General features: G+C 64.0%; 49 protein-coding genes and 1 rRNA gene (1 of these 50 cut by a window edge). 12 read left to right on the top strand and 38 right to left on the bottom strand.

Annotation, left to right across the window (positions count from 1 at the left end; genetic code table 11):
- The 8 genes from GEV01_RS25605 to GEV01_RS25570 all read right to left on the bottom strand — a co-directional run.
- A protein-coding gene (locus tag GEV01_RS25605; RefSeq protein WP_152808443.1) for an NAD-glutamate dehydrogenase domain-containing protein crosses the window boundary here: on the bottom strand, positions 1 to 2551 show its 5' portion. Its footprint begins 2162 nt before the window's first position; only the first 2551 of its 4713 coding nucleotides appear in the window; it begins with the start codon at positions 2549 to 2551; its stop codon lies beyond the left edge, outside the window.
- A gap of 120 nt (positions 2552 to 2671) precedes the next feature.
- The gene (gene astB / locus GEV01_RS25600) at positions 2672 to 4009 is read right to left on the bottom strand and encodes an N-succinylarginine dihydrolase (protein WP_152808441.1); all 1338 of its coding nucleotides are present in this window, start codon (positions 4007 to 4009) and stop codon (positions 2672 to 2674) included.
- 9 nt (positions 4010 to 4018) lie between these two features.
- Positions 4019 to 5491 (bottom strand): succinylglutamate-semialdehyde dehydrogenase, encoded by a 1473-nt coding sequence (gene astD / locus GEV01_RS25595; protein ID WP_070272288.1) that lies wholly within the window; start codon positions 5489 to 5491, stop codon positions 4019 to 4021.
- Positions 5484 to 6542: an arginine N-succinyltransferase gene (gene astA, locus GEV01_RS25590; protein ID WP_008452933.1), complete on the bottom strand. Its 1059-nt coding sequence runs from the start codon at positions 6540 to 6542 to the stop codon at positions 5484 to 5486. Before astA ends, astD begins: the two co-directional genes overlap by 8 nt.
- A gap of 13 nt (positions 6543 to 6555) precedes the next feature.
- Positions 6556 to 7593: an arginine N-succinyltransferase gene (locus GEV01_RS25585; RefSeq protein ID WP_008452934.1), complete on the bottom strand. Its 1038-nt coding sequence runs from the start codon at positions 7591 to 7593 to the stop codon at positions 6556 to 6558.
- A gap of 93 nt (positions 7594 to 7686) precedes the next feature.
- Positions 7687 to 8931, bottom strand: a complete 1245-nt coding sequence (gene astC, locus GEV01_RS25580) for an acetylornithine/succinylornithine family transaminase (protein ID WP_152808439.1) — start codon at positions 8929 to 8931, stop codon at positions 7687 to 7689.
- A 141-nt stretch (positions 8932 to 9072) separates the two neighbouring features.
- Positions 9073 to 10017, bottom strand: a complete 945-nt coding sequence (locus tag GEV01_RS25575; RefSeq protein WP_152808437.1) for a GlxA family transcriptional regulator — start codon at positions 10015 to 10017, stop codon at positions 9073 to 9075.
- A gap of 7 nt (positions 10018 to 10024) precedes the next feature.
- Positions 10025 to 10939, bottom strand: a complete 915-nt coding sequence (locus GEV01_RS25570) for a DMT family transporter (protein ID WP_152808435.1) — start codon at positions 10937 to 10939, stop codon at positions 10025 to 10027.
- A gap of 80 nt (positions 10940 to 11019) precedes the next feature.
- Here GEV01_RS25570 and GEV01_RS25565 point away from each other — a divergent pair, with 80 nt between their 5' ends.
- The 3 genes from GEV01_RS25565 to GEV01_RS25555 all read left to right on the top strand — a co-directional run bounded on the left by GEV01_RS25565 (position 11020) and on the right by GEV01_RS25555 (position 12695).
- Positions 11020 to 11493: a MarR family winged helix-turn-helix transcriptional regulator gene (locus GEV01_RS25565; protein ID WP_008452943.1), complete on the top strand. Its 474-nt coding sequence runs from the start codon at positions 11020 to 11022 to the stop codon at positions 11491 to 11493.
- Positions 11490 to 11771, top strand: a complete 282-nt coding sequence (locus GEV01_RS25560; protein ID WP_008452944.1) for a hypothetical protein — start codon at positions 11490 to 11492, stop codon at positions 11769 to 11771. The genes GEV01_RS25565 and GEV01_RS25560 overlap by 4 nt, the downstream gene beginning before the upstream one ends.
- An 87-nt stretch (positions 11772 to 11858) precedes the next feature.
- Complete coding sequence (locus GEV01_RS25555; RefSeq protein ID WP_152808433.1) at positions 11859 to 12695, top strand: HDOD domain-containing protein; 837 nt, start codon at positions 11859 to 11861, stop codon at positions 12693 to 12695.
- Positions 12696 to 12825: 130 nt separating this feature from the next.
- Here GEV01_RS25555 and GEV01_RS25550 read toward each other — a convergent pair whose 3' ends face one another.
- From GEV01_RS25550 to eat, 6 genes are all read right to left on the bottom strand, one after another.
- A complete protein-coding gene (locus tag GEV01_RS25550) occupies positions 12826 to 13443 on the bottom strand; it encodes a glutathione S-transferase family protein (protein ID WP_152808431.1) in 618 nt (205 codons plus the stop codon).
- 62 nt (positions 13444 to 13505) lie between these two features.
- Entirely contained in the window at positions 13506 to 14201 is a 696-nt protein-coding gene (locus GEV01_RS25545) for a helix-turn-helix transcriptional regulator (RefSeq protein WP_152808429.1), read from the bottom strand.
- 44 nt (positions 14202 to 14245) lie between these two features.
- Complete coding sequence (gene eutC, locus GEV01_RS25540) at positions 14246 to 15097, bottom strand: ethanolamine ammonia-lyase subunit EutC (protein ID WP_152808427.1); 852 nt, start codon at positions 15095 to 15097, stop codon at positions 14246 to 14248.
- Between the two features lie 11 nt (positions 15098 to 15108).
- Positions 15109 to 16500: an ethanolamine ammonia-lyase subunit EutB gene (locus GEV01_RS25535; RefSeq protein WP_152808425.1), complete on the bottom strand. Its 1392-nt coding sequence runs from the start codon at positions 16498 to 16500 to the stop codon at positions 15109 to 15111.
- A 29-nt stretch (positions 16501 to 16529) separates the two neighbouring features.
- On the bottom strand, positions 16530 to 17351 hold the full coding sequence (locus GEV01_RS25530; protein ID WP_152808422.1) for a TorF family putative porin: 822 nt from the start codon (positions 17349 to 17351) through the stop codon (positions 16530 to 16532).
- Positions 17352 to 17375: 24 nt separating this feature from the next.
- Positions 17376 to 18755 carry an ethanolamine permease gene (gene eat / locus GEV01_RS25525; RefSeq protein WP_152808420.1) on the bottom strand — a complete coding sequence of 460 codons (1380 nt, stop codon included), beginning with the start codon at positions 18753 to 18755 and terminating at the stop codon, positions 17376 to 17378.
- A 206-nt stretch (positions 18756 to 18961) separates the two neighbouring features.
- Between eat and GEV01_RS25520 the strand changes: the two genes are divergently transcribed.
- Positions 18962 to 19885, top strand: coding sequence for a helix-turn-helix domain-containing protein (locus GEV01_RS25520; RefSeq protein WP_235914584.1), 924 nt, complete (start codon positions 18962 to 18964; stop codon positions 19883 to 19885).
- Here the strand turns inward: GEV01_RS25520 and GEV01_RS25515 are convergent.
- Together GEV01_RS25515 and GEV01_RS25510 are read right to left on the bottom strand one after the other, a co-directional pair.
- Positions 19878 to 20411 carry a chromate transporter gene (locus GEV01_RS25515; RefSeq protein WP_152808415.1) on the bottom strand — a complete coding sequence of 178 codons (534 nt, stop codon included), beginning with the start codon at positions 20409 to 20411 and terminating at the stop codon, positions 19878 to 19880. The genes GEV01_RS25520 and GEV01_RS25515 overlap by 8 nt on opposite strands.
- The gene (locus GEV01_RS25510) at positions 20408 to 20962 is read right to left on the bottom strand and encodes a chromate transporter (protein ID WP_152808413.1); all 555 of its coding nucleotides are present in this window, start codon (positions 20960 to 20962) and stop codon (positions 20408 to 20410) included. The genes GEV01_RS25515 and GEV01_RS25510 overlap by 4 nt, the downstream gene beginning before the upstream one ends.
- Before the next feature lie 92 nt (positions 20963 to 21054).
- Between GEV01_RS25510 and GEV01_RS25505 the strand changes: the two genes are divergently transcribed.
- Complete coding sequence (locus GEV01_RS25505; protein ID WP_152808411.1) at positions 21055 to 21945, top strand: LysR family transcriptional regulator; 891 nt, start codon at positions 21055 to 21057, stop codon at positions 21943 to 21945.
- A gap of 94 nt (positions 21946 to 22039) precedes the next feature.
- Here GEV01_RS25505 and secF read toward each other — a convergent pair whose 3' ends face one another.
- From secF to queA, 5 genes are all read right to left on the bottom strand, one after another.
- Positions 22040 to 23062, bottom strand: a complete 1023-nt coding sequence (gene secF / locus GEV01_RS25500) for a protein translocase subunit SecF (protein WP_152808410.1) — start codon at positions 23060 to 23062, stop codon at positions 22040 to 22042.
- 13 nt (positions 23063 to 23075) lie between these two features.
- Complete coding sequence (gene secD, locus GEV01_RS25495) at positions 23076 to 24938, bottom strand: protein translocase subunit SecD (protein WP_152808408.1); 1863 nt, start codon at positions 24936 to 24938, stop codon at positions 23076 to 23078.
- 66 nt (positions 24939 to 25004) lie between these two features.
- Positions 25005 to 25340, bottom strand: coding sequence for a preprotein translocase subunit YajC (gene yajC, locus GEV01_RS25490; RefSeq protein WP_328595621.1), 336 nt, complete (start codon positions 25338 to 25340; stop codon positions 25005 to 25007).
- Positions 25341 to 25466: 126 nt separating this feature from the next.
- Positions 25467 to 26606 (bottom strand): tRNA guanosine(34) transglycosylase Tgt, encoded by a 1140-nt coding sequence (gene tgt / locus GEV01_RS25485; protein ID WP_008452978.1) that lies wholly within the window; start codon positions 26604 to 26606, stop codon positions 25467 to 25469.
- A gap of 8 nt (positions 26607 to 26614) precedes the next feature.
- Complete coding sequence (queA, locus tag GEV01_RS25480; RefSeq protein ID WP_070272270.1) at positions 26615 to 27643, bottom strand: tRNA preQ1(34) S-adenosylmethionine ribosyltransferase-isomerase QueA; 1029 nt, start codon at positions 27641 to 27643, stop codon at positions 26615 to 26617.
- Between the two features lie 129 nt (positions 27644 to 27772).
- Between queA and recG the strand changes: the two genes are divergently transcribed.
- The gene (gene recG, locus GEV01_RS25475; protein ID WP_070272269.1) at positions 27773 to 29839 is read left to right on the top strand and encodes an ATP-dependent DNA helicase RecG; all 2067 of its coding nucleotides are present in this window, start codon (positions 27773 to 27775) and stop codon (positions 29837 to 29839) included.
- Positions 29840 to 29954: 115 nt separating this feature from the next.
- Here the strand turns inward: recG and GEV01_RS25470 are convergent, their stop codons facing one another.
- From GEV01_RS25470 to GEV01_RS25445, 6 genes are all read right to left on the bottom strand, one after another.
- Positions 29955 to 31169, bottom strand: a complete 1215-nt coding sequence (locus GEV01_RS25470; protein WP_152808406.1) for an MFS transporter — start codon at positions 31167 to 31169, stop codon at positions 29955 to 29957.
- Between the two features lie 70 nt (positions 31170 to 31239).
- Positions 31240 to 32235, bottom strand: a complete 996-nt coding sequence (locus GEV01_RS25465) for a Gfo/Idh/MocA family protein (protein ID WP_152808403.1) — start codon at positions 32233 to 32235, stop codon at positions 31240 to 31242.
- Positions 32236 to 32279: 44 nt separating this feature from the next.
- Positions 32280 to 33077, bottom strand: coding sequence for a DUF3025 domain-containing protein (locus GEV01_RS25460; RefSeq protein ID WP_328595620.1), 798 nt, complete (start codon positions 33075 to 33077; stop codon positions 32280 to 32282).
- A gap of 3 nt (positions 33078 to 33080) precedes the next feature.
- Positions 33081 to 34133 carry a dihydroorotase gene (gene pyrC / locus GEV01_RS25455; protein ID WP_152808401.1) on the bottom strand — a complete coding sequence of 351 codons (1053 nt, stop codon included), beginning with the start codon at positions 34131 to 34133 and terminating at the stop codon, positions 33081 to 33083.
- Positions 34134 to 34206: 73 nt separating this feature from the next.
- Positions 34207 to 35643, bottom strand: a complete 1437-nt coding sequence (locus GEV01_RS25450) for an amidohydrolase family protein (RefSeq protein WP_152808399.1) — start codon at positions 35641 to 35643, stop codon at positions 34207 to 34209.
- A gap of 11 nt (positions 35644 to 35654) precedes the next feature.
- Complete coding sequence (locus GEV01_RS25445; protein ID WP_152808397.1) at positions 35655 to 36380, bottom strand: amino acid ABC transporter ATP-binding protein; 726 nt, start codon at positions 36378 to 36380, stop codon at positions 35655 to 35657.
- A 217-nt stretch (positions 36381 to 36597) separates the two neighbouring features.
- On the opposite strand from GEV01_RS25445, the gene GEV01_RS25440 reads away from it, so the two are divergent.
- Entirely contained in the window at positions 36598 to 37851 is a 1254-nt protein-coding gene (locus GEV01_RS25440; protein ID WP_152808395.1) for a dicarboxylate/amino acid:cation symporter, read from the top strand.
- Between the two features lie 51 nt (positions 37852 to 37902).
- On the opposite strand, the gene GEV01_RS25435 is transcribed toward GEV01_RS25440, so the two are convergent.
- From GEV01_RS25435 to GEV01_RS25425, 3 genes are all read right to left on the bottom strand, one after another.
- Positions 37903 to 38103 (bottom strand): hypothetical protein, encoded by a 201-nt coding sequence (locus GEV01_RS25435; RefSeq protein WP_008453003.1) that lies wholly within the window; start codon positions 38101 to 38103, stop codon positions 37903 to 37905.
- A gap of 111 nt (positions 38104 to 38214) precedes the next feature.
- Positions 38215 to 39633 (bottom strand): M20/M25/M40 family metallo-hydrolase, encoded by a 1419-nt coding sequence (locus GEV01_RS25430; RefSeq protein ID WP_152808393.1) that lies wholly within the window; start codon positions 39631 to 39633, stop codon positions 38215 to 38217.
- A 14-nt stretch (positions 39634 to 39647) separates the two neighbouring features.
- Positions 39648 to 41507 (bottom strand): ABCB family ABC transporter ATP-binding protein/permease, encoded by a 1860-nt coding sequence (locus tag GEV01_RS25425; RefSeq protein ID WP_152808391.1) that lies wholly within the window; start codon positions 41505 to 41507, stop codon positions 39648 to 39650.
- 61 nt (positions 41508 to 41568) lie between these two features.
- On the opposite strand from GEV01_RS25425, the gene GEV01_RS25420 reads away from it, so the two are divergent.
- Genes GEV01_RS25420 through GEV01_RS25410 form a run of 3 tightly spaced genes read left to right on the top strand, consistent with a single transcriptional unit; the run spans position 41569 to position 43955 of the window.
- Positions 41569 to 42018, top strand: a complete 450-nt coding sequence (locus GEV01_RS25420; RefSeq protein ID WP_152808388.1) for an acyl-CoA thioesterase — start codon at positions 41569 to 41571, stop codon at positions 42016 to 42018.
- Between the two features lie 11 nt (positions 42019 to 42029).
- Positions 42030 to 43604, top strand: coding sequence for an alkaline phosphatase D family protein (locus tag GEV01_RS25415; RefSeq protein ID WP_152808386.1), 1575 nt, complete (start codon positions 42030 to 42032; stop codon positions 43602 to 43604).
- A gap of 54 nt (positions 43605 to 43658) precedes the next feature.
- Positions 43659 to 43955 (top strand): hypothetical protein, encoded by a 297-nt coding sequence (locus GEV01_RS25410; protein WP_152808384.1) that lies wholly within the window; start codon positions 43659 to 43661, stop codon positions 43953 to 43955.
- A 40-nt stretch (positions 43956 to 43995) separates the two neighbouring features.
- Here GEV01_RS25410 and GEV01_RS25405 read toward each other — a convergent pair whose 3' ends face one another.
- From GEV01_RS25405 to GEV01_RS25390, 4 genes are all read right to left on the bottom strand, one after another.
- A complete protein-coding gene (locus GEV01_RS25405) occupies positions 43996 to 45666 on the bottom strand; it encodes a long-chain-fatty-acid--CoA ligase (protein ID WP_152808382.1) in 1671 nt (556 codons plus the stop codon).
- Positions 45667 to 45669: 3 nt separating this feature from the next.
- The gene (locus GEV01_RS25400; protein ID WP_152808379.1) at positions 45670 to 47361 is read right to left on the bottom strand and encodes a long-chain-fatty-acid--CoA ligase; all 1692 of its coding nucleotides are present in this window, start codon (positions 47359 to 47361) and stop codon (positions 45670 to 45672) included.
- A gap of 189 nt (positions 47362 to 47550) precedes the next feature.
- Positions 47551 to 48678, bottom strand: a complete 1128-nt coding sequence (locus GEV01_RS25395; RefSeq protein WP_152808377.1) for an aminopeptidase — start codon at positions 48676 to 48678, stop codon at positions 47551 to 47553.
- A gap of 9 nt (positions 48679 to 48687) precedes the next feature.
- Positions 48688 to 50766, bottom strand: coding sequence for a molybdopterin-containing oxidoreductase family protein (locus tag GEV01_RS25390; protein ID WP_152808375.1), 2079 nt, complete (start codon positions 50764 to 50766; stop codon positions 48688 to 48690).
- A 148-nt stretch (positions 50767 to 50914) separates the two neighbouring features.
- Between GEV01_RS25390 and GEV01_RS25385 the strand changes: the two genes are divergently transcribed.
- Positions 50915 to 52108 (top strand): M20 aminoacylase family protein, encoded by a 1194-nt coding sequence (locus tag GEV01_RS25385; RefSeq protein WP_152808373.1) that lies wholly within the window; start codon positions 50915 to 50917, stop codon positions 52106 to 52108.
- Here the strand turns inward: GEV01_RS25385 and GEV01_RS25380 are convergent.
- Positions 52105 to 53001, bottom strand: coding sequence for an NAD(P)-dependent oxidoreductase (locus GEV01_RS25380; protein WP_268878375.1), 897 nt, complete (start codon positions 52999 to 53001; stop codon positions 52105 to 52107). The two genes, GEV01_RS25385 and GEV01_RS25380, sit on opposite strands and share 4 nt — an antisense overlap.
- 116 nt (positions 53002 to 53117) lie before the next feature.
- On the opposite strand from GEV01_RS25380, the gene GEV01_RS25375 reads away from it, so the two are divergent.
- On the top strand, positions 53118 to 53663 hold the full coding sequence (locus GEV01_RS25375; RefSeq protein WP_152808369.1) for an acyloxyacyl hydrolase: 546 nt from the start codon (positions 53118 to 53120) through the stop codon (positions 53661 to 53663).
- A gap of 45 nt (positions 53664 to 53708) precedes the next feature.
- On the opposite strand, the gene GEV01_RS25370 is transcribed toward GEV01_RS25375, so the two are convergent.
- From GEV01_RS25370 to rrf, 3 genes are all read right to left on the bottom strand, one after another.
- The gene (locus GEV01_RS25370) at positions 53709 to 54896 is read right to left on the bottom strand and encodes a L,D-transpeptidase family protein (RefSeq protein WP_235914583.1); all 1188 of its coding nucleotides are present in this window, start codon (positions 54894 to 54896) and stop codon (positions 53709 to 53711) included.
- A gap of 41 nt (positions 54897 to 54937) precedes the next feature.
- The gene (locus GEV01_RS25365; RefSeq protein ID WP_152808364.1) at positions 54938 to 56365 is read right to left on the bottom strand and encodes a L,D-transpeptidase Cds6 family protein; all 1428 of its coding nucleotides are present in this window, start codon (positions 56363 to 56365) and stop codon (positions 54938 to 54940) included.
- A 159-nt stretch (positions 56366 to 56524) separates the two neighbouring features.
- A 5S ribosomal RNA gene (rrf, locus tag GEV01_RS25360) occupies positions 56525 to 56637 on the bottom strand.
- Positions 56638 to 56644 lie beyond the last annotated feature (7 nt).

The raw sequence follows: 56644 nt of genomic DNA, 5'->3' as shown, positions 1-56644 counted from the left end.
GGCTGGCGATGAACAGGCGATACACTGCCTCGCCTTCGGCCGCGATGGTTTCACGCACGGCGTCTTTCGGCATCTGCTTGCAAACGAAGCCGCCCTTGGCGCCGGCCGGCACGATGACGGCGTTCTTCACCATCTGTGCTTTCACCAGGCCGAGAACTTCGGTGCGGTAGTCTTCCATGCGATCCGACCAGCGCAAGCCGCCACGGGCGACCGGGCCGCCGCGCAGGTGCACGCCTTCGAAGCGGCGCGAGAATACGAAGATCTCGCGGAACGGACGCGGCTCCGGCACCAGCGACAGGCTGCTGGTGTCGAACTTGAAGATGATCTTGTCGCCCTTCTGGTCGTTCTGGAAGTAGTTGGTGCGCAGCGTGGCGACCATCAGATCGGTCATCGCGCCCAGCACTTCTTCGCTGTCGGCGTGGTTGATCGCAGGCAGGCGGCTCTTGATGCCGGCCAGCTTGTCCAGCGCGGCGGTGCGGGTGGCTTCGTCCAGCGCAGGGTTGAAGCGTTGCAGGAACGCGTCCACCAGTTCCTTGACGATGACCGGCTGCTTGCGCAGCGTTTCAGCGATGTAGCGCACCGAGAAGCGGGTGCCGGTCTGGCGCCAGTAGCTCATGTAGGCGCGCACCAGTTGTACCTGGCGCACGCTCAAACCGCCTTCGATGACCAGGCCATTCAAGCGGCCGTCTTCGGCTTCGTTGTTGAACAGCGCGGCGAACAGTTCCTGCGCGACCGGCACGACATCGGCCTTGGCCAGGTTGGCGGCGCTGGCGGCGTCCACCGACAGGCTGGTGACGAAGTGGCGCTGGCCGTCAACGCGCAGCGAGTGCGCCTGTTCACGGTCGATCGACACGCCGGCGTTATGCAGCGCAGGCAGGATGGTCGACAGCGAAGGCACGCGGTCGACGGAGTACAGACGGATGGTGGTCGCATCGGCGACGGTTTCCACGCGCACGTCCACACGCGACGGATCGGTGTTGCGCAGGATGGTGCCCAGGTCGTGGAACGCGGCTTCCGGCGCGGTGGTGGCGACGTAGTCGGTCGGCAGCGTGGCGCACATCTTGCGCAGGCTGGCGCGCAGCGGCAGGTCCGGCACGGCGTCGGCCAGCACGGAGAACTGGTCGTGCCAGCCGTCCAGCACCGACAGCAGCGGTTGTTGAATATCGGTTTCCAGGTCCAGCGGGTAGCGCGCGGCGTGAGCGATCAGATACACGCGGGCCAGCGGACCATCGGCCACCAGCGTCTGCGAGCTGACGTACTGCGCGCCGGAGCTGGCTTGCAGCGCCTTGGCCAGTGCGGAAGCGACGCTTGCGCTGTAACGCTCGCGTGGCAGGTAGACCAGCACATTCAGGTGGCGCGCATACACGTCGCGGCGGGCGAACACCTTGGTGCGCGGCTGCTTGTACAGCGACACGACGGCGCCGCAAACTTCGGCCAGCCATTCAGGTTCCGCTTCCAGCGCCTCGGTGCGCGGCAGCGATTCCAGGATCTCCAGGAACTTCTCGGCGCGGAAGCCTTCCTGGCGCACGCCGGCGATGCTCAGCACCTTGGCCACGCGGCCACGGGCGAACGGCAGGCGGTTCAGCGGCGTCGCGGTGGCGGCGCGGGTGAACAGGCCCACGAAGCAGTACTCGCCCAGGATCGCGCCTTGCGCGTCGGTGTGGCGGATGCCGATGAAGTCCAGTTGCTGGTCGCGGTGCAGCGTGCCTTCTACGTCGGCCTTGACGATGGACAGGGTGTGGGCGCGTTTCGACAGCGTGTCGAAATCGCCGGGGATATTGGCCAGACAGGTGCCGTAGACCGGATGCGATGTATCTTGCAGCACGCCGACCCGGCTAGGGATGTCGCGTTCCAGTTCGCGCACGCCCGGCTTGACCTGGTAGTAGGCGTAGCCGAACGGCTCGAAGCCCTCGGTCTTGGCCCATTCCAGGAAGGCGGCGACTTCCTTGCCTTCTTCGCCATGCGATGCGGCTTCGGCGCCGATGCGGCTGAAGTGTTCCTGCATCGCGGCTTTGTCGCGGCGCACCACGGCGGCGTCGCGCGACACCATTTCCAGGCGCTCGACCAGCATGCCGATTTCGGCTTCAGGCAGGTCTTCGGACAGCAGGCACAGTACATACGATTCGAGTTTGTCGCCGGCCTGGCCGACGGCGGTCACTACGCCGTCCGCGCTGCGCGCAACCGGCAGCACCGAGTTCAATACACCGTTGACGCCCACGCGCAGCTTGCGCATGGCCATGACCATGGAATCGACCAGGTAAGGGACGTCGTCGTTCAGCACCAGCAGCGCGGTGGCCATGCCGCCGCGGCCATCCGCGTAGCGCAGCTTGGCGATCTGCGCGCCGGAGCCGGTGCGCTTGGAAGCTTGAGTGAAACCATCCCACAGGACCGGCGCCAGGCTGTCAGGCACGGTGCCGGCCAGGTCTTCGTCATCCAGGGAACCGAGCCAGGCGCTGATCAGCGCGGCGACTTGAGTGCTGTCGCTGGCGGGCTTGCTGGCGTTGACCAATTCCAGCGTTTGTTTACGCAGGTCTTGTGGCATTTGTTTCATCGTTGCTTCTCCAATACGTTATGTGTATTTTATGTTGCAGGCGCCGCGCCGGCTTGTGGCTGCGCGGCAGGGTTGAGCGCTATTAGACACCAAATCCCCATATGGGGGCGAGATGGTGTTTTACAAATCATACAGTCCAGGCAAGCCCAGAATCCGGCTCAGATCTTCCAGCGCGGTGTGCACTTCGATCGCCAGTGCCGGATCGGCCAGGTCGGACGGTTCCAGGCGGTCGCGGTAGTGCTTCTCCACCCACGCCACCAGCGTGTGGTACAGAGCCTCGGTCATCACCACGCCTTGATGCATCGCAGCCGCTTCGGCATCGGTCAGCGCCACGCGCAGGCGCAGGCACGCAGGGCCGCCGCCGTTGCGCATCGACTGGCGCAGGTCGAAGTGAATCAGCTCGTCGACCGCGTTGCCGCTGGCGACCAGGCCTTGCAGATAGGCCGCAACGGCGGCGTTTTCCTCGCACTCCTGCGGAATCACCAGCGCCATCTTGCCGTTGTCCTTGCTCAGCAGCTGGCTGTTGAAAAGATAGCTGTGCACCGCATCAGCCACCGACACCTTGGCGGTATCGACGCGGATCGCGTTCAGGTCAGCGCCCACGCCACCCATCGCGCGGCGCAGCTGTTCCAGCGCGCCCGCTTCGTCGGCAAAAGCCTGCTCGTGGTAGAACAGCACATTGCCGTTACCGACCGCGATCACGTCGTTGTGGAACACGCCCTGGTCGATCACGTCCGGGTTCTGCTGGATGTAGACGGTGCGCTCGGCCGACAGGCCGTGCAGGCGGGCCACGGCCTGCGATGCTTCCAGCGTCTGGCGGGCCGGGTATTTTTTCGGCGCAGGAGCGGAGGCGTCGAACTCGGTGCGGCCGTAGACGAACATCTCGACGGCGGCGCTGCCGTGGTCCTTGCACAGGCGCGTATGGTTGGCCGCGCCCTCGTCGCCGAATGCCGGCGTGCCTGGCAGCGCGTCATGCACGGCGAAGTGCTTCTCGTCCTTGAAGATGGCGCGCAGCGAGCGCGCCGACTGCGCGTGCTCGAAAGCGCGATGCAGCTTGTTATTCAGATTGGCGGCGGTGAAATGCGTGCGGCCGTCGGCGCTGTCGGCGGACGGGCTGACCGTGGCCGCGTTGGCGGTCCACATCGGCGAGGCCGAGTAGGCGCACGCCAGGATCACCGGCGACTCCTTGGCGGCCTTGGCCAGCACCTCGGCATCGCTGCCGGTGAAACCGATGCTGCGCAGCAGGCGGAAATTCGGACGGTCCTGCGGCGGCAGCAGCGCCTGGCCGAAACCACGCGCGGCCAGCGCGCGCATCTTGGCCAGGCCTTGCAGGGCCGCCAGCTTCGGATTCGAAGCGCTCTTGACGTTGCTGAACGAGGCCACATTGCCGAACGACAGACCGGCGTAGTTGTGCGATGGGCCTACCAGGCCGTCGAAGTTGAATTCGCGTGCGCGCATTTCAGTTCCTTAGAAGTGCATGCCCGGCGACAGTTTCGCAGGCATTTCAAGTACATTGTTTTCGATCGAAGCGACTGGGTAGGCGCAGTAGTCGGCCGCGTAGTAGGCGCTCGGACGATGGTTGCCCGATTGGCCCACGCCGCCGAACGGCGCGCTGCTGGCGGCGCCGGTGGTCGGACGGTTCCAGTTGACGATGCCGGCGCGTGCGCGCACCTGGAAGATCTTCCACAGGTTTTCGTCGTTCGAGATCAGTGCCGAGGCCAGGCCGAATTCGGTGGCGTTGGCGGCTTTGATCGCGCTGTCGAAGTCCGCCACGCGGATCACTTGCAGCAGAGGGCCGAACCACTCTTCGTCAGGAATGCCTTTGGCGTCGGTGACATCGACGATGCCGGCCGAAACGAAGCCGGTGTTGTCGACCAGCTGGCGCATGGTCAGCAAGCTCTTGCCGCCCTTGGCGACCATGTCGGCCTGCGCCTGCACCAGGCGCTTGGCGATGGCCGCCGACACCACTGGGCCCATGAACGGCGCAGGCTCCGAGGCCGATGCGCCGATGGTCAGGCGGCTGGCCACGTCGACCAGGCGCGCGACGATCGCGTCGCCCTCGGCGCCCTGCTTGACGATCAGGCGGCGCGCGCAGGTGCAGCGCTGGCCGGCCGAGATGAAGGCCGACGAAATCGCCATGAACACGGCGGCGTCGATATCCTTGACGTCCCACACCACCAGCGGATTGTTACCGCCCATTTCCAGCGCCAGCATCTTGCCTGGCTGGCCGCCGAACTGCTTGTGCAGCGCGGTGCCGGTCTGGCAGCTGCCGGTGAACAGCACGCCGTCCAGCAAGGCGTTCTGGCCCAGCGCGATACCCGCATCGCGGCCGCCGTTGACCAGGTTGATGACGCCCTTCGGCACGCCGGCTTTTTCCCACAGCTGCACGGTCTTGACGGCGGTGCGCGGTGCGTATTCGCTAGGTTTGAAGACCACGGTGTTACCGGCGATCAGCGCAGGCACGATATGGCCGTTCGGCAGGTGGCCCGGGAAGTTGTAAGGACCGAACACGCCGAACACGCCATGCGGACGGTGGCGCAGCACGGCCTCGCCGTCGGCGACCTTGTTCTGGGTTTCGCCGGTGCGCGCGCCATAGGCCTGCACCGAGATGTCGATCTTGTTGGCCATGGTGGTCACTTCGGTGCGGGCCTCCCACATCGGCTTGCCCACTTCCTCGGCGATCAGCAGCGCCAGCTCTTCCGCATCCTGCTTCAGCAGATCGCGGAAGCGGGTGCAGACGGCGATACGGTCGGCCAGCGGCGTCAGCGCCCAGGCTTCGAACGCCTCGCGCGCGGCGGCGGCGGCGTGGCCCACGTCCTGCGCGGTCGATTCGTTGCTGGCCCAGGTCTGCTTGCCGTTCGACGGATCGATCGTCACCAGTTCGGCGCCGCTGCCGGCGAGCCACTCGCCGTTGATGAAGTTACTCAGAGCTTTAGACATGTGGATTCTTCCTCAGATTAAGGGTCAGCGTGCGCACCGTATCGCCGGGATGGCAGTGCAGGAGTTGTTGTTCGGCTTCCGGCAGCGCGATGGCGCCGTTGACCGGCACCGATTGCGACAGGATCATGCGGAAATCCTTGAGCGTGGTGTTCGACACCAGCATCGGTTCGGCGACTGCGGTCTCCGGCGCGCAGGCCGAATCCCAGTCCGTCGCCAGGCCGATTTCAGCCAGCGTGCTCTCGCGCATGGCGCGCAGTTCCGACACGCGCGCCTGCAGCACCGGGCCGGCGTCGAAGATGTCGACATAGCCTTCGAAGTACAGGCCTTCCTGTTCAAGCAGGCGGCGCGCCGGCGCGGTCGAGGTGTGGACCTTGCCGATCACTTCCTGCGCGTCTTCCGGCAGGTAGGCCACGTACAGCGGCTGGCGCGGCATCAGCTCGGCGATGAATGACTTCTTGCCGACGGCGGTCAGGTCGTCGACGTGGTCGAAGTCCATCTTGAAGAAGTGGCGGCCCAGGCCTTCGTAGAACGGCGAGCGGCCACCCTCTTCCTGGTAGCCGCGCATCTCGGCGATCAGCTTCTCGGTGAACAGGTGCGGGAACTGGGCGATGAACAGGAAGCGGCTCTTCGACAGCAGCTTGCCGTTGTTGCCGGTGCGGTAGTCCGGCGCCAGGAACAGCGAGCACAGTTCGGTGCTGCCTGTCAGGTCGTTCGACAGGTAGAGCGTGTCCATGCGGGTGAACACGTCCAGCTCGCGGCTGGAGTGCACCAGCGTGCCGATGCGGTAGTTGTAGAACGGTTCGGTCAAACCCACCGAGCCCTTGATCGCGCACACGCCGGCGATGCGGCCGTTGCTGGTGTCCTCCATGACGAACATGTAGTCGCGCTTTTCGGGCGGGATGGTTTCGGCGAACGAGGCCACGGCGATGGCCAGGCGGTCGCCCATCATCTTCATGTCCGGCTTGAGGGTGGTCATGCCGCTGCCGACCTGCGTGGCCATCACGTACAGGGCGTCGAGGTCGTTGGCTGTGATTGCGCGTACTACTAGCATAGGTGGTCCACTCTTAGATTCTGACGCAGATGACGGTATCGCCTTCGGCGATCTGAAGCGCTTCCTGCACATCGGCCGGCAGCGCCACGTTGACTTGCGATTCCAGCGCCGCGCAATGCGTGATCACGGCGCGGAAGTTGTGTTCGGAGCCCGACGACACGGCGTAGCGCAGCTGCGGCTCGCGGCCGCGGTCCGGCGATTCGCCGGCCGTGGTCACGCGGCGCTGCAACGCGCCGGTGAAGGTGCGCAGCGTGTTCTTGTGCGCTTGCAGGATCGGGCCGCCGTCGAAGATGTCGATGTAGTCGTCGGCTTCGAAGCCTTCGGCCGTCAGCAGGTTGAACGCCAGCTCGCCCGACGGATGGATCTGGCCCATGGCCGCCTGCGCGTCGCCCGGCAGCAGCGGTACGTAGACCGGATAGTGCGGCATCAGTTCGACGATCAGCGTGCGGTTGCGGGCGCCGCCGATGACGCGCTCGGCGTCGAGGAAGTCCATCTTGAAGAACTTGCGGCCCAGCGCATCCCAGAACGGCGAACCGCCGTCGGCGTCGGTCACGCCGGCCAGCGGCACGAAGAAGCGGTCGGCGAAGCGGTGCGGCGCCAGCACGGCGAACATCAGGCGCGCGCGCGACAGCAGGGCCGCTTCCGGCGTGCCGTGTTCGCGCTCGCCGACGTAAAAGCTCGACAGCTGGGAGTAGCCGGTCAGCTCGGAGCACAGCGTCAGCGCGTGCACGCTGTGGCTGATGTTCAGGTCGCGCGATACCTGTTGGATCACGTCGTTGCGGAAGGAGAAATAGGTGCCGTTGGAGCCGGCGGCGGCGAACATCGCGGCGGTGCCGACGATGGTTTTATCGGCCGGCGACTCAAGCACCAGCAGGTAGGATTCTTCGCTCGGGATGTCGACGTGGGCGGCAAACGAGGCGATCGAACGCTCGATCATGTCGGCGATCTTCTCGCGCGTTTTCGGCAAGGTGTGCACACCCGGCATGGTCACTGCGGCCAGCGCTTCGAGGGCAGCAATATCCGCAAGTTCTACCGGACGGACTACATACATGGGAACTCCTCAGATTAACGCACAAGCCCGGAGCACAAGGCACCGGGCTGAAATGAAAGGCGGCGGAACCAGGTCCGCCGCCGTAGGTGCTGTTTAAGCAGCCTTGATCATGCCGTCCAGCGACAGGCGCAGGATGCGGTCGACTTCGGCGATCTGGGCGTCGGTCACGATCAGCGCAGGCGCCAGGCGCACCACGTCCATGCCGGCGATCAGCACCATCAGGCCGTTGGCTTCAGCGGCGCGCTGGATGTCTTTCGAACGGCCTTTCCAGGCATCGGTCACGACCAGACCCAGCAGCAGGCCGGCGCCGCGCACCAGCGTGAACACCTGCGAGTAGTCGGCCACCAGTTTTTCCATCGTCGAACGCAGCTTGGCGCTGGCTTCTTTGACGCGGGCCAGGAAGGCTGGCTGGTTGATCGTGTCCAGCACGGTCAGCGCCACGGTCGCGGCCAGCGGGTTGCCGCCGTAGGTGGTGCCGTGGGTGCCCACGCCCAGCGTCTTGGCCAGTTCGTCGGTGGTCAGCATGGCGCCGATCGGATAGCCGTTGCCCAGCGCCTTGGCGGCGGTCAGGATGTCCGGGGTGATGCCGTAGGTCATGTAGTGGAACAGGTCGCCGGTGCGGCCCATGCCCGATTGCACTTCGTCGAAGATCAGCAGGGCGCCGGTCTTGGTGCACAGGTCGCGCAGCTCTTGCAGGAAGGCCTTGTCGCCCGGGACCACGCCGCCTTCGCCTTGCAGCGGTTCGACGATCACGGCGCAGACGTCGTCGCCGATGGCGGCGCGTGCGGACTCGATGTCGTTATAGGTGACGTGTTCGATCGCTGGCGGCAGCGGCTCGAAGCCTTCGGTGTACTTGGACTGGCCGCCGACCGACACGGTGAACAGCGTGCGGCCGTGGAACGACTGGTAGCACGACACGATGCGCGATTTGTGCGCGCCGAACTTGGTGTGGGCGTATTTACGGGCCAGCTTCAGTGCGGCTTCGTTGGCTTCGGCGCCGGAGTTGCAGAAGAAGGCGCGGTCGGCGAAGGTCGCTTCGGTCAGCGCGGTGGCCAGGCGCAGCACTGGCTCGTTGGTGTAGCCGTTACCGAGGTGCCACAGGGTGTTGGCCTGGCGGGTCAGCGCTTCGACCACGGCCGGGTTGCAGTGGCCCAGCGATGCGACGGCGATGCCGGAGGTGAAGTCCAGGTAGTGCTTGCCATTCTGGTCCCACAGGTCCAGACCAGAGCCTCGGACCGGTACCATCGCTGCTGGTGCATAGGTTGGCACCAGAACTTCATCAAAGGTCTGACGAGTTACAGGACGGGTGGTGACGGTCGTATCGAGCTTGGCGTTCATGGCATTCCCTATTAATGTTGGGTAAGGCGCGGCACAGCACCGCGTGGACCCATTATAAAAAGCGGCATGCTAAAACTCTTTTCAAATGGCGACAAGGATTTTCACTTTTGGCCGCAAAGTAAGCTTGTCAGAACGACTAGCCTATACAGGTGGACTCAGCTTGCGTTGCCGCTCTTCTCGCGGGGTGTTGCCGAACAAGGCGCCGAAGGCGGTCGAGAAGTGCGAGCCGGACGAGAACCCGCACATCAGCCCCACCTGCACGATGGAATGATTGGTTTCCAGCAGCAACTGCCGGGCGCGTTGCAGGCGCAACTCCAGGTAGTAGCGCGACGGCAGGCTGCCCAGGTACTGCTTGAACAAGCGCTCCAGCTGGCGGCGCGACAGGCCGACCAGGTTGGCGATGTCGTCGGTGGACAGCGGTTCCTCGATATTCGTTTCCATCAGCGTCACCGCCTCGGACAGGCGCGGCTGCAAGGCGCCGAAGCGGGCCTGCAGGGCGACCCGCTGGCGCTCCTCGTGGCCGCGCACGCGCTCGATGCACAGGCTTTCCTTGATGGTGGCTTGCACGGTGGCGCCGAACAGGTGCTCGATCATGGTCAGCGAAAAGTCGATGCTGGCGGCGCCGCCGCAGCAGCTCAGGTGGCGACCGTCCAGTTCGAACAGGTGCGGGGTCAGGATGGCGCGTTCGGAGATGCCCTCGGTGTCGGCATACAGCGCCCATGGCAAGGCGATGCGCACGCCCGCCATCAAGCCGGCGGTGGCAAGCCATAGCACGCCTGCGCCGACACCGCCCCAGTACTCGGCCGAACGGCAGCGCTCGATGACGGCGCGGCTCAGCTCCGGGGCCATCGGCGCCTGGCCCTCATCGGCCACCAGCAGCGCGATGTGCCAGCCCGGCTGCGCCAGCACCACTTGCGCCGGCGTCATGGTTTCCAGATGCAGCACGTCGCGGCCCAGCGTGGCGGCGGCCAGGCGCAGCGGCTGCACCAGGCCGGCCCAGGTGATCGCATCGGCTTCGCCCGCGTTCACCAGCAGCATGCGCAGCGGCCGCTCTTGTGTGACGCGGGATAAATTATCGAAAGACATCGGACCTCTACTCCGGAGCCAGCGCGGCGGCGGGCCGCTCGGTGCTCCATTGGCTGACGATCATGCCGGAAATCAGCAGCGCCGCGCCCAGCAAGCCGTTCCAGGCCAGCGTCTCGCCCAGCCAGAAATAGGCGAAGATCGCCGCGCAGCCCGGTTCGAACGCATAGATCACGGCCGCCTCGTTGGCGCTGCTGTGGCTCTGGCCCCAGGTTTGCAGCGAAATGATGGCAGCCGTGGCCACCACGCCCAGGTAGACCAGGTTCAGGCCGTACATCTGCAAGCCCTTCCAGATGTAGCTGACGTAATCGGGCAAATCCTGACTGCGCTCGGCAAAGCCCAGCGGCACTTCGCGGATCAGCAGCCACACGGCGGCGCACACGGCCACGGTCCAGATCTGCGAAGCGGTCAGTACCATCAGCTTGTCGACCTTGCGGGTGGTGGTTTCCATCAGCTTGACGTAGATGCCGAAGAACAGCGCGCACAGCAGCGCCAGCGTATCGCCGCGGCCCCAGGTGAAGCTGCCCTCCCAGCACAGCGCGAACAGGCCGGCCAGCGCCAGCACCAGCGCGACGACGATGCGGCGCTCCAGCCGCGCGCCCATCAGCACGCCCAGCAGCGGCGGCACCAGCACGTTCAGGCCGGTGACGAAGGCGTTGCGGTTGGAACTGGTCAGCGCCAGCCCCTCGATCTGGAACACGTAGCACAGGAACAACACCGCGCCGGCGATGATGCCCCAGCGGATATCGTTCCACTTGGCGCGCCACATAAACGGCAGCAACAGCACGCCGGCCAGCGCGAAGCGGCACAGCACGATCCAGCTGGCCGACAGGTAGCCGGTCATGTCCTTCATCGCGGGGAAAGTCGTGCCCCATACCAGGGTCACGATGAGCAAAGCGGCAATGCCGCGCAAGTGTTGAGGCATGGTTTTTTTATTATGAATGTCCGTCCGCCATTATAGTCCCGGCCAGGATTGCCGGTGCGAACCGGCTATAATCACAGTCTATGGGTGAACGTTTTTTGAAAAGCATCCGGCTGCTGGCCGATTGCTTACAGAGCTATGAACGGCTCTCTGGCCAGTATGTGCGCCAGAGCGGCTTGACGCACGCCCAGTTCGATATCATCGCCACGCTGGGCAATACGCCCGGCATGTCCTATAAAGAACTGGGCGACAAGACGCTGATCACCAAGGGCACGCTGACCGGCGTGATCGAACGGCTGGAGCAAAAAGGCCTGGTGGAACGTCAGCGCAACGACTGCGACAAACGTTCCTTCTTTGTCCGGCTGACGGCGGAAGGCGAGCAGGTGTTTTGCACGGTCTTCCCGAAAGTCGTCGGGGAAAGCGGGAAAGTGTTCGCGCATTACAGCGAAGACGATTTCGCCGCCCTTGAAAAAACGCTGTCCGAACTTAAAACTGTGATTACGGCCGGCCATACCGAATGCCCGTCCACCCACGACTCAACCAAGGAAATCATTTGAAAACGACTCTGCTCGAAGGCAAAAAGCCTGCCAAATTCGACAAACACATCATCGGCAACCTGCTGCTGAACCAGGCGACGCCTGACGAAGTGCGCCAGGAAAAACTGATCATCGGCGTACGCAACGAAGACGGCGAAATCTACCGCCTGATCGGCGCGACCAAGCACAACAGCTTCATGAACGCCATCGAAGAACTGTTCGACCTGGGCCTGACCGACGAACTGCAAGACACCGACGCCACGCAAGACGGCTGCGACGCCATCTTCAGCGAGCAGTAATCTGCGCTGAAGGCGGCTTGTTGTGTCGCGCAAAAGTATTTTCAGAAGAAGTGCCACACGGCAATATTCCGAGTATAATTTTTTGCAATGGACAGACTCGACGCCTTCAAGACTATTGCTGCTCAGGCGAGCCGGGGGGAGCTCTCGTTCCCGGCCAACGTCAACGCCTCGCTGCGCCTGCAGCAGGCGCTGAGCGATCCCGACTGCCACGTCGAAGCGGCAGCCAAGCTGATCCAGGCAGACCCGTTGCTGGCGGCGCGCAGCGTCGCCATCGCCAACTCGGTGGCCTACAACCGATCCGGTACTGAAATCTCCAGCGTGCGCGCCGCCGTGCAGCGCCTGGGCGTACGCACCCTGCAATCGCTGGTGGCGGCGCTGATCGTGCGCCAGATCGGCAGCCAGGTTACCGATCCCGGCCTGCAAGCCAAAATCAATCAACTGTGGGAACACACGGCGCACGTGGCGGCCCTGTCGCAAGTGATCGCGCGCCGGGTCACGCACGTCGATCCGGATACGGCGCTGTTCGCCGGCATCATGCACGAGGTGGCGGGCTTCTACATGCTGTCCTGCGCCGGCGACTTCCCGGAAGTGATGGACGGCGAGCCGGAAGACTGGGTCGAGCATGGCGAGGTGGAAATAGGCCGCGGCGTGCTGACCAAGCTGGGCGTGCCGGACGGCGTCTACAAGGCAATCGAATCGATGTGGATAGGCTTGCGCGCGCTGCCGCCGGAAACCCTGGGCGACACGCTGCTGCTGGCCAACGATCTGTCGCCGGTGCACTCGCCGCTGTACCAGCGTCCGGGCGCGACCACGCTGCAGGGTGCGCGCACCATCGACTTCGTGATCGGCGAAGGCACGCTGCACGCCATCATGAGCGAATCGGCCAACGAGGTGCAGTCGCTGTACGCGGTGCTGATGCTCTGAACAAAAAAAAGCCCGCTGGGGAGCGGGCAAAGTCCAAAACTAGGGATCTCCTCCAGAGGAGACGTACCCAGAGTACCCTTCCCGTCCCGCTCGCTCTGTGCGCCAGTTCACATATAAGCGCATTTTTCTATCACCACACCGGTTCCGATTGTTTCCACGCATCCAGCTGCTGAATCCGGCCCAGCCACGCCATCATCTTCGGATATTGGGTGACAGGCAATTTAGCTTGCTCGATGTACATCAACGGCGCGGCCACCGCCAGATCCGCCAGGCTCAGCTTGTCGCCGGCAACCCACTCGCGCCCCGCCAGATGCTGCTCCAGCACGGCGCCGAAACGCGCCACCAGCCGTGCGCCCTTGTCCAGTTCCGCCTGGTCGGGCATGCCGCCGCCGGTGATGCCCTTCCAGATGTTTTCCCAGACGATGATGCCCAGCGCCGGCGAAAAATGCTGGCAAGCCCACAGCATCCAGCGGTTGATGTCGGCACGCTGCACGATGTCGTCCGGATACAGCGTCTGGCCCAGGGTGCGGTCGGCCAGGTACTGCATGATGGCGCAAGATTCCCACAGGATAAAGTCGCTGTCCTGCAGCACCGGCACCATGCAGTTCGGGTTGAGCGTCTCCAGGCGGCGCCGGTCTTCCTGGCTCATCAGATTGACTTCGGTCACGTCCAGCGGCGTGCCCATGTGGATCGCGGCCAGCATCACGCGGCGCGAGTTGGCGGAAGCAGGGTGGTGGTATAAGCGCATTTGAAAGTCTCCATCAGGTGAGTTGAGGACTTCATCGTACGACCGGGCCGCGACAGTTTTTGTCAGTAGTCTTCGCGCAGGTTCTGCTGTTGGCGCCAGGTCTTCAGCAAGTCGCTGCGACGGGCCGGATAACGCACGCCCAACGATTCTACGCCTGCAATACGGTCGATGCGGAAATGGCGGAAGGCCATGCGCATTTCGCACCACGCGGCCAGCAGCCGCTTGCCCTCCAGGAAGGCCAGCGCGAACGGCCACACCACCCTATCCGACGGCTTGCCCTGCTCGTCCTGGTAGGACATGCGCAGCCGGTGCTGGTAGCGTATCGCCTCGCGCACCGGCCGCACATGGACATCGCTGGCGGTATCCTGGTCCTGGCCCAGCGGCACCCACAGGCTGGTTTCGGCCATATCGTCGCGCAGGTCTTTCGGCGTGGCGGCGGCGATCTTGGCCAGCGCGTTGTTGGCGGCGGCGGCCAGCGCATCGTCGCCCTGCCGGCGCACCCAGCGCGCGCCCAGCACCAGCGCCTCCAGCTCGTCGGCGCCGAACATCAGCGGCGGCAGGAAGAAGCCGGCCTTAAGCATGTAGCCGACGCCGGCCTCGCCCTCCAGCGGCGCGCCCAGGCCGGACAGGGTCTGGATGTCGCGGTAGATGGTGCGTTCGGATACGCCCAGCTGCTCGGCCAGGCGAGCGGCGGTGACGGGACGGCGGTAGCCGCGCATCGCATCCATCAGCAGGAAAAGTCGGCCGGTACGGCTCATCGTTGCTCTCTCATTTGTCGGTCGGCGGGACGTCCGCCCGCCGACTAGTCGAGGTCGAGCAGGAAGTTGCGTTGCGGTGCGTCCAGCGTGGTGTTGTCGGTGGCTGTTTCATCCTTGAGCGCGACGCCGGACAACTGGCGTTGGCGCGACTCGGACAGCAAGTAGTGAAGCTTGAAGGCTGCGTCGTCGTAGGTCAAGCCCGCAGGCCGTACATTCGAGATGCAATTGCGGGCGGCGTCGGTCAGGCCGCTCTTCGGCGCCCAGGTCAGGTACAGGCCCATGCTGTCCGGCGAGCTCAGGCCGGGGCGTTCGCCGACCAGCACCACCACCGCGCGCGCGCCCAGCAACTCGCCCACCTCGTCGCCCACCGCCACCCGCCCCTGGCGCACGATGGACAGCGGCGCCAGCGTCCACGACTCGGCGGCCAGGCGCGCCATCAGAACCTTCAGGAAGGGCAAGGCGTTCTGTTCGATGGCCAGCGCCGACAGGCCGTCGGCGATGACGAAAGCCAGGTCATAGCCGGCCGGATCGGATGCGCGCTCCAGCAGCGCCTGGCGTGAGTCTTCGTTCAGACGCCTCCCCAAGTCGGGGCGTTGCAGATAGATGTCGCGGCTGGCGGCGGCGCTGTGCAGCGGCAGGCAGGGCAAGCCGCTGGAGGCTTGCAGGGCGTCGCCCAGTGCGGCGTGGTCCAGCGCCAGGTGCACGGCGTCGCGTGCGCGCGCATGGGCCAGCTGGAACTCCAGTTGCGGCGCGGTCGGCTGGCTGACGCCGCTGCGCCCCAGCGCGATGCGCGCCGCCGTGAAGCGCCGCAGCGAACGCCACGGATTGGCGGTGACGACGCCGTCCTCGCTGGCGCCGTCGCTGGTGGCCGGAAGCATATGCTCGGCGTCGTTCATGCGGGTTCCCATCAGTTCAGACTCGACAGCGCGCGCTGGAAGGATGCCGGCAGCGCATTGCCCAGTGTAGCGCACTCGTCGCCGGTGAAGATTTCCATCTGCTTCAGCCAGGCCTCGAATTCCGGCGCCGGCTTCAGGCCCAGCACGCGGCGCGCGTAAAGCGCGTCGTGGAAGGAGGTGGTCTGGTAGTTGAGCATGATGTCGTCCGAGCCCGGGATGCCCATGACGAAGGTGCAGCCGGCCGTGCCCAGCAGGGTCAGCAGGATGTCCATGTCGTTCTGGTCGGCCTCGGCGTGGTTGGTGTAGCAGACGTCGCAGCCCATCGGCAGGCCCAGCAGCTTGGCGCAGAAGTGGTCCTCCAGCCCGGCGCGCACAATCTGCTTGCCGTCGTACAGGTACTCGGGGCCGATGAAGCCGACCACCGAATTGACCAGCAGCGGCTGGAACTTGCGCGCCACCGCGTAGGCGCGCGTCTCGCAGGTCTGCTGGTCGACGCCGTGATGGGCGTTGGCCGACAGCGCGCTGCCCTGCCCCGTTTCAAAATACATGACGTTGTTGCCCACAGTGCCGCGTTGCAGCGACAGCGCCGCCTGCTGCGCCTCCGCCAGCAGGGCCAGGTTGATGCCGAAGCTGGCGTTGGCCGCCTCGGTGCCGGCGATCGACTGGAACACCAGGTCGATAGGCGCCCCGCGCTCGATGGCGGCGATGGTGTTGGTCACGTGGGTCAACACGCACGATTGCGTGGGGATGCCGTAGCGGTCGATAATCTCGTCGAGCATGGTGACGATCTTGATCACCTGCGGCACGTTGTCGGTGGCGGGGTTGATGCCGATCACCGCGTCGCCGCTGCCGTACAGCAGGCCGTCCAGTACGCTGGCGGCGATGCCGGTGGCGTCGTCGGTCGGGTGGTTCGGTTGCAAACGCGTGGCCATGCGTCCCGCCAGGCCGATGGTGTTGCGGAAGCGCGTGACGACACGGCACTTCTTCGCCACCAGGATCAGGTCCTGGATGCGCATGATCTTGGAAACGGCCGCCGCCATCTCCGGCGTGATGCCCGGAGCGACGGCGGCCAGAACCGCCTCATCGGCGGCGTCGCCAAGCAGCCAGTTGCGGAAGTCGCCCACGGTCAGGTGGGCGATGCGGGCAAAGGCGGCGCGGTCGTGATCGTCGATGATCAGCCGCGTCACCTCGTCCTGCTCGTACGGCACCACCATCTGGTTGAGGAACAGTGTCAGCGGCAGCTCGGCCAGCGCCATCTGCGCCGCCACCCGCTCCTCGGCGCTGGCCGCCGCCAGCCCCGCCAGATAGTCGCCGGAACGCGCCGGCGTCGCCTTCGCCATCAAGTCCTTCAGGTCGCGGAACTGATAAGTCCTGCTGCCTACCGTATGTGCAAAGCTGCTCATGGCCGTACTCTCCCGATGATGCCGGTGCTCTAGAAGTTGCGCGCGGCCGTCAGGACCAGGCGCTTCTGTGCCACGTTCTTGCCGCTGCCGTCGGCGTTGAAGAAGGTCCACAACGGCGTGCCGTTCTTGCTGGCGTCGCCGCTATTGTAGGTGGCCGCCGCCGAGAACGCCCAGCTGTCGATGGTCTTGGTCACACCGGCCTTGACGTCGAAGAAATTGAAATCGCTCATATTGCGCACCTGCTGGCGGCCGGCGTGCAGGTTCAGCACCAGGCCCGGCGCCAGCTCGGGATTCCAGTTCGCCTCGACATAGGCGGTGCCGCGCGTGTTGGCCAGCTTGCCGCTGTCCGGCTGCACGGCGAAGCCGAACCAGTACTCGCTCAGCGCCACCCAGGCGTAGGCATTGAAGGCGCCGATGTTCACGCCCAGCTTGGCTTCCTGGGTATGGTACTTGATGTCCTTGCCGCCCGCCGCGTAGTGCGCGCCCGGATACCAGTAGGTGACCAGGCCGGCGTCGATATTGTTGCCCTCGCTCAGCGGGTAGCGGTAGCCGCCGTAGACGTCGATCTCCGAACCGCTGCCGTTGTTGTAGGCCGCGTGCGAGACGCCGGAGCCGAACAGCCCCAGGTAGAAGCCGCTGACATGCGTAAAGTCCAGCGTGGCTTGCGCGGTGGGCTTGGCCTGCGTCTGCGAAATGCCGCGGAACAGGTAGTCCGACACCAGCGTCAGGTTGCCGGTGTTGGTCCAATCAGGGGCCGGTGCCGCCGGCGCCGCGTCGGCAGCCAGCGCGCCGCCAGCGGCGCAAGCCAGGCAACCGGCCGCGGCCAGCATGGAGAAGAGTTTTTTGGACATGGATGAAGCTCCGTAATTGGAAAGTTAGACGGCGTCGAAAGCCGCGTGCTGCTGGCGGTTGCCCTTGGTGGCCAGGAAGAACACATAGCCGGCCGCCAGGAAGGCGACGAACACACCGAAGATCAGCGGGTTGTAGTACACCATCGTCACCAGGCAGACCAGGGCGCCGGCCAGCGCGATGGCCGGGAACAGCGGATAGAACGGCGCGCGGAAAGGACGCACCATGTTCGGCTCCGTGCGGCGCAGCTTGAACAGGCTCAGCATGCTGAGGATGTACATCGTGATCGCACCGAACACCGACATGGTGACGATGTTGGCGGTCAGGGTCTGGCCGCCGATCTTGATCAGCTCGTCGCTATAGATGGCAGCGATGCCGATCACGCCGCCCGCAAGGATGGCGCGGTGCGGCGTCTTGAAACGTGGATGGATCTTGGCGAAGTAATGCGGCAGGTAAGCCTCGCGTGCCAGTGCAAAGATCTGGCGCGAATAGCCGAGGATGATGCCGTGGAAGGAAGCGATCAGACCGAACAGGCCCAGCCACACCAGCATGTGCAGCCAGTTGCTGTTCTCGCCGACGATGATCTTCATGGCCTGCGGCAGCGGGTCGTTGATGTTGGCCAGCTTGGTCCAGTCGCCTGCACCGCCGGCAAACACCATCACACCGATAGCCAGCAGCACCAGCGTAATGATGCCGGCGATGTAGGCGATGGGGATGGAGCGTTTCGGATCCTTGGCTTCCTCGGCCGCCATGGCCACGCCTTCAATCGCCAGGAAGAACCAGATCGCAAACGGAATCGCCGCGAACATGCCGGGGATGGAGGCAATGCTGAAACTGTCCTGGCCGGACCAGCCGCCCTTGACGAAATTCGCCACCGAGAAGCCGGGCGACACCACGCCCATGAACACCAGCAGCTCGAAGATGGCCAGCAGCGTCATCAGCAATTCAAAGGTCGCCGCCACCTGCACGCCGACGATGTTCAGCATCATGAACACCACATAGGCGCCGACCGCCGCCGTCTTCGGATCGACTGTCGGGAACTGCACGTTCAGGTAGGCGCCGATCGCCAGCGCAATCGCCGGCGGCGCGAACACGAACTCGATCAGCGTGGCCGCGCCGGCCAGGTAGCCGCCGGTCGGGCCGAAGGCGCGCTTGCTGTAGGCGAACGGACCGCCCGCATGCGGGATCGACGTGGTCAGCTCGGTGAAGCTGAAGATGAAGGTGGCGTACATGGCCGCGATGAACAGCGCGGTAATGGTAAAGCCCAGCGTCCCCGCCGAGGCCCAGCCGTAACTCCAGCCGAAGTACTCGCCCGAGATCACCAGGCCTACCGCGATGCCCCACAACTGGAAGGTGCCTAGCGACTGTTGCAGCGCCGGTTGCCCGGCCGCCTGTTTTGCATTCATGTGATTCTCCCTAAGGTAAAGCGCGTCTGGTATGGAAGTTGCAGCAGAATCGAGTATAGGAGCCAGCCAAATGCCAGCGTTATCGAAAATCGGCAAACTTGCGAGGGGCTGGCGGCCAAGGGAAGAAATAACAACAGTGGGAGAAGAATAATATGCACCAGACTGCGACAGAGTTGTTACACAGTGCGCCAGATTTGCGCACTGTGATGGCGCACGACGCCGACGAATTGGCCAGCAAGCTCACCAACTGGCAACAAAGCTATGACCAGATCAGCTCCGGCCTGTTCCGTGGCGCGCTGACCGAACTGCGCCTGCCGCAGCTGCAAGTGTTCCGCGAAAGCCTGAGCCAGTCGGTGCGCCAATCCTGCCGCGTGTGGCCGGACGCCATCTGGTTCGGCCTGCCGGACCACGGCGCCGCCACCCGCATCAACGGCCGCCAGACCGCCGCCGACTGGATTATGGTGCAGCCAGGCAACGTTGAGTTCGAACTGGTAACACCGAGCGCCTACAGCATCTATGGCATCGTCGCCAGCCGCGAGCTGCTGGTGGAGACGGCGCGGCGCTACGGCTGCGAGATCGACTGGCAGCGCGTGCAGTCGGCCGAACTGTTGCAGGTGGATGCGCAGGCGCAGGCCCGCTGCCTGCACGTGCTGGGTCAGTTGCTGCCGGCCGAAGGCCTGGGCTGCGCCGAAGGCATGGCCCAATGGCAGGAGACGGTGCTGAGCGCCCTGCTCGACATGCTGGACCACAGCTGCGTGGAGCCGGCGCTGGCCGCCAGCCTGCAACGGCGCCGCCACGTGGTCGCACTGGCGCGCGAGTACATCATGGCGCACCGCAGCGAATCGATCACCGTGCCGGAGCTGTGCGAGCGCGTGCACGTCAGCCGCCGCACATTGCAGTACTGCTTCGAGGACGTGCTGGGCATGAGCCCCATGCTCTACCTGCGCATGGTGCGCCTGAACGGCGTGCGGCGGCAGTTGCAGGACGGCGGCGCCATCGGCGACGTGGCCGGCTCCTGGGGATTGAGCAACTTCAGCCAGTTTTCCAGCGACTACCGCAAGCTGTTCGGCCAATGCCCGTCGGCGTCGCTGCGCTTGCGCTCACGTTCGACGCCGCACTCGCTCAGATAAGGCGCAGCGCACCGGCCAATGCGCCGGCGGCGATCAATATCACCGGATTGATTTTGGAACGCAGCAGTATGAGCGCGGCCGCCAGCGTCAGCGCGTCGGCCTGGATGTCGACATTGGAGATGCGCGTGAACAGCCACGCGGTGGCGGCCAGGAAGCCTATCGAGATCGGTGCGAAGGCATTGCCCAGCGCCCGCGTCAACCGCCCGCCCGCATGCCGCGCCTGCAAGCGGATCGCGGCCAGCGTCAGCAGCGTGGAAGGCAGCAGCACCGCCAGCGTGGTGCAGATGGCGCCGGCCCAGCCGGCGATCAGCCAGCCCACCAGCGATACGAACAGCAGATTGGGACCGGGCGCCGCCTGCGCTATCGCATACGCCGCCGCGAACTGCTCGTTGCTCAACCACTGCTTGGCGTCGACCACGTAATGCCCCACCTGCGGCCCAAGCAGCACGACGCCGCCGCCCACTGCCATCAAGGACATCACCGCGATATGCAGCGACAGTTCCGTCACCGGAGATTGCTCGTTCATTTTTTCTCTCCCACCAAATAAAACGCACCCGCGCCCAGCGGCGCCAGCAGACCGAACACCAGCGCCAGCTGCCATTGCAGCAGGCCCAGTCCGACAAAGGCCAGCGCCAGCAAGGCCAGTTGCAGCAGCGTGCCGCGTGCGTGCCAGTCGGCCTTGGCGAACAGGGACTTGGCCATCTTCACGGCGGTCGCCAGGATCAGGCCCGCCGCGACTGCGGCCATGCCGCGTATCGCGTGGCGGAACACCTCGATCTCGCCAAAGCGCTGGTACGCCACGCCCAGCGCGACCACCACCAGGAAGGGACCGGCGATCATGCCGGCCAATGCCGCCAGCGCGCCGCGCGTGCCGGCGTAGCGGCTGCCCACCATCAGCGCGACGTTGCAGATGGTGGGGCCGGGCAGCATCTGGCTGGTGGCGAGGTACTGCGCGAACTCCTCGGCCGTCAGCCACTTGCGCTGCTCGACCAGCGCCCGGTAGGCGAACGGCATCACGCCGCCAAAGCCCATCAGCGCCAGCCTGGAAAACACCAGGAATATGGTTGATAGCGGCATGATCTTCTCCTTCGGTTTCGATGGGAAGAATTTTCCGCCTCGGAGAAATATAAGTACAATGAATTTATTTGGACCATACATTCATTTTTCTGATGAAAATCGACATACTCGGCGTGCAGGCATTTGTCGCGATTGCGGACTTCGGTGGATTTCAAAAAGCGGCGGAGACGCTGCACATCACGCAGACCGCCGTTACGCAGCGCTTGCGCAACCTGGAGGACTTCCTGGGCGTGATGCTGATCGAACGCACCACGCGCTCCATCGCGCTGACCAGCATCGGCGAGGACTTCCTGCCGCAGGCGCGGCGTCTGCTGCAGGAGCTGTCGTCGACCTTGAGCGAGATACGCGAGACGGGCAAGGCGCAGCGCGGCGACGTGGCGCTGGCTTGCGTGCCGACGGTGGGCATACAGTATCTGCCGCAGGTGATCCAGGCGTACACGGCGCGCTTCCCCGACAACCGCATCAAGATCCTCGACCACGCCTCGTCGCGCGTGGCGGAGGCGGTGCAGCGGCGCGAAGCGGAATTCGGCATCAGCCTGGCGGGCAGCATGCATCCCGACCTGGTGTCGGTGCCGCTGCTGGAGGACCAGTTCGTGCTGGTGTGCCGCGACGATCATCCGCTGGCGAAGCGGCGCTCGCTGACATGGACGCAGATCCAGCCCTACCCGCTGATCTTCTCGGGCGACGTCAACGGCAACCGCGCGCTGCTCGACAGCTACCTGGGCGACAAGAGTGCGGACCTGAACCTGCAATTCCAGTACGACGTGCAGCGCAGCGCGACGGCGGTGGGGCTGGTGGCATCGGGCATCGCCGCCGCCATCGTGCCAAGGCTGGCGATCCTCAAGGGCAGCTATCCGCGCCTGCGCATCATCACGCTGAAGGAGCCGACCATCTCGCGCCAGCTGGTGCTCATCACCCGCAAGGCCGGCCATCTGTCGCCGGCCGCGCAGGCGCTGTACGACATGATCAGAACGGGGCGCTGATCCCGTATTCTTGTAGTCGCCTTTGTCCAGACATAAAAAAATCCCCCAAGGCGTAAGCGCTGGGGGATTCCACTATCGATTCAATAACGTTGTTTTACACTACAGCGCCATCGGTTTCGTCTTTTTCCTTGATAGGCTTGATCAGGTCTTCACGCTTCACGCCCAGCCACATGGCCACTGCGGCGGCCACGAACACAGACGAGTAAATACCGAAGCAGATACCGATGGTCAGCGCGATGGCGAAGTAGTGCAGCGTAGGACCGCCCAGGAACAGCATCGACAGCACCATCATCTGCGTGCAGCCGTGGGTGATGATGGTACGCGAGATGGTCGAGGTGATCGCGTTGTCGATCACTTCATGCACCGACGCCTTGCGCTGCTTGCGGAAGTTTTCGCGGATACGGTCGAAGATAACCACCGATTCGTTGACCGAGTAGCCCAGCACCGCCAGCACCGCCGCCAGCACCGTCAGCGAGAACTCCCACTGGAAGAAGGCGAAGAAGCCGAGGATGATGACCACGTCGTGCAAGTTGGCGACGATGGCCGCCACGGCGAATTTCCATTCGAAGCGCACGGCCAGGTAGATCATCACGCCGATGATCACCATCACCAGTGCGTTCAAGCCGTTCTGCGCCAGTTCGTCGCCGACCTGCGGGCCGACGAATTCGACTTTTTGCAGCGCGACGGTTTCAACGCCGGCAGCGTCCGTGCAAGCGGATTTGACCACGTGCTCGCCCTTGGCGCTCACGGTGTCGATCTGCTTGGTGGCGCCCTGCTCGGCCGCGCACAGCGTGTTGAACACCAGCAGCGACGCATCCTTCGAAGTGACCGACTTGATCACCGGCAGGCGCAGCATGACGTCATGCGCGGTGCCGAAGCTGGTCACTTCCGGCTGCTCGTAGCCGATCTTCTCCAGCGAGTGACGGATCTGCTCCAGCTTTGCAGGCTGCTGGTACTTCAGCTCCATCACGGTGCCGCCGGTGAATTCCACCGACAAGTGCAGGCCTTTGTGGATCAGGAAGAACACGGCCGCGACGAAGGTCAACGCGGAAATCACGTTGAACACCAGCGCGTGGCGCATGAACGGTATGTCTTTTTTGATGCGGAAAAATTCCATGTGAACCCCTGAGTTATTTCAAACCCGGTACCCAAACGGTACCGATGGCGATCGATTGCAGCTTCTTCTTGCGGCCGTACCAGAGGTTGACCACACCGCGCGAGATGAACACGGCGGAGAACATCGAGGTCAGAATGCCCAGGCAGTGCACCACGGCGAAGCCGCGGATAGGACCGGAACCGAACACCCACAGGGCGATACCGACGATCAGCGTGGTCACGTTGGAGTCGATGATGGTGGCCCATGCGCGGTCGAAGCCCGCCGCGATGGCCGCCTGCGGCGTGGCGCCGGAACGCAGCTCTTCGCGGATACGCTCGTTAATCAGCACGTTGGCGTCAATCGCCATACCCAGCGCCAGCGCGATAGCGGCGATACCAGGCAGGGTCAGGGTCGCCTGCATCAGCGACAGCAATGCCAGCAGCAGCAACAGGTTGCAGGCCAGGGCCAGCACGCTGAAGAAACCGAACATCATGTAGTAGGCGATCATGAAGATGGCGATGGCGGCAAAGCCGTACATCGTCGAATGCAGACCCTTGTTGATGTTCTCGGCGCCCAGTTGCGGGCCGATGGTGCGTTCTTCGATCACGTCCATCGGTGCGGAGAGCGCGCCGGAGCGCAGCAGCAGCGCCAGCTCGGCGGAGTTCTCCGCATTGCCCATGCCGGTGATCTGGAAGCGGCTACCCAGTTCGCTCTGGATGGTGGCGACCGACAGCACTTCCGGCTTGCCTTTTTCGAACAGCACGATGGCCATCTTCTTGCCCACGCGTTCGCGGGTGGCGTCGCGCATCTTGCGGCCGCCGTCGCCATTCAGGTCGATGCTGACCGCTGGCTGCTGGTTCTGGTCGTAGGTGGCGGTGGCGCTGGAGATGTAGTCGCCGCTCAGTACCACGTCCTTGGTCAGCACCACAGGCACGGCCTTGCCGACGGTGAACAGCTCCGAGTTGAACGGAATCGCCGCCGTCATTTCGGTGCCCGGCGTGATGGTCTCGTCGACCATGCGGATTTCCAGCGTCGCGGTGCGGCCGATCACGGCGCGCGCGCGCGCCACGTCCTGCACGCCAGGCAGCTGGACCACGATGCGGTCAGGGCCTTGCTGCTGGATGATAGGCTCGGCCACGCCCAGCTCATTCACGCGCTTGGACAGCGTGGAGATGTTCTGCTTGACGCCGTCGTCGATGGTCTGCTTGAGCGCGACCGGCTTCAGGCTGACCGTGGTTTTCAGCGCATCGCCTTCGCCGGCATCGACGAACAGCAGGTCGGTCATCTGGCCTTGCAGTACGTCCTTGGCCTTCTGGCGGGTAGCGTCGTCGCGGAATTTGATTTCAATGGTGTCGCCCACGCGGTCGATGCCGGCGTGACGCACGTTCTTGTCGCGCAGCAGGCTGCGCGATGCGGCCTGGATGCCTTGCACGCGCTTGGTCAGCACGGCCTTGGTATCGACCTGCATCAGGAAGTGCACACCGCCGCGCAAGTCGAGGCCGAGGTACATCGGCAGCGCATGCAGGGCTTGCATCCATTTAGGCGTATCTTTTTGCAGGTTCAGCGCGACCAGGTAGGTCGGATCGGCCGGATCGGCGTTCAAACCTTTTTCCAGCACCGACTTGGCGCGGAACTGGGTGTCCGGATCGGCGAAGCGGGCGCGCACGGAAGCGTAGGTGCCGGTGCCGTCGAAGGCGATGCCGTTGTAGGCGATGTTGGCGCCCTTGAGCACCGCTTCCACCTTGGCGCTCATTTCGGACGACATCTTGACGGTCGATTTGCCGCTCGTGACTTGAACCGCAGGCGATTCACCGTAGTAGTTGGGCGCGGTGTACAGCGCGCCCAGCAGGACGGCGACTACGATCAGTATGTATTTCCAGAGAGGATAGCGATTCATATTGTTCAACGTTCAGTGTTAGGCGTCGGATGCAATACGGCCCGCGCAGTGCGGGCCGGGACCAGATTACAGCGCCTTCAGCGTGCCCTTAGGCAGCAGCATGGTGACGGAGTTCTTCTGCACCGTCATTTCGGCGCCGCTGGAGATTTCCAGGGTCACGTACAGGTCGGTCACTTTGGAGACCTTGCCCAGCACGCCGCCGGCGGTGACGACTTCGTCGCCCTTGGCCAGCGCTTCCATCATGGCCTTCTGTTCTTTGGCGCGCTTCTGCTGAGGACGGATCATCAGGAAGTACATCGCGACGAACATCAGGATCAGCGGCAGGAAGCTGCCGAGGTTGCCGCCCAGGCCGAGTGCGTCGAGTGGGGAAGCCGATTGGGCGTAAGCGTTGGAAATGAACACAGGTGACTCCGATAATAGTTTGAAAAAATAGCGCTGTATTCTAGCACTGGCCGGAAGGCGCTAGGTCTTCCGGCTATGTGGGTGGCATAAATCTTTTTACAAGACTTACAACACTTTTAGTTAATGTCAGACGCCGCGCGCCCGGTCGGCGTGGAATTGCAGGGTCCAGGCGTGGAAGCGGTCTTCATCCAGGGCCTCGCGCATCTGGCGCATGATGTCCAGGTAGTAGTGCAGATTGTGGATGGTGTTCAGGCGCGCGCCGAGGATTTCCTGGGTGCGGTTCAGGTGGTGCAGGTAGGCGCGCGAGAAGTTGCGGCAAGCATAGCAGGAGCAGGTGCTGTCCAGCGGTTCCTTGTCTTCCTTGTAACGGGCGTTCTTGATTTTCACGTCGCCGAAGCGGGTGAAGATCCAGCCGTTGCGGGCGTTACGGGTCGGCATCACGCAGTCGAACATGTCGACGCCGTTGGAAACACCGTTGACCAGGTCTTCCGGCGTGCCCACGCCCATCAGGTAGTGCGGCTTGTTGGCAGGCATTTTCGGGCCCACGTGGGCCAGGATGCGCATCATGTCTTCCTTCGGCTCGCCGACCGACAGGCCGCCGATGGCCAGGCCAGGGAAGTCGATCTCTTCCAGCTTGGCCAGCGATTCGTCGCGCAGGTTCTCGAACATGCCGCCCTGGACGATGCCGAACAGCGCGTTCGGGTTCTCGCCGCGGTGGAATTCATCCATCGATCGTTGCGCCCAGCGCAAGGACATGCGCATCGACTTTGCCGCCTCATCAAGAGTTGCCGGGCGGTTGTCGATTTCATAAGGCGTGCATTCGTCGAACTGCATGACGATGTCGGAGTTCAGCACGCGCTGGATCTGCATCGACACTTCCGGCGACAGGAACAGCTTGTCGCCGTTGATCGGCGAGTTGAAGTGCACGCCCTCTTCCGTGATCTTGCGCATCGCGCCCAGCGAAAACACCTGGAAGCCGCCGGAATCGGTCAGGATGGGTTTGTCCCAGCCCATGAAGTCGTGCAGGCCGCCGAACTTGGCCATCACGTCGTTGCCCGGGCGCAGCCACAGGTGGAAGGTGTTGCCCAGGATGATCTGGGCATCGATTTCCTTCAGCTCCAGCGGCGACATCGCCTTGACCGAACCGTAGGTGCCGACCGGCATGAAGATCGGGGTCTGGACCACGCCGTGGTTCAGTTTGACTTCGCCGCGGCGGGCCTTGGTCAGACCGCTGCTATCGGTCTTGTGCAGTTTAAATTCCAGCATATTGTTCCTTATTTTGCTCGTGCTTGCGTCGTCAGCAGCATGGCGTCGCCATAGCTGAAGAAACGGTATTCATTGGCGATCGCGTGGGCGTAGGCCTTGCGGATCTCTTCAAAACCGGCGAAGGCCGACACCAGCATCAGCAGGGTCGACTTCGGCAGGTGGAAATTGGTGATCAGACGCGTGACCGTCTTGAACTGGTAGCCGGGCGTGATGAACAGCGCGGTGTCGGCGCTGCCCGCCTCCAGCTGGCCGCTCTGCGACGCCGATTCCAGCGCGCGCAGGCTGGTGGTGCCGACCGCCACCACATCGCGGCCGGCGGCGCGGGTGGCGCGCACGGCATCGACGGTTTCCTGCGGCATGGTGTACCACTCGGTGTGCATCTTGTGCTCGGCCAGTACCTCGGCGCGCACCGGCTGGAAGGTGCCGGCGCCCACGTGCAGCGTGACGTAGGCGAAGTTGACGCCCTTGGCCTTCAGCTCGGCCAGCAGCTTCTCGTCGAAGTGCAGGCCGGCGGTCGGCGCGGCCACCGCGCCCGGTACCTTGTTGAACACCGTCTGGTAGCGGTTTTCGTCGAAGGAGTCGGCGTCGTGCTCGATGTACGGCGGCAGCGGCAGGCGGCCGTGCGCTTCGATCAGGTCGAACACGTCGGCGTCGAAATGCAGGGTGTAGAACTCGCCCGCACGCTCGCCGACGGTGACGTCGAAGGCGTCGGCCAGGCGGATCTTGACGCCGGGACCGGGCGACTTGGAGGCGCGTACCTGGGCCAGCACGGTGCGGTTGTCCAGCACGCGCTCGACCAGCGCCTCGATCTTGCCGCCGCTTTCCTTGACGCCGAAGAAGCGCGCCTTCAGCACGCGGGTATCGTTCATCACCAGCAGGTCGCCGGCCTGCAGCAGGCCGACGATGTCGGCGAACTGGCGGTCGATGATCTGCGCGCCGTCCAGGTGCAGCAGGCGGGAAGCGCTGCGGTCTGGCAGCGGGAATTGCGCAATACGCTCTTGCGGCAAGTTAAAATCGAAATCGGAAAGCGAATACATGGGCGGACTTCTGGAAACTGTTGAAGAAAATTCGGGTAGGCCCGATGGCGGTGCAAGTCGTACAATACCGGCGTTGCTTTGCTGCGGCCAACCCTCTATTTTACGCTAGTGCCCGAAAAACGCTCCAATATGCCTGTTTCAACCTCCAAACCCGTCAAAAAGACAGTCAGCCCGGAAGCCAAGCTGGCCAAGCTAGGCCTGCACACCGATATGGACCTGGTGCTGCACCTGCCCATGCGCTACGAGGACGAAACCCAGGTTATCACCATCGAAGAGGCCCGCCTGCACGGCGGCGAGACCTCCCAGGTCGAGGGCGTGGTGGTCAAGAACGAGATCACCTACAAACCGCGCAAGCAGCTGCTGGTGCACATCGCCGACGAAAGCGGCGACCTGCAGCTGCGCTTCATGAACTTCTACGGCAGCCAGGTCAAGCAGCTGGCCGAAGGCACGCGGGTACGCGCGCGCGGTGAACTGAAACACGGCTTCTTCGGCGCCGAGATGGTGCACCCGGCCTACAAGGTGGTCAACGAGGGCGCGCCGCTGCCGACCTCTTTGACGCCCGTGTATCCGTCGGGCGAAGGCCTGTCGCAGCCGATACTGCGGCGTGCCATCGGCGACGCCATGAAGCGGGTCGACTGGACCGATACGCTGCCGGCCGATCTGCGCGCCGCGATGCAGCTGTCCGATTTTGAGCCGGCCGTGAAGCTGCTGCACTACCCGCCGCAGCAAGTGGACGAGCATGCGCTGGCCGACCGTTCGCATCCGGCGTGGACGCGCATGAAGTTCGACGAGCTGCTGGCGCAACAGCTGTCGCTGAAACGCGCGCAGCGGGCGCGCCGCTCCAAGGGCGCGGCGGCGCTGAAGACGGTCGGCCAGTTGTCCGAACGCTTCCAGGCCGCGCTGCCGTTCAAGCTGACGGGCGCGCAGCAGCGCGTGCTGAACGAAATCCGCGCCGACCTGCGCCATCCGTATCCGATGCAGCGGCTGCTGCAGGGCGACGTCGGCAGCGGCAAGACGGTGGTGTCGGCGCTGGCGGCCGCGCAGGCGATCGACAGCGGCTTCCAGGCCGCGCTGATGGCGCCCACCGAAATCCTCGCCGATCAGCACTTCCGCAAGATCGCCGCGTGGATGGAGCCATTGGGCGTCAAGGTCGCGTGGCTGACGGGCAGCTTGAAGAAGAAGGACAAGCTGGCCGCGTATGCGCTGATCGAATCGGGCGAAGCGCAGCTGGTGATCGGCACGCACGCGCTGATCCAGGAAGCGGTGAACTTCGCCAACCTGGGACTGGTGATCGTCGACGAGCAGCACCGCTTCGGCGTGGGCCAGCGGCTCACCCTGCGCAACAAGGGCGTTGAAGGCGCGATCCCGCACCAGCTGATGATGTCGGCCACGCCCATTCCGCGCACGCTGGCGATGACCTACTACGCCGACCTGGAAGTATCGGTGATCGATGAGCTGCCGCCGGGCCGCAGCCCCATCGTCACGCGCGCTGTCGACCAGAACCGGCGCGACGAAGTGATCGAGCGTGTGCACGCGGCGGCGCTGGAGGGACGGCAGATCTACTGGGTCTGTCCGCTGATCGAGGAATCGGAAGCGCTGCAACTGCAAACCGCCACCGACACCCACGCGCTATTGGCCGAAGCCCTGCCGGACCTGAACGTGGGCTTGGTACATGGCCGCCTCAAGCCGGCCGAGAAGCAAGTGGTGATGGACGCCTTCAGCGCCAACGAAATGCAGGTGCTGGTCGCGACCACCGTGATCGAAGTGGGCGTGGACGTGCCGAATGCGTCGCTGATGGTGATCGAGCATGCGGAGCGTTTCGGCCTGTCGCAGCTGCACCAGCTGCGCGGACGCGTGGGCCGGGGCACGGCGGCCTCGGTGTGCCTGCTGCTGTATCAAAGCCCGTTGGGAGGCGTCGCCAAGCAGCGCCTGATGACGATGCGCGAAACCACCGACGGCTTCGAGATCGCTCGGCGCGACCTGGAGATCCGTGGTCCCGGCGAATTCCTCGGCGCCCGTCAATCGGGCCAGGCGATGCTGCGCTTCGCCGATCTGGAAACGGACGGCTGGCTGGTCGACCAGGCGCGCGATGTCGCCCACGACCTGCTCCACGCCGACACCCCGGAAAAAGCCGCCACCGTCGAAGCCCACCTGGCCCGCTGGCTCGGCGGCCGCGAAGAGTTCCTCAAGGTCTAAAAGCAGAGATAGATGCGGTTGGCGAGGTCCAGCATGAAATCCGGCGTCAGATAGGCCATGAACACCAGCGCCAGCACCACGGCGCCGGCTGCGCGGAGCAGCCAGGTTTTCATGGCTAGGCCGCTTTCAGCTCGCCCCGCTCCAGGGCGCGCTCGTTGATCGGCAGGTTGATCAAGCCGGCCATCACGCTCAGTCCAATCGCGATGCCCCACACGATGTCGTAGCTGCCCAGCTTCGCAAAGAGGTAGCCGGCCAGCCACACGCCGATGAAGCTGCCCACCTGGTGCGAGAAGAACACCACACCCGCCAGCATCGACATGTGCTTGACGCCGAAGATGCCGGCGATGATGCCGTTCGTTAGCGGCACCGTCGACAGCCAGATGAAGCCTATCGCCGCCGCGAACACGTACACCGAGTACGGCGTCAATGGCGCCAGCAGGAACAGGCCGATGACGACGGCGCGCGTGAAGTAAATCGACGACAGCAGGTAGCGCTTGGGGAAGCGTCCACCCAGCTTGCCCGCGTAGTAGGAACCGAAGATGTTGAACAAGCCGATAAGCGCCAGCGCCAGCACCGCCACGCCCGGACTGGCGATGCCCTTGTCCTTCAAGTAGGCCGGCATGTGCACGCCGATGAACACCAGCTGGAAGCCGCACACGAAATAGCCAGCCACCAGGAACAGGAAGGAGCGATTGCCCACGGCCTCGCTCATCGCCTCGCGCACGCTTTGCTGCGGGCCGCTATGCTCCACCGCAGGCTCGCGCAGGTGGAAGGACATCGGTATCATCAGCAGCACCACCAGCGCGGCCAGCAAATAGAAGGCCTGCTGCCAGCCGACTGCGGAAATCAGCTGCTGCTCGACCGGCATCATCAGGAACTGGCCGAAGGAGCTGGCCGCGCCGGAGATGCCGAACGCCCACGAGCGCTTTTCCATCGGCGCCACGCGGCCGATGATGCCGCTAACCGCGCCGAACGCGGTGCACGCCAGCCCCAGTCCGATGAAGACGCCGGAGCCGATCACGAACAAGGTGGGCTGCGTCACCAGCGCCATCCACACCAGCCCCGCCATGTAGCTGACCGCGCCCACCAGTACCACGCGCATGGTGCCGAAGCGGTCCGCCGCCATGCCGGCGAACGGGCCGAACGCGCCCCACAACAGGTTCTGCAAAGCCAGCGCCAGCGAATAGGTTTCACGCGTCCAGCCGTTGGCTTGCGAGATAGGCTGCATCCAGAAGCCGAAGCCGTGGCGCACGCCCATCGCCAGCGTCAGGACGACGCCGCTGGCCAGCAGGACGGTTTTAAGAGAGGGAGCGCGGGTGGCGACGAACATGATAGGGTCCTGATTGTGGAAACGACATCTGTCGATTCTAACCAGTTCCCGCAACCCGCGCTTGAAGGCCCTAAATGTCGAAGGTGTATTTCAGGCCGATCTGCGCGCGGATGGCGTCCAGCGTGCCCATGATGGACAGCGTTTCCTCGTGCGGCATCACCGGACTTTCGATCAGGCCGGCGCGGATGCAGCGCCCCACTTCCTGCGCTTCATGCGTGTAGCCGTTGCCGCTGCGAGGCAGGTTGATGGTGCGCTCGCTGCGCGAGGCGCCGTCCACCAGCGTGACGGTGATGGTCTCGGTGTTGTGGAAGCGGTCGTGCAGGCGCACGAAACCCTTGGTGCCGGAGATCGTCAGCTCGGTCGGCGTGCGCGAACGCAGGCTGCACGCGCACGACGATACGCCGCCGTCCTTGTGCACCAGAGTGAACGCGGTCTGCATGTCGACGCCGGTGGCGGCCATCTCCGCCTGCGCCTTCACGCCCGTGACCGGACCAAGGAAGAACGACGCCATCGACAAGGGATAGATGCCCAGGTCCAGCAGCGCGCCGCCGCCCAGCTCCGGCGCGAACAGGCGGTGCTCCGGTCCCGCGTCCGAGGTAAAGCCGAAATCCGCGCTGACATTGGCCGGCACGCCGATCTCGCCGCTGTCGACGATGCGCTTGGCCTCCACCACGGCCGGCATGAAGCGCGTCCACATCGCCTCCATGACGAACAGCTTCTTCTGGCGGGCCAGGTTGATGATGTCCTCGGCCTGGCGGCGGTTCATGGTGAACGACTTCTCCACCAGCACGCCCTTGCCGCCGTGGAGGCACATCAGCGCATTCTCGTGATGCATGGGGTGCGGCGTGCCGATGTAGATGACATCGACCTCGGGATCATCCGCCAGCGCCTGATAGCTGCCATGCGAACGTTCCGCACCGTATTCGGCGCCGAACTTGGTAGCGCTATCTACACTGCGCGAAGCAACGGCGGCCAGCTTGGCGCCGGGCGTGTCCTGCAAAGCGGTGGCGAAGGCCTTGGCGATCTTGCCGGTGCCGAGTATCCCCCAACGAATTACCTGCGTCATGGCGTGCTCTTTCTGCCGCGTCGGCGGCGAAGTCGGTTGAAAATCTATTTTACCGCCGGTGCGCGCTTGGGGCGGAACACCGTTGCGTCGTCGTAGAACGCGTCGTCCTGATCCGGCCACCACCCCGGCACGCCCAGCGCCTGCATCGGCATGAAGTCGGCGGTGCTGAGGCCATGCTCGGCCAGCTCCTGCGCCACCTTGGCGTCGATCCAGTGGCGGCGGGCGTCGTGGTCCATCGTGAAGAAATCGTCGCCCGCCACAACCACCCGTGTGTGGGCGGTGATCGCCTTGCGCGGTGCGACCAGCTTCTCCATCAGCGCGTGGCCGAACAGCCAGACCTGCGCCTCCGGCCCGAAGCTGGCGCGCTGCTCGACAAAGGCTGCGCGCCATTGATGATCGCGCAAGGCGGCGATCAAGGCGTGGCCGGCGGCGCTGTCGCGCACCACCAGCAGCGCGGCGTTCTCGTCGAAGATGGTGGCGCCGTCGCGCGCGGGGCCGCGCGATTTGCCGACGCCGTCCAGCGCGATCTGCGCCGCCTGCAAGGCGTTCAGCTGCACTTTGATGCGCGGGAAGCTAAGCCATACCAGGCCGTTGAAGAAGTCGTGCAGATTGTCCCGCGTGGGCACGCAGCCGGTGGCGCCGATAAAGGCTTCATAGGCGGTGCCGTCAGGCAGGGATTCCTGCGGCACGAAGGAGATCGGCAAGTCCAGGTGATTGCGCAAGCCCAGTGTGGCGGCTCGCGCATTGAACGTGTCCATGAAGGGCACGTCCGCCGACAGCTGGCCGGCCGCGGCGCGTATCGAGTCGTACCACGGACGCGGCCAGTCTATCGCTTGCAGCACTGCTTATACCATTTTCCAGTTGATGGTTTCGCCGGCGTTGAGCGGCACCACATGCTGGTCGGCCAGCGGCAGGGTTTCCGGCAGCGTCCATTGCTCGCGCTTGAGCGTGATGGTGTCGGTATTGCGCGGCAGGCCGTAGAAGGCCGGGCCGTTGAAGCTGGCGAAGGCTTCCAGCTTGTCCAGCGCGCCGGCGCGTTCGAAGGCTTCGGCATACAGCTCCATCGCGTGCAGCGCGGTGTAGCAGCCGGCGCAGCCGCAGGCGGCTTCCTTGGCGCCCTGCGCGTGCGGCGCGGAGTCGGTGCCGAGGAAGAAGCGCTCGTCGCCGCTGGTGGCGGCCGTGACCAGCGCCAGGCGGTGTTCTTCGCGCTTGAGCACCGGCAGGCAGTAGTAGTGAGGACGGATGCCGCCCTTGAAGATGTCGTTGCGGTTGTACAGCAGGTGATGCGCGGTGATGGTCGCGGCGATCGGGCCTTCGGCTTCCGCCACGTACTGCGCGGCGTGCTTGGTGGTGATGTGTTCGAAGACGATGTTCAGCGCCGGGAAGTCGCGGCGCAGCGGACGCATCACGCGTTCGATGAAGACGGCTTCGCGGTCGAACAGGTCGATGTCCTGGTCGGTGACTTCGCCGTGGACCAGGAAGGGCATGCCCACTTCCTGCATCATCTCCAGCGTCTTGTAGCAGTTGGACAGGTCGGTCACGCCGGCGTCCGAGTTGGTGGTGGCGCCGGCCGGATACAGCTTGACCGCGTGGACGATGCCGCTTTCCTGGGCGCGCAGGATCTCGTCCGGCGGCGTGTTGTTGGTCAGGTAGAGCGTCATCAGCGGCTCGAACTTCATGCCAGCCGGCAGGGCCGCGATGATGCGGCTGCGATAAGCCTCGGCAGCGGCGGTGGTGGTGACAGGCGGCTTCAGATTGGGCATCACGATGGCGCGGCCGAACTGGCGCGCGCTATGCGGCAGCACGCTGGCCAGGGTGGCGCCGTCGCGCAGGTGCAAATGCCAGTCGTCGGGACGGGCGATGGTGATGCTGTCTGGGGTGTGTTCGAGGTCGGACATGGCGGCGGGCTTTCAGGCTATCAAAGACGAATACCGCCATTTTACCCTCTTGCGCCGCCGGCCCGACAGTCCACTACTGTGCCGCGACCCAGGCCTTGGTTTCGGCCAGCATCCGGTCGAGGCGCGCGCGGTCGTAGACTTGGCCTCGGCTGACCACCGTGCGGATCTTGCGGGTGGCGGCGATATCCTGCAGCGGATTCGCATCCAGCACCAGCAGGTCGGCCACCTTGCCGGCCGCCAGGCTGCCGTAGCGGTCCAGATGACCAAGGAAGCGCGGGCCGTTGATGACGGCCGTCTGCAAGGCCTGCACCGGCGTCAGGCCGTACTGCACGTACAAGCCGATTTCGTCATGCAGCGCCTGGCCCGGATAATCGTAGGAATTCAAAAAGCCCGCATCCGTGCCGGCGATGATGCTCACGCCTTCCTGCGCCAGCAACGGCAGCAGCGACGCCGACTTCTCGAAGATCGCCTTGCGCTGCGCGATCGCTTCCGCGTTGTCCTGCGCGGCGCGCTGCACGCGCCAGTCGTAGGTGGCGCGCAGGCCTTTGCCGATGTACTGCAAGGCAGGATCGTGCGAGTGATCGTCGCGGTCCAGATAAGCCACCACACGCGACACCGACAGCGTCGGCACCACGGCCGTGCCCTTGGCCGCCATGTAGCGGAACGACGCGCGCGCGGCCGCTTCGTCGTAGGTTTGCAGGCTTTGCTTCATGGCTTCCTTGCCGGTCAGCGTGCCGGCCGCCACTTGCGCGGTCAGCTCGGCCTCCTTCGGCGTCGAGGAGCGCAGCAGGTAGGATTGGTGCTCCACCGTGCCCAGGCCCGCGTCGAACATCTGCGCCAGCGTCAGTTGCACCGGAATGTGGCCGGAGGTGCGCATGCCGCGCTCCTTCGCCTGCCGCAGCGCTTCCAGGTAGATCTCCGGCTTCAGCGTGTTCTCGGTGATTTTGACGAAATCGACTTTCTGCGCCTGCAGGCCATCCAGCGCCTTGCTCACCTCCTCCGGCGTGCCGACTTCGATGGTGCCCTTCCACAGCGGCTTGTAGCCTTCCAGCTTGGCGCCGGAGGTGAAGATGGTCGGCCCTTCCAGCTGGCCGGCCTGGATCTGGCCGCGCCAGGCCAGCACCGTGTCCGGCAGGTCGCCCGAGCAGTCGCGCACGGCGGTGATGCCGTTGGCCAGGTACAGCGCCAGCAGATGCTTGTTCTCTTCGATCAGGGCCGGGCCGCCGCCGAAGTGCACATGAGTGTCCCACAGCCCCGGCATCAGGTATTTGCCCGGGAGGCGGATGGTCTTTTTGGCAGCATAGCCGGACAGCTGGCGGTCATCGACCACGGCGACGATGGTGTCGCCCTTCAGCACGACGGACTTACCCTTGACGGCCTTGCCGCCCGCCACGTCGATCAGCGTGGCCTTGGTCAGCACCAGGTCGACGGCGATTTTATCGGCTGCGTGGGCGGCGCCCAGCAGTCCCAGCGCCAGCAGGGCGCCGGCGAGTGGTTTGAGAATTGTCATAAGTGTATTTGTTAGTGGATGATGCGCGCCAGGAAATCCCGCGCCCGTTCCGAGCGCGGCGCGCCGAAGAACTCGTCCTTGCTGCAATCCTCCAGGATGCGGCCCTGGTCCATGAACACCACGCGGTTGGCCACTTTGCGGGCGAAGCCCATTTCATGCGTGACCACCATCATGGTCATGCCCTCCTGCGCCAGGCCGACCATCACGTCCAGCACTTCATTGATCATTTCCGGGTCCAGCGCCGAGGTGGGCTCGTCGAACAACATGGCGATCGGGTCCATCGACAACGCCCGGGCGATGGCCACGCGCTGCTGCTGGCCGCCGGACAGCTGGCCGGGGAACTTGTCCTGCTGCGCCAGCAGGCCGACCCGGTCCAGGTAGCGCAGGCCGCGCTCGGTGGCCTCGTCGACGCTGCGGCCCAGCACCTTGACCTGGGCCAGGTTCAGGTTGTCGCGGATGGATAAGTGGGGAAACAGCTCGAAATTCTGGAAAACCATGCCGATCCGGGCCCGCAGCGCCGGTAAATCGGTGTTTTTGGCGCCGACGGAGATGCCGTCGACCCTGATTTGCCCCTCTTGGAATGGCTCCAGGCCGTTGACCGTCTTGATCAGCGTCGATTTGCCGGAGCCGGAGGGGCCGCAAATCACCATTACATCCCCCTTCTCCACCCGGGTACTGCACTCGCCCAGCACCTGAAATTGGCCATACCACTTACTGACGTTGTTGATTTCGATCATATGTACGCTGAATAAAAAAACCGGCCCGAACCCGCGTGGGCGCGGCCCTACATGCGCTTGACAGCGCCTCTGCCCACAAGGATACTGCGGAACTTGCCAATAGTTTCATCAGCCGGACCATAAAATACCGGTTGCAGCCAATGCAGAACCACAGCAGCGGCGGACACCCCGCCCTCTGCGCAGGCCCAGAGAGACACTACCACAGGAAACGCACACCATGCAGAAACAAAGCCGATTGACCACCTACATCCTCGTCGGACTGGCGCTAGGCATCTTTGCCGGCTACCTGGCCAACACCAACCTGGCCAAACCGGTCGAATTCGCCGACTACATGTCGCTGATCACCACGCTGTTCCTGCGTCTGATCAAGATGATTATCGCCCCGCTGGTGTTCTCCACGCTGGTCTGCGGCATCGCCAAGATGGGCGACGCCTCCGAAGTAGGCCGCATCGGCATCAAGACGCTGGGCTGGTTCTTCATCGCTTCGGTGATGTCGCTGAGCCTGGGCCTGGTGCTGGTCAACCTGTTCCGTCCGGGCGACGCGCTGCTGGGCCACATGGCCGCCACCACCGCCAAGTCTGACCTGGTTGTGACGGGCCTGACGCTGAAGGAATTCGTCACGCACCTGGTGCCTTCCTCCATCGTTGAAGGCATGAGCAAGAACGAAATCCTGCAGATCGTGATCTTCTCTCTGTTCTTCGGTTCGGCCGCTGCGGCGGTTGGCGAAAAAGCCAACGTCATGGTCGCCGCGCTGGACGGCGTGGCCCACGTGATGCTGAAAGTTACCGGCTACGTGATGCAGTTCGCACCGATCGCCGTGTTCGCGGCCGTGTCGGGCGTGATCGCCAAAAACGGCCTGGGCGTGCTGTCGACCTACGGCGTGTTCATGGCCGAGTTCTACTTCGGCATCGTCTTGCTGTGGGCGCTGCTGATCTTCATCGGCTTCGTGTTCCTGAAGGGCCGCATCTTCGGCCTGATCAAAGAACTGCGCAGCCCGGCGCTGCTGGCTTTCTCGACCGCGTCGAGCGAAGCGGCGTATCCAAAGACCCTGGAAGGCCTGGAGCGTTTCGGCGTGCGTAACCGTCTGGCCGCGTTCGTGCTGCCGATCGGTTACTCGTTCAACCTGGACGGTTCGATGATGTACTGCACCTTCGCCACCGTGTTCATCGCGCAGGCTTACGGCATCGAGATGTCGCTGGGCCAGCAGATGACCATGATGATGGTGCTGATGCTGACCTCCAAAGGCATGGCCGGCGTGCCGCGCGCCTCGCTGGTGGTGATCGCCGCGACGCTGGGTCAGTTCAACATTCCGGAAGCGGGCATGCTGCTGTTGCTGGGCATCGACCACTTCCTCGACATGGCGCGCTCCGCGACCAACGTCATCGGCAACGGCGTGGCTACTGCAGTCGTCGCCAAGTGGGAGGGCGAACTGGCCGCTCCCGGTGAGGTTGAGTTGGTCAAAGCCGCGTAACCAAACATCGCGCACCAACGAAAAGGCCACCGCGAGGTGGCCTTTTTTTCGTCACAACCAAGTACGCTTGCCCTCAGGCTTGGCGCCCATCTCGCGCAATCTGCGCCGCAATCGCACATTGTCGATAAGGACGGACACCAGCGTCACTAAAATGATGACGTTGAAAGCCTCGTTGCCGAAAAACCTGAAGAACAAAGCTGCGCCACCCGCGCAAAGCAAGCCGGTAATCAATAGCAGCAAACCATCTTTCATTGGCTTCTCCTCGTTTGCCCTCTGCGGAAATACCATCGGAGCGTAGCCTGGGTGGCCATGATGCGCCTTGCGCCGCCTCAGAGCAAGCAGGCGGAACAAGGCGCGTTGGGCTTAGTTCTGACCGGCGTAGACTTTCACCAGGTCGTACAGGAAGGTGCGGCCTTCCATCAGCGACTGCACGCCGATGTATTCGTTCAGGCCGTGGATGTTGCCCAGGTCCGGCGTCAGGAAGATGCCGCTGATGCCGTAGGTCGGAATGCCGGCCGCGTTCAGGAACTGGCCGTCGGTGGCGCCCGATTGCAGGATAGGCAGCACCGGCACGCCCGGCCACATCTTCGCGGTCAACTTCTCAACCGGCTCCATGATGGTGCGCGTCAGTTCCGGCGGCGCCGAGTTCTCGCCGCGGATTTCCAGCGTCTCCACCTTCACCATAGGATCGCCGATCGCCTTCACCAGCGCCTCACGCACCGTCTCCTGCGTCACACCAGGGAAGATGCGGCAGTTGATGTTGGCGCGTGCGCGCTGCGGCAGCGCGTTGGTGGCATGGCCCGCGTCGAGCATGGTCGCCACGCAGGTCGTGTGCAGCATCGCGCCCCAACTGGTGTCGCGGCCGGAGACCAGCGCCACCGCCTTGGCGTCCTTCGGATTCTTCACCACCGCCAGCATCGCCGCCGCCACGTCCTTGTGGCCTTCCGCCGCCTGGATCTTCGACATGCCGGTCAAGTAACCACGGCTGCCGTCGGCCAGCTGAATCGGGAAGGTATAGCCTTCGATCTTCTTCAGCGCGCCGGCCAGGTGGTAGATCGCGTTGTCCTTCTGCGGACGCGAACTGTGGCCGCCGCGATTGGTCACTTCCAGCCGGTAGTTCTGCGACACCTTCTCGCCTGCCTGCACCGTCATCGACACGCGCTTGCCCGCCGCATCAAGCTCGCCGCCCGCGCCTTCGTTGATGGCGAAACCGGCGTCGATCAGTTCACGACGGTTCTTGGTCAGCCACTCCGCGCCGTTGAAGGCGCCGCCAGTCTCCTCGCCGCAGGTCAGCGCCATCTTCAGCGTGTGGCGCGGCACATAGCCTTCCTGCTTGAAGCGCACCAGCGTGTCCGCCCAGATGGCCGCCTGCGCCTTGTCGTCCACCGCGCCGCGCGCGAAGAACTTGCCGTCTTCCTCGATCAGCGTGAACGGATCGCGCACCCAGTCCTCGCGCTTGGCTTCCACCACGTCGATATGCGCCAGCAGCAGTATGGCTTTCGCCTTCGGATCGCTGCCCGGCATGACGGCCACCAGCCCGCCCTCCTTCGGATGCGCAGGATCGGCGAACAGGTGCAGCTCCGAGTCGGCGAAGCCCGCCGTCTTCAGGCGCGCGGCAACCCGCTCGGCCGCCAGCGTGCAGCTGCCCGACGACAGCGTGGTGTTGGTTTCGACCAGCTCCTTGTACAGGGCGCGGAACTGCTGTTCCGTTGGGTCGGCATACGCATTCTGAACACAAGCCATCAAGACAGTTGCTGCACCCAGCGCAAAACGAGACTTCATAGTCGCTTCCTTATTTAGACTGCATCCACAACGTCGTCGGGCGACGACGCCAACTCTTCATCGGCCTTGGCCTGCTGCCGCTGCCACATCTGCGCGTACAAGCCATCCGCCGCCAGCAGCGACTGGTGCGTGCCACGTTCGACGATGCGACCGTGGTCCAGCACCAGGATCTGCTGCGCATCAGCTACCGTGGACAGGCGGTGCGCGATCACCATCGTCGTGCGGCTCTTGGCGATTTCCTTCAACTGCGCCTGGATCGCCTGCTCGGCCTTGGAGTCCAGCGCGGACGTGGCTTCGTCGAAGATCAGGATGGCGGGATTCTTCAGCAGCGTGCGGGCGATCGCCACGCGCTGCTTCTCGCCGCCGGAGAGCTTGAGACCGCGCTCGCCGACCATCGTCGCGTAACCGTCCGGCAGGCTGTCGATGAAGTCGTGGATCGACGCTGCGCGCGCCGCCGCCACGATCTGCTCCTTGGTCGCGCCGGGCTTGCCGTAGGCGATGTTGTATTCGATGGTGTCGTTGAACAGCACCGTATCCTGCGGCACGATGCCGATCGCGTGGCGCAGCGTGTCCTGCGTGACGGCGCGCAGATCCTGGCCGTCGATGGTGATGCTGCCGGCGTTGACCTCGTAGAAGCGGAACAGCAGACGCGATAAGGTCGACTTGCCCGAGCCGCTGTGGCCGACCACCGCCGTCGTCGTACCCGGCGCGATGGTGAAGTCGACGTCGAACAGGATCTGGCGCTTGGATTCGTAGCTGAAGTCCACATGGTTGAAGCGCACCTCGGCACCGCGTGTTGCCAGCGGCTGTGCGTCCGGCGCGTCGGCCACTTCGCGGTTCTGGTCCAGCAGCGCGAACAGCTTCTCCATATCCGCCAGGCTTTGCTTGATCTCGCGGTAGATCACGCCGAGGAAGTTCAGCGGGATGTACAGCTGGATCATGAAGGCGTTCACCAGCACCAGGTCGCCCAAGGTCATCTTGCCGTCGATGACGCCCTGCGTCGCGCGCCACAGGATCAGCGTGACGGCGGTAGCGATGATCAGCGACTGCCCGGTGTTCAGCAGCGACAGCGATGTCTGCGATTTGACGGCGGCCGATTCGTAGCGCTGCAAGCCTTCGTCATAGCGCTTGGCCTCGTAGTCCTCGTTGCCGAAGTACTTCACGGTCTCGTAGTTGATCAGCGAATCGATGGCCTTGGTGTTGGCCTTGGAATCGAGGTCGTTCATGGTGCGGCGGAAGTGCGTGCGCCAGTCGGTGATGAAGATGGTGAACGAGATGTACGTCACCAGCGCGACAAAGGTAATCACCGAGAACCAGATGTCGTAGTGCGTGACCAAGTAGCCCAGCACCAGCGTGATCTCCACCAGCGTCGGCAGGATGTTGAACAGCGTGTAGGAGATCAGCGAACCGACGGCACGCGTGCCGCGTTCGATATCGCGCGTCATGCCGCCGGTCTGGCGGTTCAGGTGGAAGCGCAGCGACAGCGCGTGCAGGTGGCGGAACACCTGCAACGCGATGGTGCGCACGGCGCGCTGCGTCACGCGCGCGAACAGGAACTCGCGCAGCTCGGTGAACAGCGTGGTCGATACGCGCAGCACGCCGTAGGCCACCAGCGCGCCCAGCGGCAGCACCAGCAGCGCCTGCGGATGCGAGGGCGAGACGCTCAAGCTGTCGATCAGGCTTTTCATCACCACCGGCACGCCGACGTTGGCCAGCTTGGCGCCGACCAGGCAGCCCAGCGCCAGCAGCACGCGCCATTTGTAGACCCACAGATAAGGGAAGAGTGTTTTCAGCGTCGCCGTGTCGCTGCGCGGGGGCGCGGCATTGCTGGCGTTGGCTGGCGGAGTGTTCGGGGAGTACGTAGTACGTCGCATGGCGGATGTCGGCTTTTTATGGTTCAATCCCGGTAATTGTAGCCCTTCAAGAGAATTCACGATGACCACGTCCCAAAACCCCACTCCCATCAAAGTCGAAACCGTCAACCGTGGCCTGCCCGCAGGGAAAATGCCGGAATTGCGCATGATGCCGGCGCCCTCGGACGCCAATGTCTACGGGGACGTATTCGGCGGCTGGATCATGGCGCAGGTCGACATCGCCGGCTCGCTGCCGGCCACGCGCCGCGCCAACGGCCGCGTCGCGACCATCTCGGTGAACTCCTTCGTGTTCAAGAACCCCGTGTTCGTCGGCGACCTGCTGTCGTTTTATGCTGATATTGTCAAGGTTGGCAATACGTCCATTACCGTCAACGTCGAGGTGTACGCTGAACGCAATCGCCTGCAAGCCTGCACCGTCAAAGTCACCGAAGCCACGCTGACCTACGTCGCCACCGATTCGGACCGCAAGCCGCGCAAGGTGCCGCCTATCGAAACGCTGATCCGTTCCTGATCCGCAGCGGCATGCAACAGCCCCGCCGCGCCTTTCTCCATACAGCCGGCCGCCTCGCTGCGCTGGCCGCCTCGTGCGGCGCCGGCGGCATCCAGGCCGCGCCTTCCAGCGCCAGCAATGCCTATCCGTTCAGCCTCGGCGTCGCCTCCGGCTCGCCGCTGCCGGACGCCGTCGTCATCTGGACCCGCATCCTGCACGATCCGCTGAACGCCGCAGCCACGCCGCCGCTGGCGTTCAGCGTTCGTTGGGAAGTGGCCGAGGACGAACGCTTCAGCCGCATCGTCGCCAAGGGCGCTGCCAGCGCCGCTCCGGAGCTGGCGCACAGCGTGCACGTCGATGTCACCGGCCTGGCGCCGGCGCGCTGGTACTGGTACCGCTTCATGCTGGGCGACGCCGTCAGCCCAACCGGGCGCACACGCACCGCGCCCGCCGCCGGCACCATGCCGGACCAGCTGAAACTGGCCGCGGCCTCCTGCCAGCACTGGGAGTTCGGCAGCTACGCCGCGCACCGCCACATCGCGGCCGCTGCGCCCGATCTGGTGGCCTTCCTGGGCGATTACATCTACGAGTGGGGACCGTACCAGCTCAGGCATCCGCAAACCGCGCTACGGACCGCTGAGAGCTTCACGCTGGCCGACTACCGCGCCCGCTACGCCCAGTACAAGACCGACCGCGATCTGCAAGCCGCCCACCTGGCTGCGCCGTGGATCGTGACCTGGGACGATCACGAAGTCGCCAACGACTACGGCGGCGACCGCGACGAGCGGCTGGACCCGCGCTTCGCCGAGCGCCGCGCCGCCGCGTATCAAGCCTTCTACGAACACATGCCGCTGCGCCTGCCGCCAGCCGACTTCGCCCGGCTGCGCATGTACCAGCGCTACGACTGGGGCCGGCTGGCGCGCTTCCACGTGCTCGACGACCGCCAGTACCGCTCGCGCCACGCCTGCACGCCGGCCGGACGCGGCGGCTCCAGCTCGGTGCTCAAACGCGACTGCGCCGAACTCGGCAATGCAAGCCGCACCATGCTCGGCGCGGAGCAGCAGCGCTGGCTGGAACAGGGACTGGCGTCATCGCAGGCGCGCTGGAACATCCTGGCCCAGCAAACGCTGATGGCGCAGAACAGCCAGCTGCCTATCATCAAGGAATCCGACGGCCGCTTCTGGACCGACGGCTGGGACGGCTACCCGGCAGCGCGCCAGCGCCTGTTCGACGCGCTGCACACCAGCAAGGCCGCCAATCCGCTGATACTGGGCGGCGACGTGCACAGCTTCTTCGCGGCCGAGCTGAACCGGATACCCACGCGAGAGCGTTCGGCCGCCAACCCGGTCATCGCCACGGAGTTCGTCGGCACATCGGTGACGTCGCCGTCACGTCCGCAGGCGCGCACCAAGCAGTATGTCGCGATGAACCACAGCATCAAGTATGGCCGCAGTGACAAGCGCGGCTTCATGCTGCTCAACATCACGCCGACCGACACCACCGTGCTGTTCCTGGCACTGGACGATGTGCACGATGCGGCCAGCCCCATCGGCACGGCCGCCAGCTTCCTGGTGCGCGGCGGCCAGCCTGGGCTGCATAGCGCTTGAATCGGGGCCGACACCGCCTATACTGGCTAGACCATCAACGTATGGAGGCGCTACATGTTGAAAGTCACTGAGAGTGAAATAGCTCAGGAGCTCGATAGCTATTTGCACCGTGCTCTGACACAGACGATAGTTGTGGAACAGGCCGACCGCGATCCCGTGGTTGTGCTGTCACTGGCCGAGTTTGAAAGGCTGCAGGATGTCGACGACGAGCACTGGGCCGCATGTGCCCGCAAGGCCAATGTCGAAGGCTACATCGATCACGATCATGAGGTGCGCCAGCGACTGGCCGCCGCCATGAAGGACAAACGGCTCGCCTGCATCAAGAAAGGGCCGCGTTTCGACCACCACTAGCTAAAAAAAATCGCCTGTCTCAGCAGGCGATTTTTTCTTGTTACGCTGCGACTTTTTCGTCGCGCAGCTGACGGCGCAAAATCTTGCCGACGTTGGTCTTCGGCAGCTCATCACGGAACTCGATGTACTTCGGCTTTTTGTAAGCGGTCAGCTCGTGCTTGCAGAAGTCCAGCAGCTGCTCGGCGGTCAGGTTAGGATCCTTGCGCACCACGAACAGCTTGACGGCCTCGCCCGAGTTCTTGTCCGGCACGCCGATGCACGCCACTTCCAGCACGCCCGGATGCGACGCCACCACGCCTTCCACTTCGTTCGGATACACGTTGAAGCCGGACACGATGATCATGTCCTTCTTGCGGTCGACGATGCGCGTGAAACCCTGCTCGTTCATGATGCCGACGTCGCCGGTCTTGAAGAAGCCGTCGGCCGTCATCGACTTGGCGGTTTCTTCCGGACGGTTCCAGTAGCCGGCCATCACCTGCGGGCCGCGGATCGCGATCTCGCCGGTCTGGCCCAGCGGCAGCGCGTTGCCGTCGTCGTCCAGGATGCAGACGTCGGTCGATGGAATCGGCAGGCCGATGGTGCCGGTGAATTCCTTGATGTCCACGCGGTTGGCGGTGGCCACCGGCGAGGTTTCCGACATGCCGTAGCCTTCGATGATCGGCGTGCCGGTCAGCTTGAGCCAGCGGTCGGCCACGGCCTGTTGCACGGCCATGCCGCCGCCGTTGCAGACCGAGTACGACGAGAAGTCCAGCTTGGCGAACTCGGCGTTGTTGAGCAGCGCGTTGTACAGCGTGTTCACCGCAGGGAACACGGCCACGCGGTACTTGGCCAGCTCCTTGACGAAGCCGGGGATGTCGCGCGGATTCGGCACCAGCAGATTCATGCCGCCCATGCGCATGCCCATGAAGGCGCTGATGGTCAGCGAGTAGATGTGGTACAGCGGCAGCGCGCACACGAACACCAGCTGCTCGGCCTGCGGCTTGAACTGCAGCCAGGCTTCGTTCTGCAGCACGTTGGCGATGATGTTACGGTGCAGCAGCACGGCGCCCTTGGACACGCCCGTAGTGCCGCCGGTGTATTGCAGGAAGGCGATATCGTCATGGCCCTGCTTGACCGGATTGAGCACCAGGCGCGAACCCTCTGCCAGCACCTGCTTGAACGACACGGCAGTCGGCAGCGAGAACGGCGGCACCATCTTCTTGACCTTGCGCACCACGAAGTTGACCAGCGTGCCCTTCAGCGTGCCCAGCATGTCGCCCATGGTGGCGACGATCACGTGCTTGACCTGGGTGTGCGCGACCACCTGCTCCACCGTCGTGGCGAAGTTTTCCAGCACGATGATCGCTTCCGAACCGGAGTCCACCAGCTGGTGCTGCAACTCGCGCGGCGTGTACAGCGGATTGACGTTGACCACCGTGTAGCCGGCGCGCAGGATGGCGGCCATCGCCACCGGATATTGCAGCACGTTCGGCAGCATGATGGCCACGCGCGCGCCCGGCTTCAGGCCCTTGCTTTGCAGCCAGGCGCCCATTTGCAGCGACAGCTTGTCGAGCTCGCCGTAGGTCAGGAACTTGTCCATGCACACGTAGGCGTTGCGGTCGGCATACTTGCGGAACGACTCTTCCAGCAGGTGCGTCACCGAACGGTACTGCGTGCTGTCGATCTCAGCGGGCACGCCTTCGGGGTAGGACTTCAGCCAAATCTTTTCCATGTCTTATGCAGCTTTCTTGTTCTGGCCGGGAGGTTCATCGCGCAGCATGCGCCGCAGGATTTTCCCGACGTTGGTTTTGGGCAGCTCCTCGCGGAACTCGATATATTTTGGCTTTTTATAGCCGGTAAATTGTTCTTTGCAGTAGGCCATCAACTGCTCGACCGTCAGGTTCGGATCCTTGCGCACCACGAACACCTTGACCGCTTCGCCCGAGTGCTCGTCCGGCACGCCGATGCACGCGCACTCCAGCACGCCAGGGTGGGCGGCGATCACGCCTTCCAGCTCGTTCGGATAGACGTTGAAGCCGGACACCAGGATCATGTCCTTCTTGCGGTCGACGATCTTCACGAAGCCGTTCTCGTCCATCACGCCGACGTCGCCGGATTTGAAATAGCCGTCGGCCGTCATGACCTTGGCGGTTTCGTCCGGACGGTTCCAGTAGCCGGCCATCACCTGCGGACCGCGAATCGCGATCTCGCCCGGCTGACCCAGCGCCACTTCATTGCCGTCGTCATCGAGGATAGCGATGTCGGTCGACGGCACCGGCAAACCGATGGTGCCGGTGAAGGCCTGGCTGTCGGCGCGGTTGCAGGTAGCCACCGGCGACGTTTCGGACAGGCCGTAGCCTTCGATGATGGATACGCCCGTCACCTTCAGCCATTTATCGTTGACGGCCTGCTGCACCGCCATGCCGCCGCCGTTGCAAATCTTCAGCGCCGAGAAATCCAGGTTGCCGAACGACGGATGATTCAACAGCGCGTTGTACAGCGTGTTCACCGCCGGCAGCATGTTGAACTTGTACTTGCTCAGCTCCTTGATGAAGCCGCCGATGTCGCGCGGATTCGGGATCAGGATGTTCAGCGCTCCCACCCGCGTGCCCCACATCGCGCAGCAAGTCAGCGCGAAGATGTGGTACAGCGGCAGCGCGCAGACGATGGTGATCTGCTCGGTCACATTGCCCAGCGCCGGCTTGGACCAGGCCTCGTTCTGCAACAGGTTGGCCACCAGGTTGCGGTGCGTCAGCGTGGCGCCCTTGGACACGCCGGTGGTGCCGCCCGTGTACTGCAGGAAGGCCGCATCGGTAGGCTCCAGCGATACCGGCGTCAGCTTCATGCGGCCGCCCTGCGACAGCGCATCCTTGAAGCGCACCGCGTTCGGCAGCGAGAACGGCGGCACCATCTTCTTGACGTTGCGCACCACGAAGTTGACCAGCGCGCCTTTAACGCCGCCGAGCATCTCGCCCATGCTGGCCACCACGATGTGCTTGACCTGCGTGCGGCCCAGCACCTGTTCCAGCGTGGTCGCAAAATTTTCCAGGATCAGGATGGCTTCGCTGCCCGAATCGTTGAGCTGGTGTTCCAGTTCGCGCGGCGTGTACAGCGGGTTGATGTTGACCACCGTGTAGCCGGCGCGCAGGATCGCGGCGATGGCGATCGGATACTGCAGCACATTCGGCATCATGACGGCGACCCGCGCGCCCTTCTTCATCCCGCGGCTTTGCAGCCAGGCGCCCAGGCGCTTGGAATACGCGTCGACTTCGGCATAGGTGAGGAATTTGTCCATGCAGACGTAGGCGTTGCGGTCTGCGAACTTGTGGAAGGATTCTTCCAGCAGCTGCACCAGGGAGCGGTACTGCTCCGTGTCGATGTCCGTCAGCATGCCGGGCGGGTACGACTTCAACCAGATTTTTTCCATCCTGTGCCTCGTGTCTCGAATTATCGTTGTAAGGTCCGGCGCACAGTGCCGGTTCAGGGTCGGTGATTCGTCTATGCGAACTTCCGGAGCCTACTTATGACGATGCTATCGGGCAGCAAGCTCAGACGCAAGCGCATTTAACCATATTTGAAGGCGGCTTCTAACCGCTTTTTATGCTGCGCTGCAGCATCAATGCAGGCCTTCCGGCGGCGCGTCCGCCTGCTTGCTGGTCTCTGCATTGAGCATTACGGGGCGGCCCAGTTGCTGCAGCTGCTGCTGACGTTGAACTAGATCAAGAGAAGCTAAATTTTGCACTGCACCATAAAATCGCACGAACGTTCGTTCCTGCTTCAGCAAGGAACGGAAGGCGGGCAAATAATCGTGGTAAGTTCCCACAGCGCTGAGGTGGGCGTTGGTCAGCGGCTCGGCAAACCAGCGGTCGTAGCCGGCGTAGCCGCCCCAGCTGTCCTTGAGCTTCTGGTACTCGGTTTTCAGGTGGGCGAAGATGCGCGCCTTCTCCGCCCGCTTGTGGCGGGTGCTGGTTTTGGCGGCGTAGGTGTCGGCCAGCATCTTGCGGTGGCTCACCAGCAGTTCGAGGAAATCCTGACGGCGCGCGTTGTAGCGGGTGTAGGCCTCGCGCATCGGATCGGTGCCGTACAGTTCCAGCCAGCGCGCCACGCCGGCCTCCTCCACCGCCGTCGCGAAGCCTTCGTTGAATTGGGAATCGCCCGGCACGTACACCACCTGGTGCGCCAGTTCGTGGAACACCATGCGCGCCAGCTCGGCATCGGAATAGTTGATGAAGGTCGACAGCAGCGGATCGCTGAACCAGCCCAGCGTCGAGTAGGCTGGCACGCCGCCCACCTGCACATCGTTGCGCTCCTTGCGCAGCTCGTCGGCGTAGGCCATCGCGTCTTCCTTGCTGTAGTAGCCGCGATAGCTGACGCAGCCGGCGATCGGGAAGCACCACTGGATGGGACGCAGCGACAGCTCCGGCGTCGCCACCACATTCCACAGCACGAAGGGACGCGTCAGCGCGGCATAATTTTTGTAGCTGGCGTTGTCGGGCAAGCCCAGTTCCTTGACGGCGAAGCGGCGTATTAACAACGCTTTTTCCAGGCGGGCCTTGAGCTGGGGATCGGTGCTGGGATCGCCCAGCCAGTCTTCAATCGGACGGGCGTCCGACCACAGCGCATACTGGCCCTGGGCGGCCTGCATGTAGTACTTGAGTTGAGCGCAACCGGCCAGCAGAAGTGCTGCGCAGCCCGCCGCCAACCAGTATCTGGCGCGGACGATTCGGCGGGCTAGGTTGCGCATACATTACCTTCAAGCAGCGACTCTTTCGACTTGTACCAGTGTATCGTAAAAAGTTGGCGCGCGGCCCATATCAGTCAACTGTTGGCTGGTAACCTCATTGGCGTTCTTGCCATCCCTGCCTAGCTTTTTCCACCATACTGACAAGCCTACAACGAGGCCCGCCCGCGCCTTGTCCGTGACCCTCGCCTTGGCGATGAAAGTGCCGCGGTCATTGAAGATGCGGACCATGTCGCCGTCGACGATGCCGCGCGCGGCGCTGTCGGCAGGATGGATGTCCAGGTGCGGCTCGCCCTCCGCCGAACGCAGGCTTTTCACGTTGACGAAGCTGGAGTTGAGGAAGTTGCGCGCAGGCGGAGAAATCATCGCCAGCGGAAACCGTTTAGCCAGTTCCGGATTGCTGGCCACCGATTCGTACGGCGGCAGATACGTGGGCAGCGGATCGAGGCCGTCGGCCTCCATCGCGGCGGAATAAAACTCGCACTTGCCGGACGGCGTGGGGAAGCCGCCCTGCGCGAACGGTGCATCCGGCACATTGAGTTTTTGCCAGCCCTTCTGCTTCAGCGATTCCCAATCGAAGTTGACGGCGCGGACGTCCTGCGCATCGAAGGCCATCGCCGCCAGCTGGTCGTCGCTGTCCTGGAAGCACGGATCGTCAAAGCCCATGCGCGCTGCCAGCAGGCGGAAGATCTCGGTGTTGGCCTTGGCCTCGCCCATCGGCGCGATGGCGGCGTTGTTGGCCATCATGTACAGGTGGCCGTAAGACGTGTGGGTGTCGATGTGCTCCAGCTGCGTGGTGGCCGGCAGCACGATGTCGGCGTAGTCCACGGTGTCGGTCTGGAAGTGTTCCAGCACCACGGTGAACAAATCCTCGCGCGCGAAGCCGGCCATCACCTTGGCAGAATCCGGCGCGATCGCCAACGGGTTGGCGTTGTAGACGATCACCGCTTCCACCTCCGGCCCGAACTCCGGCGAGCTGGCGCGCAGCAGGTCGTCGCCGATGGTGGTCATGTTGATGGTGCGCGGCTGGTTCTTCAGCAGGTCCGGCCGTTGCAGCGCCGCCTTGTTGGTCGGGAACGAACCGCCGGACGACAGCTGGATGCCGCCGGCCGGATGGCGCCAAGCGCCCACCAGCGCCGGCAGGCAAGCCATGTTACGCACCGACATGCCGCCGCCGCGCACGCGCTGCACGCCGTAGTTGGTGCGGATCGCCACCGGTTCGCCAGCACGCGCCATCGAGCCGTACAAGCGCGCCAGCTCGACCACCTCGGCCACGCTGATGCCGCAGGTTTCGGCGGTGCGCTCCGGCGTCCACTCGGCTGCGCGTTGTTTCAATTGTTCGTAGCCCAGCGTGTACTGCGCGATGTAGTCGTGGTCCAGCAAATCTTCGGCGATCAGCACATGCATCAGACCCAGCGCCAGCGCGGCGTCGGTGCCTGGCAGCAGCGCGATGTGCTGGTGGCACTTCTCGGCCGTCAGCGAGCGGTAGGGATCGATGGCGATCAGCTTGGCGCCGTTGCGCTTGGCTTCCTGCGCGCGCGTCCAGAAATGCAGGTTGGAGGCGATGGGATTGCCGCCCCAGATGATGATCAGCTTGGCGTTCTGGAACTGCTCCATGTCGATGCCGATCGAGCCGCCTATCGTGTACTTGTAGCCGGTAAAGCCGGCCGTCGCGCAGATGGTGCGGTCCAGCAGCGAAGCGCCGATCTGGTTGAAGAAGCGCGACGACATCGACTCGCCCTGCACCAGCCCCATCGTGCCGCAGTAGCTGTACGGCAGGATGGCTTCCGGCGCGCGCGCCGCAATGGCTGTGAGCTTGCTTGCGATGGTGTCCAGCGCCTCGTCCCAGCTGATGCGCTCGAACTTGCCCTCGCCCTTTTTGCCGACGCGGCGCAGCGGATGCAGCAGGCGGTCCTCATGGTAGGTGCGCTCGGTGTAGCGCGCCACTTTGGTGCACAGCACGCCGACGGTGGTCGGATGGTCGGGGTCGCCCTTGACGGCGGTCGCCACGCCATCCTCCACCGTCACCAGCAGCGCGCAGGTGTCGGGGCAATCATGCGGGCAGGTCGCGCGGACTTGTGTCGTTGTCATGTCAAACGCCTAAAAAACGTGGATGCAAAGCAGTATGGTAATCGATACCGGGACGATACCGCCGGCGCTGGATTTGTTTGCACGACAAGGGCTACAATGGCTGATCTCGATGCCCAAAAGGCAAGCGAACCCGATATTGGAGAAGCAGATGAAACTAGTAGATCCCATCATTGCATTTCAATCTGAAATACAGCAAATCCGGCGTGACCTGCACGCCCATCCCGAGCTGTGCTACGAAGAAAAACGCACCTCCGAAGTCGTCGCCGACAAGCTGGCCGAATGGGGCATCCCCGTAATACGCGGCCTGGGCCTGACCGGCGTGGTCGGCATCATCAAGAGCGGCCATTCCAAGCGCGCCATCGGCCTGCGCGCCGACATGGACGCGCTGCCGATGCAGGAAGTGAACACCTTCGCGCACGCCTCGCGCCATCCCGGCAAGATGCACGCCTGCGGCCACGACGGCCACACCGCCATGCTGCTGGGCGCGGCCAAGCATCTGGCCGCGCACCGCAATTTCGATGGAACGGTTTACCTCATTTTCCAGCCGGCCGAAGAAGGTGGCGCCGGTGCGCGCCGCATGATCGAGGACGGCCTGTTCGAGCAATGCCCGATGGATGCGATCTACGGCATGCACAACTGGCCGGGCGCTCCGACCGGCACGATGAGCGTGGTCGAAGGACCGATGATGGCCTCCAGTAACGAGTTCTACGTCACCGTCAAAGGCAAGGGCGCGCATGCGGCCCAGCCGCACAAGGGTATCGACCCGGTGATGGTGGCAGTGCAGATCGCGCAGAGCTGGCAGACCATCATCAGCCGCCAGAAGAGCCCGCTGGATACGGCCGTGCTGTCGATCACCCAGATCCATGCCGGCAGCGCCACCAACGTGATCCCCGACGAGGCCGAACTGGTCGGCACGGTGCGCACCTTCACCCAGCCGGTGCTGGACATGATCGAGCAGCGCATGGAAGAAATCGCCAAGCACACGGCGGCGGCCTTCGGCGCCGAAGTGGAGTTCAAGTTCCGCCGCAACTATCCGCCGCTGGTCAACCACGCGGCCGAAACCAAGTTCGCGGTGGAGGTGATGAAGTCGGTGGTGGGTGCGGACAATGTCGACGACAACGTCGAGCCGACCATGGGCGCGGAAGACTTCGCGTTCTTCCTGCAAGCCAAGCCGGGCTGCTACGTCTTCATCGGCAACGGCGAGGGCGAGCACCGCGACGGCGGCCACGGCCTCGGCCCATGCGTGCTGCACAACGGCAGCTACGACTTCAACGACAACCTGCTGCCGATCGGCGCCAGCTTCTGGGTGCGCCTGGCCGAGCAGGCGCTGCCCGCTGCTTAAGCCAACCGGTCCGGGGCGGTGCCGACGCGCTGGCCCGGATTCAAAGCCTCCAGTCCCAGCAGGGCCGCCGAATGGTCGGCCTGCGGGATGGTTTCCGCCAGCGCCTGGTAGCGCTCCGTGACCAGCTGCGTCACCGGCAAGGCGACGCCCGCCGCTTCCGCCGCCGCCAGGATATTGCGCTGATCTTTCAGCTGCGTCTTCACCTGCCCACCGGCGACGAAATTCCGCTCCAGCATGCGCTGGCCGTGCACATCGAGGATTTTGCTTTCGGCGAAGCCGCCGCGTATGGCCGCGCGCATCGCCGCCGGATCGGCGCCGGCAGCCTGCGCCAGCAGCAAGGCTTCGGCCACGATGTTGATGGTGGCACCGACGATCAGCTGATTGCACAGCTTGGCCACCTGGCCGCTGCCGGCCGGGCCCACCAGCGTCGGCCGGCCCATGGCCGCCAGCACCGGCTGCAGCTCGGCGAAGTCTTCCGCGCTGCCGCCCGCCATGATGGCCAGCGTGCCCGCCGCCGCGCCGCCGACGCCGCCCGACACCGGCGCATCGACAAAACGCCGGCCCTGCGCCGTCAGCAGCGCGTGGAATTCCTGGGCTTCCGATTGGCGGGTCGAACTCATGTCCACCCACAGCGCGCGCGGCGCCAGCGCCGGCAAGGCGTCCTGCATCACCGCGCCGACAACAGGGCCAGCCTCCAGCATCGAGATCACGATGTCGGCATTGCGGACCGCCTCGGTCAATTCAGCGGCCGCGCGGGCGCCGGCATCGGCCAGCGCGGCGGCCTTGGCATAGGTGCGGTTCCATACCGTCACCGCATGGCCGGCCGCCAGCAGGCGGCGCACCATCGGATCTCCCATCAAGCCAATACCGAGAAAGGCAATTTGCGTAGACAATTCCAACTCCTGAGGTAGTCAAAATGGCAGCCCCGCCGGAATATTTTCCAGAACCCCGGTACAATCAGGACAGCCGTATACAACTGAGATACAGCATTAACATTAGCAAGGATACTATGTTCGCGAAAAAAATGATGGCGGCTGTGGCCGCACTGATGGCCATGCAGGGTGCATATGCCGACGACAAGCTGGTCGACTCCGTGGCGATCGACTACGGCAATGCCGCCAAGGTACAAATGGTGCGTTTCAGCGCCGCCAAGGATTGGAATGCGCGCTGGTTCCAATCGAACGGCACCCACTTGAGCGGCTACTGGGAAGCCAGCGCCGGTTTCTGGAACCAGAGCCAGTACCAGAATATTTCGGGCAAGTCCGCGAGCCTGTGGGACGTCGGCTTCACCCCGGTGTTCCGCTTTGAGAACGACAACAAGAAGGGCCTGTACTACGAAGGCGGCATCGGCGTGCACCGCCTGTCCAAGCTGTACGACAACGACACCTATCGTTTGTCGACCCACTTCCAGTTCGGCGATCACATCGGCATCGGCTACGTGTTCGACAACAACTGGGAAATCGGCGGCAAGATCCAGCACTTCTCGAACGGCGGCTACAAGAAGCCTAACACCGGCGTCAACTTCCTCGAAATCAAAGCGGCTTACCACTTCTGATGAACAAAGGCCCTGCATGCAGGGCCTTTTCTTTTATACCTTCGTTTAGACGTTCGATTCGGCGACGATCTTCCAGTTCTTGCCTTCCTTGGCCCAGTACTGCTTCTTGCGCACGGCGTGGCGGAATTTGCCGACCACGATCTGCTGCGTGAAATTGCTGACGATGACTTCCTCCTGGCTAGGCTGACGGAAGTAGCTCGGCTCGGTGACGGTGACGCTGATCTTCTTCGCACCCGGCAGGAAACGGTTCTTGTCCAGCCACGCGCTCACATCCTCGTCGGCCGCCGATTTGAAGCGCGGCGAATACAGCGCGCGCAAACCGGCCTCGTCGCGGTTCTCGACATCGCGGCGCCAGGTCTCCACCAGCGCACTGGCCACGCGCAGGTCGCGCTCCATCTGCTCCTTGCTGACGAACTCCACCTGATCGCCGATCAGGATGGGCGTCTTGCCGATCTCCACCGTGCGCGTCAGCGTGTTCAAGTCGTCGTTGCTGACCACCACGCAGCCGTCGGTCGACAGCGGCGGACGGCTGAAGGTTTCCGGCGGCGTACCGTGCACCCAGATGCCCGAGCCGCTGCGGCCCTGCACCTTGTCCCAGTCGTTCGGATAATCGAGCGGCAGCGCGCCCTTGCCATACATGTCGGGCAGCTTGACGCCGGGCAGATGGCCGATGATGTAGTACACGCCCACCGGCGTGCGCATGTCGCCTTCCTTCAGCTTGTTGATGCCGAGCTTGCCTTGGCTGACGTAGAAGTCGGACAGCAGGCGGATCTGGTCGTTGCGGTTCTCGTACAGGTACAGGCGCGAGTGCTTGGCGTCGACGATCAGCGCGTGCTTCTGGTCCTTGCGCATCTGCAGCAGCGCGCGCGGCAGCAAGGCCGGCGACGGCCTGCCAGGCTCAGCCTGCATGCGCACGGCGGCCTCGCGGCGCAGATCGGCCAGCTTGCCTTCCGCCCCTTGCGGCGCGGCGTCGCCCAGCGCCGTGACGGCGCGGGTGTGCATCAGCAGGATATCGCCGCGGACCAGGTGGCCGAGGCGGAAATTGGGATAGGCCGCGACCAGCGCATCGGCCTTTTGCTGGGCTTCGCGCAGGTTGTGCTGGGCCAGCTCCCTGTAGATATCGGAGAGCTGCTCTTCCGGGTTGGCTTTACGGACGACTGGCGCCCGTAACGGCTTTTTTGCGGCATAGCTGGCCTCTCCCCCCAATCCGACGAGAAGGAGCGCGCACAGCAAACCACCTGCCCGCCAGTGTTTCGAAAATCTAAAGTGTGACATCAGCTACCCGAGGACTCCTGCTTGATCTGCCATTTTCCACCATTTTTGACCAGCACGAGCGTCTTCCGGCTTTTTGCGGTGAGACGGTCGGATTCATAGGTCTGGCGGAAGGTGACTTTGGCCGTGTTGCCGTTCACAAGCACTTCCGGCCCGCCCACTTCGACGCGGATGCGGCCCTTGCCTTCGATACGAGCGCGGCGCTCATCAGCCCATGCCTTGCGCGACAAACCTTTCGGCGGCTCGAACTCGTGGCTGTAAAAGCCCAGGTAGGAATCGACGTTCTGCGCGGTCCAGGCCTTGGCCCAGCCATGGACCTGGGCCAGCACGGCGTCGCGTTCGGTGGTGTCCGGCTTGGCGGCTTTTTCGGGTTCAGGCTTGGCCGGTTTGGACGCTTCCACTTTGGCAGGCTTGGCAGGCTCGGCCTGGGCAACCACCACCGGTGCGGTTTTCGCTGGCGCTGGAGTTGGCGCAGGCGCGGGCTTGGGCGGTTCAACCTTGGCGATGACCGGTGCCGGTGCAGGAGCCGGCGCCACAGGCTTGGCGACCACTGGTGCAGGTGTTGGAACCGGTACCGGTGCAGCGACAACTTTCGCTGCGGGTGTAGGCGCCGGCACTGGCGCCGGTGCGGCGACAACCTTGGCTGCAGGCGCTGGTACTGGAGCTGGCGTCGGTGCCGCAGCAACTTTGACGGCCGGTGCCGGCGTCGGCGTCGGCGGCGTGACCGACAGCGCCGGTATGCGTTGCAGCATGGTCGACTTGCCGGTATCCGGAGGAATTTGCGAGATCAGCGGCGGCGCGGCATTGGCGGCGGCACGCGGTGGCGCAGCCTGAGCCAATTGCGGCGCTGGCGCAGCAGCCGGCACGGCGTTATCCGGCACGGCAAACTTGGCGCCGGTAGTGGTCGAGAAGTTGCGCAGCAAGGTCAGCTTGGATTTGGCCGGCGGCGCATTGTTCGCGCCCAGCGCCAGGGCCTTGTCGTAAGCCTGGCTGGCCATCTTGCCGTAGACGTCGCCCAGGTTCTCGTAGGCCGTCATATAGCTTGGATTGGTGCGGATCGCCTTCTCCAGCGACACGCGCGCCTTGTCGTACTGGCCGCTGGCCGCGTACAGCACGGCCAGGTTGTTGTACGGCTCCGGCAGGTCTTTAAAGTCCTCGGTCAGCTTGGTGAAAACGGCGATCGCCTCGTCCGACTTGTTCTGCTCGGTCAGCAGCACGCCTTTCATGAAGCGCATCTGCGGATCGGCAGGGTGTTTGCTCAGGTATTCATTGGTCTTGTTCAGCGCCTCGACAACCTTGCCGGCCTTGGCCAGCTTGCTGACGTCGGCCATCTCGTCGGCCCGCGCGGGCGTGATCGCAAGGATGGTTGCCACGATGCCGGCGGACGCCAGGGCACGGTACAGCGGGGTTGGGGCTGTCTTATTTTTCATTGAGGTCTGAAGCAAGCGCGAAAGAACACATGGTACACCTTTCGTTTCCCCAGATCAAAATCTAGCTTGTATCTTATATGCCTCTTTTCGCCACAAAAAAACACGCCAGAATGCGAAAAACCCCACCAGGATCACCTGGTGGGGTTTTTCTAATAACTAGCCTGACGATAACCTACTTTCACACTGGTTGCAGCACTATCATCGGCGCAGAGTTGTTTCACGGTCCTGTTCGGGATGGGAAGGGGTGGGACCAACTTGCTATGGTCATCAGGCATTGAC

Source organism: Rugamonas rivuli, from assembly GCF_009380165.1.
Taxonomy (GTDB): Bacteria; Pseudomonadota; Gammaproteobacteria; order Burkholderiales; family Burkholderiaceae_D; genus Rugamonas; species Rugamonas rivuli.
Note: the sequence above shows the minus strand (reverse complement) of the source record. Positions and strands in the feature narration are given on the sequence as shown.

Excerpts from the sequence above, each read along its gene's own strand:
- astB (WP_152808441.1), bottom strand. The coding sequence starts at position 4,009 with ATGCGCGCACGCGAATTCAACTTCGACGGCCTGGTAGGCCCATCGCAC.
- astD (WP_070272288.1), bottom strand. The coding sequence starts at position 5,491 with ATGTCTAAAGCTCTGAGTAACTTCATCAACGGCGAGTGGCTCGCCGGC.
- astA (WP_008452933.1), bottom strand. The coding sequence starts at position 6,542 with ATGCTAGTAGTACGCGCAATCACAGCCAACGACCTCGACGCCCTGTAC.
- GEV01_RS25585 (WP_008452934.1), bottom strand. The coding sequence starts at position 7,593 with ATGTATGTAGTCCGTCCGGTAGAACTTGCGGATATTGCTGCCCTCGAA.
- astC (WP_152808439.1), bottom strand. The coding sequence starts at position 8,931 with ATGAACGCCAAGCTCGATACGACCGTCACCACCCGTCCTGTAACTCGT.
- GEV01_RS25575 (WP_152808437.1), bottom strand. The coding sequence starts at position 10,017 with ATGTCTTTCGATAATTTATCCCGCGTCACACAAGAGCGGCCGCTGCGC.
- GEV01_RS25570 (WP_152808435.1), bottom strand. The coding sequence starts at position 10,939 with ATGCCTCAACACTTGCGCGGCATTGCCGCTTTGCTCATCGTGACCCTG.
- GEV01_RS25565 (WP_008452943.1), top strand. The coding sequence starts at position 11,020 with ATGGGTGAACGTTTTTTGAAAAGCATCCGGCTGCTGGCCGATTGCTTA.
- GEV01_RS25555 (WP_152808433.1), top strand. The coding sequence starts at position 11,859 with ATGGACAGACTCGACGCCTTCAAGACTATTGCTGCTCAGGCGAGCCGG.
- GEV01_RS25550 (WP_152808431.1), bottom strand. The coding sequence starts at position 13,443 with ATGCGCTTATACCACCACCCTGCTTCCGCCAACTCGCGCCGCGTGATG.
- GEV01_RS25545 (WP_152808429.1), bottom strand. The coding sequence starts at position 14,201 with ATGAGCCGTACCGGCCGACTTTTCCTGCTGATGGATGCGATGCGCGGC.
- eutC (WP_152808427.1), bottom strand. The coding sequence starts at position 15,097 with ATGAACGACGCCGAGCATATGCTTCCGGCCACCAGCGACGGCGCCAGC.
- GEV01_RS25535 (WP_152808425.1), bottom strand. The coding sequence starts at position 16,500 with ATGAGCAGCTTTGCACATACGGTAGGCAGCAGGACTTATCAGTTCCGC.
- GEV01_RS25530 (WP_152808422.1), bottom strand. The coding sequence starts at position 17,351 with ATGTCCAAAAAACTCTTCTCCATGCTGGCCGCGGCCGGTTGCCTGGCT.
- eat (WP_152808420.1), bottom strand. The coding sequence starts at position 18,755 with ATGAATGCAAAACAGGCGGCCGGGCAACCGGCGCTGCAACAGTCGCTA.
- GEV01_RS25520 (WP_235914584.1), top strand. The coding sequence starts at position 18,962 with ATGGCGCACGACGCCGACGAATTGGCCAGCAAGCTCACCAACTGGCAA.
- GEV01_RS25515 (WP_152808415.1), bottom strand. The coding sequence starts at position 20,411 with ATGAACGAGCAATCTCCGGTGACGGAACTGTCGCTGCATATCGCGGTG.
- GEV01_RS25510 (WP_152808413.1), bottom strand. The coding sequence starts at position 20,962 with ATGCCGCTATCAACCATATTCCTGGTGTTTTCCAGGCTGGCGCTGATG.
- GEV01_RS25505 (WP_152808411.1), top strand. The coding sequence starts at position 21,055 with ATGAAAATCGACATACTCGGCGTGCAGGCATTTGTCGCGATTGCGGAC.
- secF (WP_152808410.1), bottom strand. The coding sequence starts at position 23,062 with ATGGAATTTTTCCGCATCAAAAAAGACATACCGTTCATGCGCCACGCG.
- secD (WP_152808408.1), bottom strand. The coding sequence starts at position 24,938 with ATGAATCGCTATCCTCTCTGGAAATACATACTGATCGTAGTCGCCGTC.
- tgt (WP_008452978.1), bottom strand. The coding sequence starts at position 26,606 with ATGCTGGAATTTAAACTGCACAAGACCGATAGCAGCGGTCTGACCAAG.
- queA (WP_070272270.1), bottom strand. The coding sequence starts at position 27,643 with ATGTATTCGCTTTCCGATTTCGATTTTAACTTGCCGCAAGAGCGTATT.
- recG (WP_070272269.1), top strand. The coding sequence starts at position 27,773 with ATGCCTGTTTCAACCTCCAAACCCGTCAAAAAGACAGTCAGCCCGGAA.
- GEV01_RS25470 (WP_152808406.1), bottom strand. The coding sequence starts at position 31,169 with ATGTTCGTCGCCACCCGCGCTCCCTCTCTTAAAACCGTCCTGCTGGCC.
- GEV01_RS25465 (WP_152808403.1), bottom strand. The coding sequence starts at position 32,235 with ATGACGCAGGTAATTCGTTGGGGGATACTCGGCACCGGCAAGATCGCC.
- pyrC (WP_152808401.1), bottom strand. The coding sequence starts at position 34,133 with ATGTCCGACCTCGAACACACCCCAGACAGCATCACCATCGCCCGTCCC.
- GEV01_RS25450 (WP_152808399.1), bottom strand. The coding sequence starts at position 35,643 with ATGACAATTCTCAAACCACTCGCCGGCGCCCTGCTGGCGCTGGGACTG.
- GEV01_RS25445 (WP_152808397.1), bottom strand. The coding sequence starts at position 36,380 with ATGATCGAAATCAACAACGTCAGTAAGTGGTATGGCCAATTTCAGGTG.
- GEV01_RS25440 (WP_152808395.1), top strand. The coding sequence starts at position 36,598 with ATGCAGAAACAAAGCCGATTGACCACCTACATCCTCGTCGGACTGGCG.
- GEV01_RS25435 (WP_008453003.1), bottom strand. The coding sequence starts at position 38,103 with ATGAAAGATGGTTTGCTGCTATTGATTACCGGCTTGCTTTGCGCGGGT.
- GEV01_RS25430 (WP_152808393.1), bottom strand. The coding sequence starts at position 39,633 with ATGAAGTCTCGTTTTGCGCTGGGTGCAGCAACTGTCTTGATGGCTTGT.
- GEV01_RS25425 (WP_152808391.1), bottom strand. The coding sequence starts at position 41,507 with ATGCGACGTACTACGTACTCCCCGAACACTCCGCCAGCCAACGCCAGC.
- GEV01_RS25420 (WP_152808388.1), top strand. The coding sequence starts at position 41,569 with ATGACCACGTCCCAAAACCCCACTCCCATCAAAGTCGAAACCGTCAAC.
- GEV01_RS25415 (WP_152808386.1), top strand. The coding sequence starts at position 42,030 with ATGCAACAGCCCCGCCGCGCCTTTCTCCATACAGCCGGCCGCCTCGCT.
- GEV01_RS25410 (WP_152808384.1), top strand. The coding sequence starts at position 43,659 with ATGTTGAAAGTCACTGAGAGTGAAATAGCTCAGGAGCTCGATAGCTAT.
- GEV01_RS25405 (WP_152808382.1), bottom strand. The coding sequence starts at position 45,666 with ATGGAAAAGATTTGGCTGAAGTCCTACCCCGAAGGCGTGCCCGCTGAG.
- GEV01_RS25400 (WP_152808379.1), bottom strand. The coding sequence starts at position 47,361 with ATGGAAAAAATCTGGTTGAAGTCGTACCCGCCCGGCATGCTGACGGAC.
- GEV01_RS25395 (WP_152808377.1), bottom strand. The coding sequence starts at position 48,678 with ATGCGCAACCTAGCCCGCCGAATCGTCCGCGCCAGATACTGGTTGGCG.
- GEV01_RS25390 (WP_152808375.1), bottom strand. The coding sequence starts at position 50,766 with ATGACAACGACACAAGTCCGCGCGACCTGCCCGCATGATTGCCCCGAC.
- GEV01_RS25385 (WP_152808373.1), top strand. The coding sequence starts at position 50,915 with ATGAAACTAGTAGATCCCATCATTGCATTTCAATCTGAAATACAGCAA.
- GEV01_RS25375 (WP_152808369.1), top strand. The coding sequence starts at position 53,118 with ATGTTCGCGAAAAAAATGATGGCGGCTGTGGCCGCACTGATGGCCATG.
- GEV01_RS25365 (WP_152808364.1), bottom strand. The coding sequence starts at position 56,365 with ATGAAAAATAAGACAGCCCCAACCCCGCTGTACCGTGCCCTGGCGTCC.